Origin of the sequence: Streptomyces sp. PsTaAH-137, assembly GCF_003259365.1 — a bacterium.
GTDB lineage: Bacteria > Actinomycetota > Actinomycetes > Streptomycetales > Streptomycetaceae > Streptomyces.
In genome coordinates this window covers 289,673-344,296 of the sequence record NZ_QLLY01000009.1, presented here as the reverse complement: position 1 = coordinate 344,296, position 54,624 = coordinate 289,673, and the positions used below count along the sequence as shown (strand labels likewise).

At 71.1% G+C, this 54,624-nt stretch carries 60 protein-coding genes and 2 pseudogenes (2 of these 62 only partly in view); 37 read left to right on the top strand and 25 right to left on the bottom strand.

Going from position 1 to position 54,624, the window contains the following annotated elements; all coding sequences use genetic code 11:
- The 8 genes from K377_RS22135 to K377_RS22100 form a co-directional block, all read left to right on the top strand.
- Positions 1–169, top strand: partial view of a hypothetical protein gene (locus K377_RS22135; RefSeq protein ID WP_111665185.1) — the 3' portion only. 290 nt of this gene lie to the left of the window's left edge; only the last 169 of its 459 coding nucleotides appear in the window; the start codon falls outside the window, past its left edge; its stop codon occupies positions 167–169.
- A 98-nt stretch (positions 170–267) separates the two neighbouring features.
- Entirely contained in the window at positions 268–879 is a 612-nt protein-coding gene (locus K377_RS22130) for a hypothetical protein (protein ID WP_111665227.1), read from the top strand.
- Between the two features lie 35 nt (positions 880–914).
- Positions 915–1,403, top strand: a complete 489-nt coding sequence (locus K377_RS22125) for a DoxX-like family protein (RefSeq protein WP_202454716.1) — start codon at positions 915–917, stop codon at positions 1,401–1,403.
- Positions 1,400–2,341 (top strand): DUF3419 domain-containing protein, encoded by a 942-nt coding sequence (locus tag K377_RS22120; RefSeq protein ID WP_111665225.1) that lies wholly within the window; start codon positions 1,400–1,402, stop codon positions 2,339–2,341. The genes K377_RS22125 and K377_RS22120 overlap by 4 nt, the downstream gene beginning before the upstream one ends.
- Positions 2,329–3,111: a DUF2071 domain-containing protein gene (locus K377_RS22115; protein WP_202454715.1), complete on the top strand. Its 783-nt coding sequence runs from the start codon at positions 2,329–2,331 to the stop codon at positions 3,109–3,111. Before K377_RS22120 ends, K377_RS22115 begins: the two co-directional genes overlap by 13 nt.
- Positions 3,108–3,857, top strand: coding sequence for a class I SAM-dependent methyltransferase (locus tag K377_RS22110; protein WP_111665184.1), 750 nt, complete (start codon positions 3,108–3,110; stop codon positions 3,855–3,857). The genes K377_RS22115 and K377_RS22110 overlap by 4 nt, the downstream gene beginning before the upstream one ends.
- Positions 3,854–4,279, top strand: a complete 426-nt coding sequence (locus K377_RS22105; protein WP_111665183.1) for a hypothetical protein — start codon at positions 3,854–3,856, stop codon at positions 4,277–4,279. The genes K377_RS22110 and K377_RS22105 overlap by 4 nt, the downstream gene beginning before the upstream one ends.
- Positions 4,280–4,444: 165 nt before the next feature.
- A complete protein-coding gene (locus tag K377_RS22100) occupies positions 4,445–5,770 on the top strand; it encodes a DUF2254 domain-containing protein (protein ID WP_111665182.1) in 1,326 nt (441 codons plus the stop codon).
- 53 nt (positions 5,771–5,823) lie between these two features.
- Here the strand turns inward: K377_RS22100 and K377_RS22095 are convergent, their stop codons facing one another.
- On the bottom strand, positions 5,824–6,495 hold the full coding sequence (locus K377_RS22095; protein ID WP_111665181.1) for a bifunctional 2-polyprenyl-6-hydroxyphenol methylase/3-demethylubiquinol 3-O-methyltransferase UbiG: 672 nt from the start codon (positions 6,493–6,495) through the stop codon (positions 5,824–5,826).
- Positions 6,496–6,683: 188 nt separating this feature from the next.
- A complete protein-coding gene (locus tag K377_RS22090; RefSeq protein ID WP_111665180.1) occupies positions 6,684–7,172 on the bottom strand; it encodes a MarR family winged helix-turn-helix transcriptional regulator in 489 nt (162 codons plus the stop codon).
- Positions 7,173–7,259: 87 nt separating this feature from the next.
- On the opposite strand from K377_RS22090, the gene K377_RS22085 reads away from it, so the two are divergent.
- The 3 genes from K377_RS22085 (at position 7,260) to K377_RS22075 (ending at position 9,086) form a co-directional block, all read left to right on the top strand.
- Positions 7,260–7,835, top strand: coding sequence for an NADPH-dependent F420 reductase (locus K377_RS22085; protein WP_111665179.1), 576 nt, complete (start codon positions 7,260–7,262; stop codon positions 7,833–7,835).
- Positions 7,836–7,929: 94 nt separating this feature from the next.
- Positions 7,930–8,364 (top strand): DoxX family protein, encoded by a 435-nt coding sequence (locus tag K377_RS22080; protein ID WP_111665178.1) that lies wholly within the window; start codon positions 7,930–7,932, stop codon positions 8,362–8,364.
- A 50-nt stretch (positions 8,365–8,414) separates the two neighbouring features.
- Entirely contained in the window at positions 8,415–9,086 is a 672-nt protein-coding gene (locus K377_RS22075; protein WP_111665177.1) for an alpha/beta hydrolase, read from the top strand.
- A gap of 81 nt (positions 9,087–9,167) precedes the next feature.
- On the opposite strand, the gene K377_RS22070 is transcribed toward K377_RS22075, so the two are convergent.
- A complete protein-coding gene (locus K377_RS22070) occupies positions 9,168–9,914 on the bottom strand; it encodes a phosphotransferase family protein (RefSeq protein WP_111665176.1) in 747 nt (248 codons plus the stop codon).
- A gap of 253 nt (positions 9,915–10,167) precedes the next feature.
- Between K377_RS22070 and K377_RS41370 the strand changes: the two genes are divergently transcribed.
- Together K377_RS41370 and K377_RS22065 are read left to right on the top strand one after the other, a co-directional pair.
- Positions 10,168–10,410, top strand: a complete 243-nt coding sequence (locus K377_RS41370; RefSeq protein WP_146614750.1) for a hypothetical protein — start codon at positions 10,168–10,170, stop codon at positions 10,408–10,410.
- A 225-nt stretch (positions 10,411–10,635) separates the two neighbouring features.
- On the top strand, positions 10,636–11,334 hold the full coding sequence (locus K377_RS22065; RefSeq protein WP_111665175.1) for a L,D-transpeptidase family protein: 699 nt from the start codon (positions 10,636–10,638) through the stop codon (positions 11,332–11,334).
- A gap of 70 nt (positions 11,335–11,404) precedes the next feature.
- On the opposite strand, the gene K377_RS22060 is transcribed toward K377_RS22065, so the two are convergent.
- Positions 11,405–12,163: a triacylglycerol lipase gene (locus K377_RS22060; protein WP_111665174.1), complete on the bottom strand. Its 759-nt coding sequence runs from the start codon at positions 12,161–12,163 to the stop codon at positions 11,405–11,407.
- A gap of 96 nt (positions 12,164–12,259) precedes the next feature.
- On the opposite strand from K377_RS22060, the pseudogene K377_RS22055 reads away from it, so the two are divergent.
- The 3 genes and pseudogenes from K377_RS22055 to K377_RS22045 form a co-directional block, all read left to right on the top strand.
- Positions 12,260–12,508: pseudogene (locus K377_RS22055) on the top strand (thiamine pyrophosphate-dependent enzyme); the annotation flags it as partial.
- Between the two features lie 134 nt (positions 12,509–12,642).
- Positions 12,643–12,930: a hypothetical protein gene (locus K377_RS22050; RefSeq protein ID WP_111665173.1), complete on the top strand. Its 288-nt coding sequence runs from the start codon at positions 12,643–12,645 to the stop codon at positions 12,928–12,930.
- Positions 12,931–13,039: 109 nt separating this feature from the next.
- Positions 13,040–14,107 carry a polysaccharide deacetylase family protein gene (locus K377_RS22045; RefSeq protein ID WP_146614749.1) on the top strand — a complete coding sequence of 356 codons (1,068 nt, stop codon included), beginning with the start codon at positions 13,040–13,042 and terminating at the stop codon, positions 14,105–14,107.
- 55 nt (positions 14,108–14,162) lie between these two features.
- Here K377_RS22045 and K377_RS22040 read toward each other — a convergent pair whose 3' ends face one another.
- The 8 genes from K377_RS22040 to K377_RS22005 all read right to left on the bottom strand — a co-directional run bounded on the left by K377_RS22040 (position 14,163) and on the right by K377_RS22005 (position 21,122).
- Entirely contained in the window at positions 14,163–14,861 is a 699-nt protein-coding gene (locus K377_RS22040) for a polysaccharide deacetylase family protein (RefSeq protein WP_111665171.1), read from the bottom strand.
- Positions 14,858–15,175, bottom strand: coding sequence for a hypothetical protein (locus tag K377_RS22035; protein WP_111665170.1), 318 nt, complete (start codon positions 15,173–15,175; stop codon positions 14,858–14,860). Before K377_RS22035 ends, K377_RS22040 begins: the two co-directional genes overlap by 4 nt.
- A gap of 66 nt (positions 15,176–15,241) precedes the next feature.
- Positions 15,242–16,090: a class II fructose-bisphosphate aldolase gene (locus K377_RS22030; RefSeq protein WP_111665169.1), complete on the bottom strand. Its 849-nt coding sequence runs from the start codon at positions 16,088–16,090 to the stop codon at positions 15,242–15,244.
- A 40-nt stretch (positions 16,091–16,130) separates the two neighbouring features.
- A complete protein-coding gene (locus K377_RS22025; protein WP_111665168.1) occupies positions 16,131–16,904 on the bottom strand; it encodes a DeoR/GlpR family DNA-binding transcription regulator in 774 nt (257 codons plus the stop codon).
- The gene (locus K377_RS22020; RefSeq protein WP_111665167.1) at positions 16,894–17,913 is read right to left on the bottom strand and encodes a D-2-hydroxyacid dehydrogenase; all 1,020 of its coding nucleotides are present in this window, start codon (positions 17,911–17,913) and stop codon (positions 16,894–16,896) included. The genes K377_RS22025 and K377_RS22020 overlap by 11 nt, the downstream gene beginning before the upstream one ends.
- Positions 17,910–18,770 carry a carbohydrate ABC transporter permease gene (locus K377_RS22015; RefSeq protein WP_111665166.1) on the bottom strand — a complete coding sequence of 287 codons (861 nt, stop codon included), beginning with the start codon at positions 18,768–18,770 and terminating at the stop codon, positions 17,910–17,912. Before K377_RS22015 ends, K377_RS22020 begins: the two co-directional genes overlap by 4 nt.
- Before the next feature lie 67 nt (positions 18,771–18,837).
- Positions 18,838–19,791 (bottom strand): carbohydrate ABC transporter permease, encoded by a 954-nt coding sequence (locus K377_RS22010; RefSeq protein WP_111665165.1) that lies wholly within the window; start codon positions 19,789–19,791, stop codon positions 18,838–18,840.
- Positions 19,792–19,820: 29 nt separating this feature from the next.
- Positions 19,821–21,122 carry a sugar ABC transporter substrate-binding protein gene (locus tag K377_RS22005; RefSeq protein ID WP_111665164.1) on the bottom strand — a complete coding sequence of 434 codons (1,302 nt, stop codon included), beginning with the start codon at positions 21,120–21,122 and terminating at the stop codon, positions 19,821–19,823.
- Between the two features lie 249 nt (positions 21,123–21,371).
- Here K377_RS22005 and K377_RS22000 point away from each other — a divergent pair, with 249 nt between their 5' ends.
- Positions 21,372–21,698, top strand: coding sequence for a hypothetical protein (locus K377_RS22000; protein WP_111665163.1), 327 nt, complete (start codon positions 21,372–21,374; stop codon positions 21,696–21,698).
- Between the two features lie 19 nt (positions 21,699–21,717).
- Here K377_RS22000 and K377_RS21995 read toward each other — a convergent pair whose 3' ends face one another.
- The gene (locus tag K377_RS21995; RefSeq protein WP_111665162.1) at positions 21,718–22,476 is read right to left on the bottom strand and encodes a DeoR/GlpR family DNA-binding transcription regulator; all 759 of its coding nucleotides are present in this window, start codon (positions 22,474–22,476) and stop codon (positions 21,718–21,720) included.
- Positions 22,477–22,663: 187 nt separating this feature from the next.
- Positions 22,664–23,278 (bottom strand): hypothetical protein, encoded by a 615-nt coding sequence (locus tag K377_RS21990; RefSeq protein WP_111665161.1) that lies wholly within the window; start codon positions 23,276–23,278, stop codon positions 22,664–22,666.
- 171 nt (positions 23,279–23,449) lie between these two features.
- Between K377_RS21990 and K377_RS21985 the strand changes: the two genes are divergently transcribed.
- From K377_RS21985 to ilvD, 7 genes are all read left to right on the top strand, one after another.
- A complete protein-coding gene (locus K377_RS21985) occupies positions 23,450–24,433 on the top strand; it encodes a hypothetical protein (protein WP_146614748.1) in 984 nt (327 codons plus the stop codon).
- A 101-nt stretch (positions 24,434–24,534) separates the two neighbouring features.
- Entirely contained in the window at positions 24,535–25,737 is a 1,203-nt protein-coding gene (locus tag K377_RS21980; protein ID WP_111665159.1) for a saccharopine dehydrogenase family protein, read from the top strand.
- Between the two features lie 125 nt (positions 25,738–25,862).
- Complete coding sequence (locus K377_RS21975) at positions 25,863–27,029, top strand: SIS domain-containing protein (RefSeq protein ID WP_258395096.1); 1,167 nt, start codon at positions 25,863–25,865, stop codon at positions 27,027–27,029.
- Between the two features lie 24 nt (positions 27,030–27,053).
- Positions 27,054–27,989: an N-acetylglucosamine kinase gene (locus K377_RS21970; RefSeq protein WP_111665158.1), complete on the top strand. Its 936-nt coding sequence runs from the start codon at positions 27,054–27,056 to the stop codon at positions 27,987–27,989.
- 90 nt (positions 27,990–28,079) lie between these two features.
- Positions 28,080–29,453, top strand: coding sequence for a hypothetical protein (locus K377_RS21965; protein ID WP_111665157.1), 1,374 nt, complete (start codon positions 28,080–28,082; stop codon positions 29,451–29,453).
- Between the two features lie 33 nt (positions 29,454–29,486).
- Positions 29,487–30,338: a fumarylacetoacetate hydrolase family protein gene (locus K377_RS21960; RefSeq protein ID WP_111665156.1), complete on the top strand. Its 852-nt coding sequence runs from the start codon at positions 29,487–29,489 to the stop codon at positions 30,336–30,338.
- Positions 30,339–30,464: 126 nt separating this feature from the next.
- The gene (gene ilvD, locus K377_RS21955) at positions 30,465–32,111 is read left to right on the top strand and encodes a dihydroxy-acid dehydratase (RefSeq protein WP_111665155.1); all 1,647 of its coding nucleotides are present in this window, start codon (positions 30,465–30,467) and stop codon (positions 32,109–32,111) included.
- A 113-nt stretch (positions 32,112–32,224) separates the two neighbouring features.
- On the opposite strand, the gene K377_RS21950 is transcribed toward ilvD, so the two are convergent.
- Positions 32,225–32,770, bottom strand: coding sequence for an EF-hand domain-containing protein (locus K377_RS21950; protein WP_111665154.1), 546 nt, complete (start codon positions 32,768–32,770; stop codon positions 32,225–32,227).
- A 251-nt stretch (positions 32,771–33,021) separates the two neighbouring features.
- Here K377_RS21950 and K377_RS21945 point away from each other — a divergent pair, with 251 nt between their 5' ends.
- Both K377_RS21945 and K377_RS21940 read left to right on the top strand, forming a co-directional pair.
- The gene (locus K377_RS21945; protein WP_111665153.1) at positions 33,022–33,435 is read left to right on the top strand and encodes a cytidine deaminase; all 414 of its coding nucleotides are present in this window, start codon (positions 33,022–33,024) and stop codon (positions 33,433–33,435) included.
- A 65-nt stretch (positions 33,436–33,500) separates the two neighbouring features.
- Positions 33,501–34,058, top strand: a complete 558-nt coding sequence (locus K377_RS21940; RefSeq protein WP_111665152.1) for a GNAT family N-acetyltransferase — start codon at positions 33,501–33,503, stop codon at positions 34,056–34,058.
- 2 nt (positions 34,059–34,060) lie between these two features.
- Here the strand turns inward: K377_RS21940 and K377_RS21935 are convergent, their stop codons facing one another.
- The 6 genes from K377_RS21935 to K377_RS21910 all read right to left on the bottom strand — a co-directional run bounded on the left by K377_RS21935 (position 34,061) and on the right by K377_RS21910 (position 40,962).
- On the bottom strand, positions 34,061–35,350 hold the full coding sequence (locus K377_RS21935) for an MFS transporter (protein WP_111665151.1): 1,290 nt from the start codon (positions 35,348–35,350) through the stop codon (positions 34,061–34,063).
- 85 nt (positions 35,351–35,435) lie between these two features.
- Positions 35,436–36,200, bottom strand: coding sequence for a metallophosphoesterase (locus tag K377_RS21930; RefSeq protein ID WP_111665150.1), 765 nt, complete (start codon positions 36,198–36,200; stop codon positions 35,436–35,438).
- 84 nt (positions 36,201–36,284) lie between these two features.
- Entirely contained in the window at positions 36,285–36,962 is a 678-nt protein-coding gene (locus K377_RS21925) for an AIM24 family protein (RefSeq protein ID WP_111665149.1), read from the bottom strand.
- A gap of 135 nt (positions 36,963–37,097) precedes the next feature.
- Entirely contained in the window at positions 37,098–37,325 is a 228-nt protein-coding gene (locus K377_RS21920; RefSeq protein ID WP_237551369.1) for a hypothetical protein, read from the bottom strand.
- Positions 37,326–37,486: 161 nt separating this feature from the next.
- Positions 37,487–39,313 carry an ABC transporter ATP-binding protein gene (locus K377_RS21915; protein ID WP_111665147.1) on the bottom strand — a complete coding sequence of 609 codons (1,827 nt, stop codon included), beginning with the start codon at positions 39,311–39,313 and terminating at the stop codon, positions 37,487–37,489.
- A complete protein-coding gene (locus tag K377_RS21910; protein ID WP_111665146.1) occupies positions 39,310–40,962 on the bottom strand; it encodes an ABC transporter ATP-binding protein in 1,653 nt (550 codons plus the stop codon). The genes K377_RS21915 and K377_RS21910 overlap by 4 nt, the downstream gene beginning before the upstream one ends.
- A gap of 283 nt (positions 40,963–41,245) precedes the next feature.
- Here K377_RS21910 and K377_RS21905 point away from each other — a divergent pair.
- Positions 41,246–42,477 (top strand): annotated as a pseudogene (locus K377_RS21905) (GNAT family N-acetyltransferase).
- Between the two features lie 27 nt (positions 42,478–42,504).
- Here the strand turns inward: K377_RS21905 and K377_RS21900 are convergent.
- Positions 42,505–43,491 carry an endonuclease/exonuclease/phosphatase family protein gene (locus K377_RS21900; protein WP_375605943.1) on the bottom strand — a complete coding sequence of 329 codons (987 nt, stop codon included), beginning with the start codon at positions 43,489–43,491 and terminating at the stop codon, positions 42,505–42,507.
- Between the two features lie 275 nt (positions 43,492–43,766).
- Between K377_RS21900 and K377_RS21895 the strand changes: the two genes are divergently transcribed.
- The 4 genes from K377_RS21895 to K377_RS21880 all read left to right on the top strand — a co-directional run bounded on the left by K377_RS21895 (position 43,767) and on the right by K377_RS21880 (position 46,332).
- Positions 43,767–44,462 carry a response regulator transcription factor gene (locus tag K377_RS21895; protein WP_111665144.1) on the top strand — a complete coding sequence of 232 codons (696 nt, stop codon included), beginning with the start codon at positions 43,767–43,769 and terminating at the stop codon, positions 44,460–44,462.
- Positions 44,455–45,540 (top strand): HAMP domain-containing sensor histidine kinase, encoded by a 1,086-nt coding sequence (locus K377_RS21890; protein WP_111665143.1) that lies wholly within the window; start codon positions 44,455–44,457, stop codon positions 45,538–45,540. The genes K377_RS21895 and K377_RS21890 overlap by 8 nt, the downstream gene beginning before the upstream one ends.
- 86 nt (positions 45,541–45,626) lie before the next feature.
- A complete protein-coding gene (locus K377_RS21885; RefSeq protein ID WP_111665142.1) occupies positions 45,627–45,941 on the top strand; it encodes a hypothetical protein in 315 nt (104 codons plus the stop codon).
- A gap of 49 nt (positions 45,942–45,990) precedes the next feature.
- Complete coding sequence (locus tag K377_RS21880; protein ID WP_111665141.1) at positions 45,991–46,332, top strand: DUF5713 family protein; 342 nt, start codon at positions 45,991–45,993, stop codon at positions 46,330–46,332.
- Positions 46,333–46,364: 32 nt separating this feature from the next.
- On the opposite strand, the gene K377_RS21875 is transcribed toward K377_RS21880, so the two are convergent.
- Both K377_RS21875 and K377_RS21870 read right to left on the bottom strand, forming a co-directional pair.
- Positions 46,365–46,778 (bottom strand): ATP-binding protein, encoded by a 414-nt coding sequence (locus K377_RS21875; RefSeq protein WP_111665140.1) that lies wholly within the window; start codon positions 46,776–46,778, stop codon positions 46,365–46,367.
- A gap of 102 nt (positions 46,779–46,880) precedes the next feature.
- Positions 46,881–48,023 carry an epoxide hydrolase family protein gene (locus tag K377_RS21870; protein WP_237551368.1) on the bottom strand — a complete coding sequence of 381 codons (1,143 nt, stop codon included), beginning with the start codon at positions 48,021–48,023 and terminating at the stop codon, positions 46,881–46,883.
- 227 nt (positions 48,024–48,250) lie between these two features.
- Here K377_RS21870 and K377_RS21865 point away from each other — a divergent pair, with 227 nt between their 5' ends.
- From K377_RS21865 to K377_RS21850, 4 genes are read left to right on the top strand one after another with little or no spacing between them, the layout of a single operon-like run.
- Positions 48,251–49,423, top strand: a complete 1,173-nt coding sequence (locus K377_RS21865) for a cytochrome P450 (protein WP_111665139.1) — start codon at positions 48,251–48,253, stop codon at positions 49,421–49,423.
- Positions 49,420–49,617, top strand: coding sequence for a ferredoxin (locus tag K377_RS21860; RefSeq protein WP_111665138.1), 198 nt, complete (start codon positions 49,420–49,422; stop codon positions 49,615–49,617). The genes K377_RS21865 and K377_RS21860 overlap by 4 nt, the downstream gene beginning before the upstream one ends.
- Positions 49,614–50,750 carry an NAD(P)/FAD-dependent oxidoreductase gene (locus K377_RS21855; RefSeq protein ID WP_111665137.1) on the top strand — a complete coding sequence of 379 codons (1,137 nt, stop codon included), beginning with the start codon at positions 49,614–49,616 and terminating at the stop codon, positions 50,748–50,750. Before K377_RS21860 ends, K377_RS21855 begins: the two co-directional genes overlap by 4 nt.
- 10 nt (positions 50,751–50,760) lie before the next feature.
- Positions 50,761–51,684 carry a LysR family transcriptional regulator gene (locus K377_RS21850; RefSeq protein ID WP_111665136.1) on the top strand — a complete coding sequence of 308 codons (924 nt, stop codon included), beginning with the start codon at positions 50,761–50,763 and terminating at the stop codon, positions 51,682–51,684.
- 40 nt (positions 51,685–51,724) lie between these two features.
- Here the strand turns inward: K377_RS21850 and K377_RS21845 are convergent, their stop codons facing one another.
- Positions 51,725–52,855 (bottom strand): oxygenase MpaB family protein, encoded by a 1,131-nt coding sequence (locus K377_RS21845; RefSeq protein WP_258395095.1) that lies wholly within the window; start codon positions 52,853–52,855, stop codon positions 51,725–51,727.
- Positions 52,856–53,136: 281 nt separating this feature from the next.
- On the opposite strand from K377_RS21845, the gene K377_RS21840 reads away from it, so the two are divergent.
- Positions 53,137–53,703 (top strand): TetR/AcrR family transcriptional regulator, encoded by a 567-nt coding sequence (locus K377_RS21840; RefSeq protein WP_111665134.1) that lies wholly within the window; start codon positions 53,137–53,139, stop codon positions 53,701–53,703.
- Positions 53,704–53,921: 218 nt separating this feature from the next.
- Positions 53,922–54,624, top strand: partial view of a hypothetical protein gene (locus tag K377_RS21835; protein ID WP_111665133.1) — the 5' portion only. It continues 83 nt past the right edge of the window; only the first 703 of its 786 coding nucleotides appear in the window; its start codon is at positions 53,922–53,924; its stop codon lies off the right edge, out of view.

Below are 54,624 nucleotides of genomic sequence, written 5' to 3'. Positions count from 1 at the left end.
TGTCGCCCTGCCGAGCGGCAGTACCGAACTCCCGAACGGGCACGCCTACGTGTTCGCCACCTTCACCTTCCACGACGCTCGCGACATCCACGGCCAAGTCACCGACACCACCCCACAACCCGCCACCCACCCGACCGTCCACATGTGGCACCAGGCTGCCGCACGCTAGAACGCCATTCCCGTCTGCGATGAGGGTCGTTGATCGCCTCAAGACGGATCCGCCGGCACGGAGCGCCCCAGCCTGACAACGTGCTCGACAATGACCGCATGGACGTCACTGAGCTGCTCGAATCGGCTTCCCTCCTCGTCCCGGAAGACGCCGCTACCGAGAACCAGATCTCAGTGCGAGACATCTGGGACCATCTCGCCCACGACGAATGGCAGATCGCGCTGACCCTGCTGGAGGAGCTCGGTGACGGGCCGCCGCAGCCCTTGGTGTTCTGGGAGCAGCTTGCCGAGGCCGCTGAGCAACTTCACTTCCCTCGGAGTGCGGCTTGGTGCCACTGGCGGTGTTCCGAGATCCGCAACGGCATGATCCGAGCGGACCTGACCCTCCGTCCCGCCACCGAGGCACGACGCAGGACGCCCATCTCCGCTCACGGTGTCCTGCGTCCCATGTGGGACATCGGGAACCTGTCGCCGAGCGGGGGTCCCGCGGTGAGCATCGCAGCGCTCTGGGTCGAGGACGTGCCCCTGCTGGAGCCCGGCGGCCGGGGCATCGTGCGCCTCGTTCCGCTCACTCCCGCTGACTGGACGCGTGTCGAGACCGGCCAGCACATCACCATGCACGAGGACCGGACCGTGGCCGGCACCGCGGTCGTGCTGGAGGTGAACCTCCCCAACTCCGCCACGGCCCCGATCTCACTGTCGAATCCGTAGAGTACGCTCTTCTTGAACACGTTCAATTCTGCGAGTTGAGCGAGTCGCCGGAGCAACGGACCTACGAGATCGGTGCGATGCGCATGAACCTTCTGGCCGAAGCCGACCCGTACGCCGTCCGGCGCGCCGGGCCTGCGGTGAAGACGTGGCACGGTGCGGTGGCGCGCTCCGCCATCGCCCTTGTGTGGTTCTACGAGGGCTTCTGGTGCAAGATCTGGCCGGGGCGGGCGGACCAGCGGGCCATCGTCGCCGATGTCCCCTTCCTTCCCGGCTGGGCGCTGACAGCGGCGCTGGTGGCCATCGGGCTCGCCGAGGTGGCGATCGGGGTCTGGGTGCTCACCGGGCGGTGGGCGCGCGGCGCCGCTGTGGTCCAGACGGTTCTCATCGTGGGGTTCAACGCCGGAGGGCTGCTCTTCAGCCCCGGGCAGATCGAGGAGCCAGGGCGGCTCCTCACGCAGAACCTGGCGTTCGTCGCCCTCATCTGGACGGTGACGTGGAACTCCGCCCGGGCGGTGGGCCGGTGAGCGGCACTCCCTGGGCACGGGGCCGGATCACCGGCGGAACCGGCGGGCCCCGTCTGCTGTTCGGGCGGATGTACGAGGACCACGGCATCGAGCTCGGCGTCCTGCCCGCGTCCGGCGCGCGGGTGCTGTGCATCGCCTCCGCGGGCGACACCGCCGCCGCACTGCACCGCGCCGGCCACGATGTGACGGCCGTGGACCTCAATCCCGTACAACTCGCCTACGCGCGAACCCGACTCGGCGGAGGCGAGACCGTGGAGGGCTCCGCCGAGCGGCTGATGCGGTGGGGGCGCGGCGCGGCCGGGGACCTGCTTCCGGCCTGGCGCGAGCCCGCCCTGCACGCTTTCCTGACCCTCGACGATCCGGCGGAACAGGTACGGCGCTGGCGCGCGGATCTGGACACCCCTGGGCTGCGTCGCCTGATGCGGCTCGCGCTGCGGCCGAGCGGGGCGCTCGCGGTGACGGTGCGTCCGTCGTTCGCCGCGGTGGTCCCGCCCCGTTTCGACGCCGTGCTCCGGCGGCGTCTGGAGCGGACCGTCACCGGCCACCCCAACGCCCGGAATCCCTGGCTGTGGCGACTGCTGGCCGGTGCCGAACTCCCGGACTCCGGACCGCTGTTGGCGCCGGATGTCCGCCTCGTCGAGGGCGATGTCGTGGATGTCATGGAGCGGGCGCCCCGCGGCAGCTTCGACGGCGTGACGCTCTCCAACGTGCTCGACGGGCCGGGCCCCGCCTTCGCCCGCCGCCTGCGCACCGCCGTGCGGCACGCCGTGCGCCCCGGCGGCGTCGTCGTCCTGCGCAGCTTTCGCGAACCCGGGCCGGCCGGCGCGGGCTGGGCGGCCCGGGACCGTTCCGCGTTGTGGGGTGTCGTCCGCGTCGTCCGCCTGGGCGCGGACCCGGCCGGAACCGAGGACCGGAGGATCGAACCGTGCGCCACCTGATACAGCGTCACCCCATGGCGATGCGGACGCACTTCGCGCACTCGCTCGTCCTGACGTACGCCCTGCCCGCCGAGATGCTGCGTCCGCTCGTGCCGCCCGCCCTGGAACTCGACACCTACCGCGCGGGACCGCACGAGCCGCTGTACGGCTTCGTCGCCGCCGCGCTCGTCGACACGCGGGCCCTGCGGCCGGCCGCTCTGCCCGCCCGGTTCGGCCGCGACTTCCTGCTGACCGGCTACCGCGTCTTCACCCGCTTCCCGACCCCCGGCGGGCGGACCATGCGCGGACTGCGCATCCTGCGCAGCGACACCGACACCCGTCTCATGCGGTTCGGCGGCAACCTGTTCACCCGGTACAACTACCGGCTCGCGCGCATCGCTTCAGACGTCACGGACGGCACCCTGGAGTTCCGGGTCGACAGCGCCGACGGGCACGCCGATCTCACGGTCCGCGCCGACCTGCGCGGCGGCCCGGCGCCCCTGCCGCCGCAGAGCCCGTTCGCGGACGAACACGCCGCCCGCCGCTTCGCCGGACCGCTCCCCTACACCTTCGAGTGGGAACCGCAGACCCGCTCCGTGATCGTCGTGAAGGCGTTCCGCACCCAGTGGGACCCGCGGCCCGTCCGCGTGGACGTCGACCGGCTGACCTTCTTCGACCACGGTCCGCTCGCCCGCACCCGGCCCGTCCTGGCCAACGCGTTCCACGTCGCCCATGTCGACTACGGCTGGGAACGCGGCGTGCGCCGCGGCGAGAACGGCGGTGCGAGATGACCGCGCGACACTCCGGCGTCCGCGACGTCGTCGCCTACAACTGGCCGCAGTACGCGGCCGGGCTCACCGTGGCCGCAGCCGCGGCCGCCGTCGCCCGCCGTCTGCCCCGCCCCCTGCGCAGCCTCGCCCGGACCGGATCCGCCGCGGCCCTCGCGCTCCTCGGCACCGCCACCGCGGCGAGCTGGTACGTCTACGACCGCTCCGAGCTGTACGACTACGACTGGCTGGCGGCGCTTCTGCCCACCGTCCCGTCCGCCTACGTCGTCGTGAGCACCGGCCTCGACGAGGTGAGCGCTCCGCTCGCCGCACGCTGGCCCACCGCGCGGCGCACCGCCATCGACCTGTACGACCCGGCCCTGACCGACGAGGGCTCCATCCGCCGCGCCCGGCGCCGCGTCCCGCCACCCGCCCATGCCGTGCCCGGCCGCCACGACGCGCTTCCGGCCCCCTCCGCCGACGCCGACGCCGTCCTGCTGGTCTTCGCCGCACACGAACTGCGTCGCGCCCGGGACCGGGAACACCTCTTCGCGGAATGCACCCGCCTCCTGCGGCCGGGCGGCACGCTCCTCCTCGCCGAACACCTCAGGGACATACCCAACACAGCCGCCTTCGGTCCCGGCGCCTGGCACTTCCTGCCCCGCGCGGAATGGCTGCGGCTCGCCGCCCACGCCGGACTGCGGCACCGGGCCGAACGCCGCGTCGCCCACCTGATCACGGCGTTCGCCTTCACGAAGGACCGGCCGTGACCCAGCTGCTCACCCTCCCGGGCCAGTTGCGCCTCGTCGGCCTCGCCCTGATCGTCATGGGGCTGGTGCACGCCGTACTGCCCCTCGTGCTCGACTGGCCCGGCGACCTTCGCGCCAGCAGCCTGCTGACCCGTCAGGTCTCCTACGCGCACCTGTTCTTCATCGGCCTGACCTGCACTCTGCTCGGCGTCCTCCCGCTCGCCTTCGCCCCGGACCTGCTCACCGGCGCTCCCCTCCCGACATTCCTGCTCTGTGCCCAGACCCTGTTCTGGGGCCTGCGCTGGATCATGGAGTTCGTGTACTTCTCCCCGCGCCTCTGGCGCGGCGATCGCCTGCGCACCGCGGGCCATGCGGCGCTGGCGGTGCTGTGGACGTGGGTGACAGGTGTGTTCGTGGTGGCGACGGCGCGGGCCCTGGGATGACCGTGCGCTCCAGGTGGACCGCCGTGCTCGTCGGCCCGGCGACCGTACTCCTGGGGTGCCGCCCGGTGACCGGCCGGTCGCGCTGACCGGAAGGCCGCTTTCGTAGACCGTGACCGGCCAGCGGGTCCGGGCTTCGACGGACGCCCGGGGACCTAAAGTCTCACCATGAGTGACTGGATGATGACCGTAAGCCGCAGAAAGGTGCGGCGCCCTCGGGCGTTGTCCCCGCTCCGGGAGCATCTCCGCGACACGTTCTGGTTCACCCCCACCGCGGCGATGATCTTGGTGTGTCTGGTGTGGTGGGTGACTTCCTGGGCCGACGAGGCGATCGTCGCCGCGCTCCAGGACGGCGGGGAGTTCGACGCGGTCAAGGATCTGATGGGGATCGCCGATGACGTGAAGACCGTCGTCACCACCATCAGTTCCGCGATGATGACGTTCATCGGTGTCGTGTTCAGCATCTCGCTGGTGGCCGTGCAGATGGCGGGCGGTCAGCTCACCCCTCGGGTGGTGCGCCTGTTCGTGCGGAGCCGGATCACCAAGCTCACGTTCGCCGTCTTTCTCGCCACGTTCCTGCTTTCGCTGCTGGTCCTGACCTCGTACGACGGCGAGCAGGACCCGAGGCGCGTTACCACGGTGCCCTTCCTCCAGGCGTTTCTCACCCTGGGGCTGGTCGCGTTGAGTCTGCTGCTGTTCGTCATGTACGTGAATTCGACCCTGCGGATGATGCGGGTCGGCCACGTCGTCGACCGGGTCGCCTGGGAGGCGTTCCGCGTCATGGCCCGGATGCCGTACGGGGACGGTGCCGCCCGCGATCTCGGGCCGGAGAGCGGCCAGGTGGCGTACGAGGGCCGGGCAGGAGTGCTGCGGGACGTGAACATCGCGCGGCTCGTGCGGATCGCCCGCCGCCGCGGCGCGGTGCTCCGGATGATCCCGCGGACCGGGGATTTCGTGGTGCCCGGCACGGTGATGTTCTCGGTGCACGGCGCGGCGGCGCCGTCACGACGGCAGCTGCGGTCCTGCGTGTTCGTGGGCGTGGAGCGCGCCTTTCACCAGGACCTCGGGTTCGGTCTGCGCGTGCTGGCCGATGTCGCGCTGCGGGCCCTGTCCGCAGCCGTGAACGACCCGACGACCGCGGTGCAGGCCATCGACCGGATCGTGCAGTTCCTCGCCGCCGCGGGACGGGGCCCGCTGGACACGCTGCGGTACACGGATCGCCGGGGCGCCGTCCGGCTGGTGCAGCCGGTGCCGAGCTGGGACGAACTGGTCGACCTGGCGTTCACCGAGATCCGGGGGTGCGCGGCGGGTACCCCGCAAGTCACGCGGCGGCTGCTCGCCGGGTTCGACGATCTTCTGTCGCTCGTGCCCGAGGAACGGCGAGAGCCGTTGCTGCGGCACCGGGAACTGCTCATCCGGAGCGTGGAGCGGTCGGTACCGGATGCCGCCGACCGGACCTTCGCGCTCCGGCCCGACCGGCAGGGCATCGGCTGAGGGCCGGGCATCCGGGCGGCGGCATCACCGCTGTCGGCGGCCTGGTGTGTTGGTCAGCGCTGCGCGCGCCGCGCCAGCAGGACCGAGTCCTCGGCCTCCACCGGACCACTGTCCCTGTTGAGCGTGCGGGTGCGCTGCTCCACGACGACGGGCTCGAAGTCGTCCGGCAGACCGGGCAGCAGCTCCGCCGCCAGGAACATCGCCTTGCGGTGGCTCTCGGACAGCTGCGTGAACTCGTGCGACGGGGCGTGGCCGACGACCAGCAGCAGCCCGCCGGGCGCCACGGCCCCGGCGAGGCGACGGGTCACCTCGACCATGCCGCCGTCGGGGACGTGCAGATAGTGGCTGGTGACCAGGTCGTACGCCCGCTCCCCCGCGTCGAAGGCACGGGCGTCGACCTGCCACCAGTCGACGCGCTCCGCCAGGCCGGCCTGCTCGGTGTGCCGGGCGGCGCGCGCGAGTCCCTCGGCCGAGAAGTCGGCGCCGGTGACGCGCCAGCCCTGTCCGGCCAGCCAGACGACGTCGCCGCCCTCGCCGCATCCGACGTCCAGCGCGGTGCCGGGGGTGAGCCCGCCCGCGGCGGCGACGAGCTGCGGGTTGGGCTCGCCGCTCCAGAAGCGCTCCTGGCCCGCGTACCGCTCGTCCCAGCCGGCCGGTTCGAACATCGCGGCGGCCGCCTGCTCGTCGTGCTGCGCGTGCTCGCCGTGCTCGTGGTGTCCGGACACCGGATGCCTCCCGTTGTTCGTGCTGCCCTACAGTGCCGCGTCGCCGCCCGGGCCTTCCCCGCGCGAGGCGCACTGTCGATCCTGCTCGGGTCCAGACGAACGCGCACACAAAGTTGCCGAACCGGCAAGTGCGGAGGGGTCGTGACGGTGGCCGCGGCGTGCCGCTCCGGTCCGCCGACCGGCCCGGGTCACGTCGTCTGATCGAGCGCCTTGGTCATGGTGCTGTTGGGGTCCAGGCGTTCGAGAACGGCGCCCGCGATATCGGCGAGCTGGTCCAGTTGTTCAGGCGTCAGGGCGTCGATGACGTTGTTTCTCACGGTCTCGACGTGACCGGGCGCGGCGGCGGCAAGCTTCTCCTGGCCGGCCTCGGTGAGGCGCGCGTTGGTCGCCCGCTTGTTCTCCGGGCAGGGGAAACGGGCCACCAGACCCCGCTCCTCCAGCCGCCGCACCACGTGGGAGAGACGGGGAAGCGTGGCGTTGGTGCGGTCCGCCAGCGCGGTCATGCGCAGTGTGGTGTCGGGCGCTTCCGAGAGCACGACGAGCACGTAGTAGTCGAAGTGGGTCAGGTCCGCGTCACGGCGCAGCTGCGTGTCGAGAGCGCCCGGCAGCAGTTCCATCACCGCCACCAGGCGCACCCACGCGGTCATCTCCTGCCGGTCCAGCCAACGAGTGCTCATGGGCCCATCCTAACCAATGGTTGACGCTACAACCTTTCCGACGTACGGTCTCAGTTGTAGCGACAACCTTCCGAAAGGATTGCGATCATGACGCACGTATCTGTCATCGGTGCAGGCACCATGGCCCAGGCGATCTCGGCCCTCGTCCGCAAGGGCGGCGGCAGCGCCGAACTCTTCACCCGCGACGACGCCGGCAAGGCACTCTCCGGAGACGTCGTCGTCCTCGCGGTCCCCTACCCGGCCGTGCGGCAGGTGCTCAATGAGCGGGCGGGACAGTTCGACGGGAAGACCGTCATCGACATCACCAACCCCGTCGACTTCGAGACCTTCGACGGCCTGGACGTCCCCGCGGACTCCTCCGCCACCGCCCAGATCGCCGCCGCTCTCCCGAACGCGCACGTCGTGAAGGCGTTCAACACCACTTTCGCCTCGACCCTCACCTCGGGCTCGGTCGGCGCGGAATCCACGACGGTGGTCATCGCCGGTGACAACGACGACGCGAAGTCCGTCGTGACCGACATCGTGACCAGCGGCGGGCTGAAGGCGATCGACGCCGGCAGCCTCAAGCGGGCCCGTGAGCTGGAGGCCATCGGCTTCCTTCAGATCACCCTCGCCGCCGCGGAGAAGATCTCCTGGACCGGCGGCTTCAGCCTCTCCCGATGAGCACGCGAGGGTCCTCAGCACCCTGACCACTCTCACCACTCACATCACCGGTTCGGGCCGTCGGCCTCTCCCCCGGCAGGAAGCAATCCACGACATGTCTCTTCCCTCATCCGTTCGCCAGATCGTGCTCCTCCTGGCCCGCCTGGCCACCGGAGCGGTCTTCTTCGCCCACGGCTGGCAGAAGCTGTTCACGAACGGTATCGACGGCACCGCCGCCTTCTTCGACCAATCCGGCGTCCCTGCGGCACATGCCTCGGCCTGGTACGCAGCCCTCGTCGAACTGGGCGCCGGCGCCGCCCTCTTCCTCGGTTTTGCCGTACCTGTGGCGGGGGTGCTGCTCCTGCTGGACATGGCGGGAGCGTTCACCTTCGTGCACGCGGGTGCCGGACTCTTCGTGGACCAGGGCGGATACGAACTCGTCCTGCTGCTCGGAGTATCCGTCGTGCTCCTCATCGCCTCCGGCACCGGGCGCTACAGCATCGACCACGTGCTGACCAGGCGCAAGGCCGTTGCCCCAGCCGGTCGCTGAACCCCTCCCTCGCTCGCCCGGCGAGCGCCACGACGTAGAACCCGCCGAAGATGAGAGATCCCGTGCACTTCCCCACCAGCCCTGTCGTCGCCTGGTCCGCTCCGCCTGAGCAGCGCGAGGGAACCCCCCTGCTGATCGCGCTGCACGGCCGCGGCGCCGACGAACGGTCCTTCGCCGACCTGGCGGACCACCTGCCCGCAGGCGTCACTGTCGCCTCCGTACGGGCCCCGATCGCGGAGGGTGCCGGTTACGCCTGGTTCGCGAATCGCGGCATCGGCCGGCCCGTACCGGAATCGATCGGCCGAACCGCCCAGTGGCTGTTCGACTGGCTGGAGTCGGTGCGCTCCCAGCACACGAGCGTGAGCGTGCTCGGATTCTCCGGCGGTATGGCCATGGCCGGCGGCCTGATCCTCTCCCGGCCGCAACAGTTCGCCGCCGCGGTCCTCCTGTCCGGAACCCTGCCGTGGGACGCCGAGCTGCCCGAGGCCCCGGGGCGGCTGACGGGGCTCCCGCTCTTCTGGGGGCGCGACACCGATGACCGGGTGATCCCCGCCGATCTCGTGGCCCGCACCGGCACCTGGCTGCGCGAGGCGTCCGGCGCCGACCTGACGGAACGCACGTACCGGCACATGGGCCACGGCATCTCCGCGCAGGAGATCGCCGACGTCGGGGCGTTCCTGACCAGGTCGTGGCGCGGGACCGACGACGGCGGTACCGGCTGACCGCCGGGACCGCACACCTCTTCCCTGGATGAGCTCGCGGGCGATCTCCGGAGGTATCGCACCTTCGGGGTTCGCCCCGTCTCACATCCGGGATTTCAGCACGTCGACCTCACACCCCGGCGCGAAGGGGTCGAAGCCGTGCTCGGCCAGCCAGCGAACCGCCAACAGGCTTCGCAACGACCACCACGCGTGGATCACGTCGAGGTCGACGTCGGTGCCGTAGCCCGCGATGACGTCGTCGAGGTGCTCCTCGTGGCCGAGCGTGAAGGTGGCGAGGTCGTACAGGGCATCGCCCTGGCCCGCCTCGGACCAGTCGATGATGCCCGTGACCTCGTCGCCGTCGACGAAGACGTGCGCGATCTGCAGGTCGCCGTGCGTGAACGCCGCGGTCCACGGCCGGAACGCGGCCTCCGCGACCTGGCGACTGCGGGTGACCAGGTCGGCGGGCAGAACGCCGTTCGCCACGAGCAGCGCGCACTCCTCGTCGAGTTCCGCCGCCAGCGCGTCAATACTCCGGCCGGCCCGGCCCGGCCGAGGGGGCAGCGGCGCGTCGTGCAGCTTCCGGATGGCGGCGCCCGCCGCGGCCCATGCCGACGGCGACCCGGTCGCCGGCCCACCGAGGCGCCCGAGCGTCGTCCCCGGCACGGCGGTGATCGCGAGCACCGGCGGCTTGCGCCACAGGACCTCCGGGGTCGGGACCGGCGCCAGGGCCATCGCCTCGACCTCGACGTCGATGCGCGCCTGATCGGCGTCCACCTTCAAGAACACGTCGCCGACCCGCAGAGTCGCACGCTCCGCATGGGCGACGACGACTTCGACCTCATCCATGGCCGACCAGTATCCCGGTGACGATCTCCGAAGTCGCCGGGTTTTTCGCCTGCGACAAGGCAGCTGACCCCGCCCCGCCGAACTGCGGCATAAGAACCGGACAACAGTTGATGACAGAGCGTCACTAAATGAATGCGTAAAGATTTGTGCGCGTGGCGCAGAGAAACGAGATCAATTTCGGATGTAAAGCCTCGTAGGATCTCGCCAACGCAAAAGGGAGTTCTCCCGGCGTCAGGCCTAGGAACCTGCCGATGTGAACTCCCTGCGCGGCCTTCCCCATTCGGAACTCGAACCCAACGGAGATGCCGTTTTGCAACAGCTTAGCAACACCCGAGCGTCCAGCCCGGGACGACTGGCCCGCGTAGCGTGCCGCCTGCGCGTATGGAGACTGAAGAACGGCCGGTCGGTCATCGACGAAATGATGCGGGGCGCCGCCTACAGCGCCGGTTCCGCAGCGGTGAGTCTGCTGGTGGTCTGGCTGCAGCACCACATCTGACACCGGCGAGGACCGAATCGCCGGATCTCCCTCCCCGGGTCTCAGGGTGCCGACCATGACCAACCGCGGTTGTCATCGTTTCGTACCAGCCGCCAACCCCGTACAACCCCTGACCCCGAGGACTCGTCTAGCCGGGCAGAGTCTCCGCACCCTCAGGTGTCGGCGCTCGGGCGTGCCTCGGCCGGGATTCGAGGCGGGTCTCGGAATCCAGGGAGAGGATCGGTCATGGGGGACCATCGCAGACGGGTCGTCGGGGCGGCCGCGGTCGCCGGACTTGTCGCGCCGTTCGCGCTCGCGGTCGGCACGGCACCGGCGCAGGCGGCCGGAAGCTGTACGACGCAGACGGGGCCGCATCAGAAGCAGGTCGAGAAGTTTCTCGGCCGTCCGGTCGACGGCAAGCAGTCCGCCACCGACTGCAAGGCCATCAAGGCCTTCCAGACGAAACACGGCATCACCCCGAACATCGGTTACGCCGGTCCCGTCACCTGGGGCGTGATGGACCTGATGAACAAGCAGAAAGCGGTCGGCAACACCCCGAACAAAGCGGGAAAGTGCCCGGTCAACAAGGGGCGGATCGCCTGCGTCAACCTCACGCTTCAGCTCAGCTGGATCCAGGACGGAAAGAACCTCGTCTACGGGCCGGTCCCGGTCCGCACGGGCCGTAACGGATACGAGACGCGCACCGGGCTGAAGAAGATCTACTGGCGGCACATCGACCATGTGTCGACGATCTACAACGTGCCGATGCCGTACAGCCAGTTCTTCGACGGCGGGGAGGCGTTCCACTCGGTGGGCGTCAGCATGTGGAACCCGCCGGGTTCGCACGGCTGCGTCAACATGACGAAGACGACCGCGAAGAAGTACTGGTCTCTCCTGAAGACGGGCGACGACGTCTTCGTCTACGGGCGCAAGCCGGGGACCTGATCCTCCGGGAATCCGCGTGAGGGCGCGGCGGGGCGATCTCGCTCCGCCGCGCCCTCGGCCGGAGCGAGGGTCAGGAAGCGACGAAGCGGGCGATCTGGCCGAGCACGACCGTGTCCGTCAGATAGCCGATGTGGGTCTGGCAGGCCACGTTGTTGTTGGTCGCGCCGTCCAGGCGGGTGCTCGTGTACGGGATGATGATGCCGTCGCACGCCGAGTACCAGGTGGCGTACTTGGTGGAGCCGGGCGTCTCGTCACCGGAGGAGATCTGGGAGATGAACGAGGAGCCCGGATACATCTGCTGACAGGTCGTGTAGATCAGGCAGGCGCTCGCGTAGGTGGTGCCGTGGTTGGCGCCCGCGATCGAGGCGAGGTGGCTGACGCTGGTGTTCCCGCCCAACACCTTCAGGTAGTACTGGCTGACCAGCCCGCCCATCGAGTGGTTGACGATGGCGACCTTGCTCGCCCCGGTCCGCGCCTTCACGGTGTTGACGTAGGAGGCGAGGCCCTGGGCGTTGGTGATGTTGTTGCCGTACGAGTTGTACTCGTACTCGAAGAGGTTGGAGCTGGACCAGCCGCTGGCGCGGAAGACGCTCATGGCCGTGACCCAGTTGGAGGCGTTGCCGGTGTAGCCGTGCACGAAGACGACCGGCGTGCTGGTGGACAGCGGCTGCGCGGCGGCGGATCGCGTGGTGGCGGTATGCGTGGCGGTGGCCGCGGTGTCGGCGGCGCCCGCCGTGGTCGTGGCCGAGGAGAAGAGAGTGAACGCGACGGCGGTGGCCGCGAGCACGCCGAGCAGTCTGCGCGGGGGACGTTGACGCGTGGAGCCCATGGAGCCCTCCTGACGGGGGTGTGCGGGTACCTGGCCCGACCCAGGGTGGTGGGGACGGGCCCGGGCGCCATCGGCTAAATCGCCAGTGCGCGCACCGGCACCGTCCTGGACAACCCGGACTTCGCCGCCGTAGCCAGGGCTCTGGGCATCAAGGGCATCCGCGTCGAACGGGCCGAGGACCTCGCCGACGCCGTCTCGCGGGCCTTCGCCGAACCGGGGCCCGTCCTGCTCGACGTGCTCGCCAACCCCGACGAGATCGCCGTCCCCGCCGAGCCCACCGTCCAGCAGGGCTGGGGCTTCGCGATCGCCAAGGTACGGGAGAACCTGCGCAGCACGGGGAGCTGAGAGGACGAGACCGGGGAGGACATGCGGCAGGCCCGACACCGTCGGCCCTGCCGCGTTCGTCGGCGGCGTGACCAAGCCGGGGCTGCGGAGTTGAGCAGGCGATGTTCCGTCGTCGAAAGAGGGAGCCCCTTCAGATGCGTATCCGCACCGCCACCGTCCTCCTGGCCTTGTTCGCGTCCGTGGCCTGGGCCGGCCCGGCCTCGGCCGCCGACCCCGAGCCGGGGTCCGGTACGGTCCTCATGTCGAACGAGGCCTATGACAGTTTCCTCCGCGCCGATCAGGCCGAGCAGAAGCTGATCCTGACGGACCCCTCGTACCGTGAGGCCTGGCTCTTCTGCCTTCACACCACGGAGCCCAGCCACGTGGAACGCAACGGGTGGGGCCCGGGATACGTGTGCATCCCGGACGGCGCCGTGCAGTGACAGGCTCACCCGAATGAGCAATATCAGTCAGAACCTGCCTGCTCTTGCCGCTCCTCGCTCGAATAAGCAGAGTGAGACGGTCAGTTGAGTACGGCATTGAGGATCTGGCATGTCTCATTCCTTCACGGCATTCACCTCGCAGAACCCTCGGATCGCCCAGGCCGCCCAGGCCGCTCTTGAGGCCAGTCGGCGTCTGGTGGCACAGCGCCGGGGTGTGCCGATGTATGTGTCCCTGCGCTCGGCGTCGGCCTCCAACGACGCGGCGACGGGCCGGGGCGATCGGTCCCCCGGCGCCCCGCGCCCGGCCGACGCCGAACTGGCGGAGGCCTTCTCCGCGTCGCGCGCGCAGCTCGAAGCGCCCGGCGAGGAGGAGACCTTGATACGGACGCTGCAGGCCCTGGCCCATGTCGGGCTGGGGCCCGGGCGCATCCCGCCCCGCGCGCCCTCGCCGACCGGCCAGACCCCCGCCACGAGCCTGCCGCTGTCGACCGACCTCGGTATCAGCGCTCACGGCACCGAGTCCGACCTTCGAGCCGGCCACTATCTCCGCGTGGTGAACTACCACAACACTCCGGCGAGTTGGAAGGACGACCTGGTCGCCGAACTGCGCGGGTACGCGAAGGACTTCGCGACCGTCGACGTCGCCGATCTCGAGCGTTTCGCGCAGAGCGGGGTGTGGCACAAGTCGCGGCCGGGACTGCTGCCCGTGTTCTACGAGGGCTACCGCGACAACTACGACGTCGCGGCGGCCGCTTGCGAGGAGGCCGGGGTCACCGGGTGGTTCTTCGTCTGCACGGCGTTCGCGGACACCCCGGTCGACGCTCAGTACGACTACGCCCTCGCCCATCGGATCAAGCTCGTTCCGGAGAGTCCGCGCGGGGAGCGTCTCGCCATGACGTGGGACGAGATCGCCGATCTGCACCGGCGCGGCCATGTGGTCACCCCGCACACCGCCTCCCACGCCCTGGCCCGCACGATGCTGACGCCCGAGGACATCGAGCGCGAGGTCGTCGAGCCGAAGCGGCGCATGGACCGGGCCACCGGCGGCTCCGCGCTCTGCACGGCCTGGCTGGAGGGCACTTCGTGGACCGGTGAGTCGGCTGCCGACCGTGCCCTGGTCGAGGCGGGCTACCGCTTCGTGTTCAGCAACACCATGGTGCAGCGGCTGCCCGGCTGACCATGACGGAGCGGGCCGGCACCGCTGTGCCGGCCCGCGAACCGTCTCCGTAGCGCTAACCGATGTACTGGATCATGGTGTTGCCGAACTGGTAGCGGTAGCCCGCCTCGCGCAGTGCCGCGTCCACCGCCGGGTTCGCTCCGTACGGCGTGCCCCACAGGAAAGCCGTGCTCGCGGCGTCCTGACCGGTGACCGCGTCCATCCGGCGCTTGGGCTCGAAGATCTCCCGCTGGAGATCCAGGTCGGTGTGCAGGGAGGCGGCCTCGGCGTGGTTCGCGGTGTGCGGGGTGACCACGTGCCGTCGGCTGAGTGCGGCGACGTCGTCCCACGTCATGGCCAGCCGTTCGCCCTTCTCGTTCTCCTGCACCAGGTCGATGTCGTGGGCGTTGGCGTAGTCGTACTGGTCGGCGACCGGGACGTCCAGGAACGCGGTGCAGATGAAGAACCAGGCGGTCAGGCCCGCCTCCTCGGCGAGCGGCGCGGCGACCTCGGCGTTGTTGCGGTAGCCCTCGTAGAAGACCGGGATGACTCCGGGGCGGTTCTTGTGCCAGCGGCCCGTGGACCGGAACAGGTCGAGGTCGTCCAGGGTGACGGCCGAGAAGTGCTCCGCGAGCTCGCTCAGTTCGCCGCGGATCTTGTCCGTGTCGGCGTGCGGGGTGTTGTGGTAGTTCACCACGCGCAGGTACTGGCCGGACCGCAGGGCCTGCTCCTGGGCGTCGAAGGACGGCAGTCGGGTGCGGGAGGACGTGCTCATCGTCGGTTCTCGTCCTTCTGTGCGGCGGGGGCCTGGGGCGTGAGGTGGGCCGCGCCCATGACCTGGAGGACCTCGATCAGCGCGGGTTCGGAGTCGTCCCCGGCCTCGGGGACGAGGGCGCCCCGGTAGTGCCGGAGCAGTCCGGCGAGTTCCTCGCCCTCCGCATCTGCCCGGGTCTGCTCGTTGTCGCGGGCGGGCACCTGGAGTGCCAGGAACATGGGGATGCCCTCGCGTTCGAGGACGCGCTCGCCGAGTTCGGTGAGGAGCGCGCGGGGGTCGGGGACGGGTTCGTGACGGGGCGCGGAGGTGGTCACGCTCGTAACTCCTGTGGCGTCGTGGTGCTGGTGGTCTGGTCGTGCTCAGAGGTCAGGGCTCATGGCTCAGAGGGCGGCCGGGGCGGGAGCGAGGAGCCGGAGCCTTTCCTCCGTGGCCGCGGCCACCGCCTCGCGGCCCGCCGCGAGATAGCGCCGGGGGTCCACTCCGGCGTACTCGTCGAGGCCGGCGCGGACGGCCCTGGTGAAGGCCGCACTCAGATGCGTACCGAAATTGATCTTCCGCATGCCGTGCGTGATCGCCGCCCGCAGCGCCTCGTCCGGGACACCTGACGAGCCGTGCAGGACGAGCGGCACGTCGACGGCGTCGCGCAGCCGGGCGATGAGGTCCTGGTCGAGGGAGGCGGTGCGTTCGGTCATCGCGTGGGAGCTGCCGACGGCCACCGCGAGTGCGTCGATCCCGGTGGCGCGTACGTAGTCGGCGGCTTCGGCCGGGTCGGTGCGGGCGGTCGCGGAGTGGACGCCGTCCTTGCCGCCGATCTCGCCCAGTTCGGCCTCGACCCAGATCCCGTCGTCGTGGAGGCGGGCGGTGACCGCGGCCGTCCTGGCGACGTTCTCCGCGTGCGGCAGCCGGGACGCGTCGAACATGACGGAGCCGCAGCCCAGTTCCCGTGCGCGCAGCACGAGTTCCTCGTCCTCCACGTGGTCGAGATGGAGGGCGAGGGGGACGGCGCAGCGGCGGGCGACCGCGCTCGCGGCGGCGAGCAGCGGGGCCGGGTCGTCGCGGTGGTAGCGGACGGCGTTCTGGCTGACGGCGAGGACGGCGGGTGCGCGTGCGGCCTCGCAGGCCTGCGCGACGGCTTCGGCGTGCTCCAGGGTCACGATGTTGAAGGCGAGGACGGCGGAGCCTTCGCGTACGGCGTGGTCCACCAGGGCGGCGGTCGGGACTAGGGGCATGACGTACCTCTGTGGGGCGATGGGTTCTGGGACACACGCCTCAGGCGTGGACGACGGTGCTGCCGCGCTCGTCGAGGGCGCGGCACACGGGGTGTTCGGGGCCGGCGTCGGTGACGAGGGTGGCGACGCGATCGAGCGGTGCGAGGCGGACCGGCCCGCGGCGGCCGAGCTTGGAGTCGTCGGCGAGGACGACGACGCTGCGGGCGGCGGCCAGCAGGGCGCGGTCGGTCTGGGCCTCGTCGACGTGGGCCCCGGTGAGTCCCGCGTCGGCGTCGAGGCCGAACGCGCTGGTGACGATCTGGCCGATCTGCAGTTCGTGCAGGGCGTGCTCGGTGAGATGGCCGAGGAGGGACTGCTCGCGGTGGCGCAGGACGCCGCCGAGCACGATGACGTCGACATGGGGCGCGGCGGACAGGGCCTGGGCGATCGGCAGCGCGTTGGTCACCACGGTGAGACCGCGCCGCTCCCCCAGCCTGGCGGCGAGCGCCTCGGTCGTGGTGCCGCCGCTGATGAGGACGGTGCCGTGGTCGGGGATCAGCCGCAGGGCGGCCTCGGCGATCCGGCCCTTCTCCTCCAGCTGCGTGGACGCCCGCTGCGGCTGCTCCGGTTCGAAGGCGCCGTCCACGGTGGTGGCGCCGCCGTGCACCCGGCGCAGCATGCCCTGGAGTTCGAGGTCGCGCAGGTCGCGGCGGACCGTGGAGGCGCTGATCCGCAGCAGGTCGGAGAGCTCTTGGACGTTGACCGTGCCGCGGCGGCGCAGCCGGGTCAGTACGGCGTGCCGGCGCTGGGGGGCGAGGAGGTAATCAGTAGCCACGGGTCCGGTCCACCAGGTTGAGGAGTTCGCGGCCCGCGAGGAAGCGCTCGACGTTCGCGCCGACCAGTTCGAGGGTCTGCTCCTCGTAGTCGGGGGCGAAGCCGGCGACGTGCGGTGTCAGGATCACTCCGGGCTCGGTCCACCAGTGATGGTCGGCGGGCAGGGGTTCCTCGTCGAAGACGTCGAGGGCGGCGCCCGCGATGCGGCCCGAGCGGAGTCCGGCGCGCAGGGCGGACTCGTCGACGATGCCGCCGCGGGAGACGTTGACGACCATCGCGCCGTCCTTGAGGGCGCCGAGTGCGGCGGCGTCGATCATGCCGCGTGTCTCGTCCGTCAGGGGGCACGTCACGACGAGGTAGTCGCAGCGGTTCATGAAGGCGTGGAGTGCGTCGGGGGTGTACAGCTCGGCCTGGCCCGATCCCTCGGCGGGGGTTCCGAAGAACTCGCCGGCCCGGGTGGCGCGGCCGCGCTTGAGGCCGAGCACGGTCATGCCGAACTCACCGGCGAGGCGGCCTATTTCGTGCCCGATGCGGCCGTAGCCGACGACGCCGACGGTGGCACCGCGCAGTCGGCGCGGCATCAGCGTGTTCCAACGCTCGCTCAGGGACGGCCACGTGCCGCTCTGCTGCACCTCGATGGCGCGCGGCAGGCGGTGCGCGAGGCCGAGCAGCATCATCATCACGTACTCGGCCATCGGGACCGGTGAGATGCCGCCGATGGAGGTGAGCGGCACCGGAAGGTCCCACACGGCGGTGTCCTTGAGGTGGTCCGCGCCCGAGGTGTCGAGCTGGATCCAGCTGAGGTCGGGTGCCGCGTCGGCGGTGTTCGGGAAGACGGAGCTGGTGTGCAGGATCTGCGTCCGGCGCCACACCTCCTCGGGCACGTCCGCCGGGGAGGCGGCGGGTATCTGTGTGACGGTGAGCCCCGGGTGGCTCGCGCGCAGCCGGTCGAGCCACCGGTCGGGGAACGAGAGGGTGCTCAGGTAGTGGACGGGGGACGAAGAGGTCACTTGATTCCCGATCGTGCGAAGCCCTGGACAAAGTACTTCTGGAAGCAGAGGAAGAGAACGACCATGGGCAGGACGGAGATGAGCGCGAGCGCCATGATGGCGCCGTAGTCGGCGGTGTACTGGCCGTTGACGAACTGCATGCCGACGGCGAGCGTGTACAGCCGCTCGTCCTTGAGGACGGTCAGCGGCCAGGCGAAGTCGTTCCACTGGTAGAGGAACGTGAGCAGCGACAGCACCGCGATGAGCGGCTTGCACAGCGGCAGGACGACGGTGAAGAAGGTGCGCAGCTGTCCTGCGCCGTCCATCCGCGCGGCCTCGATGACCTCGTCGGGGATGCCGAGCATGAACTGCCGGGCGAGGAAGACCCCGAAGGCCGTCGATGACGCGGGGACGATGACGGCCCAGAAGCTGCCGAACATGCCCAGGGCGCTGACGAGTTTGAACTGCGGCACCATCAGCACCTGCACGGGCACGGTCATCGTGCTGAGCATGAGCAGGAAGAGCAGGTTGCGGCCGCGGAAGCGCATCTTCGCGAAGGCGTATCCGGCCAGCAGGTTGCAGGAGACCGTGATGAGGACGACCAGGCAGGTGATGACGGTCGAGTTCATCGCCCAGGTCCCCACGGGCAGCCGGAACACGCGGCGGAAGTTGTCCAGGGTCGGCGCGCTCGGCCAGAAGCGGAGCTGCGAGGTGTGCAGGTCCGCGATGGGCGAGAAGGCGACCAGGATCATCCAGAACAGGGGCAGGGCCATCGCCAGGCCGATGACGACGGCCGCGGCCGTGCGCAGGTGACGTGCGCGATCACGTCGTCTCGGGCGGGTCGTTCCGGGGAGCCGGACGGAGGAGGTGACGGACATCGGTGTCCTTAGGAGAGGGCTTGGGAGAGGGGTGTCCTTAAGGGAGGGAGACGGGAGGGCGCGGGGGTCAGCCGACCGTGTCCCGGTTGCGGCTGAAGCGCCACTGCAGGGCGGTGAAGATCATGACGATGACGTAGAGGACGATGCCGATGGCGGCCGCGTAGCCCTGCTGCCGTCCTTCGAAGCCGTTGCGGTACGCGTAGGTGATCATGACGTCGGTGGCGTGGCCGGGTCCGCCGAGTGTCATCACATAGACGGTGTCGAAGACTTGGAACGAGTAGATGACGTTCATGATGAGCAGGAAGAACGTCGACGGTCCGAGCAGCGGGATCGTGATGTTGCGCAGCCGCTGCCAGGGTCCGGCGCCCTCGACCTCGGCCGCCTCGAACATCTCGGGTGAGATGCCCTGAAGGCCGGCCAGGTAGATGACCATGTTGAAGCCGACGCGCATCCACAGCGTGATCAGGACGACGGAGACCATGGCGGTGCTGCCGCTGGTCTGCCAGGGCGCGGCGGGCAGCCCGAAGACGGCGAGCAGCTTGTTGAGCAGGCCGATGTTCTGGTCGAACATCAGGGTGCCGATGAGGGCGGTGGCCACGCCGGAGATGACCATGGGCAGGTAGACGAGGGTCCGCCACAGCGGGCGGGCGGGCATCACCTTGTTGAACAGAAGGGCCACGCCGAGCCCGAGTGCCATCTCCACCGGCACGGTCGCCACGCAGAAGACGGCGGTGTTGAGGACAGTGCGCCAGAAGACCGGATCCCCGGCCAGTTGGCGGTAGTTGGCGAGTCCCGCCCAGGTGGGGGACGCGAGCCCGGTGCTGTACTGGAAGCTCAGGACGAGCGCCATGACCAGCGGGACCAGCAGGAAGAGCGTGACGAGGACGAGGTTCGGGCCGAGCGTGCAGTAGGCGGCGAGTGTCTCGCGGAAGCGCGCCGCTCGGCGGCCGGGCGGTGGGGGCGGGGCGGTCACCGGGGTGGGCGGGCGCAGGTCGCGCGGCGGCGACGCGGTGGTGGCCATGGCAACTCCTGTGTGCGGTGGGGAGGGCCTTACGCGGAGGCCAGCGCGGTCCGGGTGGACGCGGCGATGTTCCGGAGCGTGGTCTCGGCGGGCTGCCGGTTGACGAAGGCGGCCTCGAGTTCGTCCTGGAGGGCCGAGTTGATGCGTCCGAAGCCGGGGATCGCGACCTGTTCGGTCATGCCCGGGGTGAGCGCGGTGGCCTGTTCCGCGTATACGGGCATGAGGTCGGGCCGCACCGCGTAGTCGAGGGGCTGGGTGAGCAGGGAGGTGCGGGTGGGCAGGACGACGGTCTGCTCGCAGAAGCGGGCCATGTTCTCCTCGTTCGCGAGGAACTTGAGGAAGTCGGCGGCGAGTTCGGGGTTCTCGGTGGTGCGGGTGGCGACCACCGCGTTGCCTCCGAGGTCGGTGGCCGCCGTGCGTCCGCGCGGCTGGAAGGTGACGCCGTACAGGTCCTTGTCGATCGCCGGATCGATGGTGGGCAGCAGGAAGTCGCCGGCGAAGCTCATGGCGACGGTGCCCGCGGTGAACAGGGAGTCGGGATAGGCGGCGCTCTTCACGGAGCTGTTGGGCGGGACGAAGCCCTCCCGGAAGAAGTCCTGGGTGTAGCGCAGGGCGCGCAGTCCGGCGGCGGATTCGATGGCGGGCGCCGTGAGGCTGTCGTCGAGGATCCGGCCGCCGGCCTCCCACAGCCACGTCAGCCAGCGGAAGGCGCCGGTCTGCTGCCAGCCGTAGACGAAGGGGTACACGCCGTGCAGCTTCTTGCGCAGTCGTGCGCATATCTCGCTGAACTCGTCCCACGTCCACGCCTCGTCGAGCGAGGTGGGCACCGAGGCGATGCCCGCCTTGCGGAACATGTCCTTGCGGTACAGGACCGCGGTGGTGTCCGTGTGGTGGGGAACGGCGTAGGGCTTGCCGTCATGGCAGACGGCCTTCCACAGGGCGGGCAGGAACGCGTCACGCTCCTTGTCGCTGAAGTACGGCCCGAGATCGAGGAGTTGACCGCTGGCGCTGTACATCCCGAGGTTCGCGTAGTCGCAGCGGAACAGGTCGGGGGCGCGGCCGCCGGCGAGCAGTGCGTCCATGTTCGTGTACATCTGCTGGTACGACTCGAGCCGGATCTGCACCCGGATGCCGTGGTGGCGCCGTTCGTAGGCGCGGGCCAGCGCCTGGAAGGCCGCGATCTCGGCGTCGGCCCCCCACAGCGAAAAGGTGAGCGTGTCCGCTCCTGCCGAGCCGGTACCGGAGGGTGAGAAACCGGACCGCCGGGCGAAGCCGACCGCACCGGCGCCCGCCGCTGCGGCACCGAGCACCGCTCGTCTGGCGACAGCCATCGTGCACAACCTCCGTCGTCAAGGGGGAGATTCGGCCGCGTAGGCCTTGATGCCTGCTTTTTAGTCGCCGCAGCCAAGGTCAGTCAATAACAAGCAAGACCTGATTTTTATTGCTCGTTTTTTATTGACGGGTCCTGGGGGCGCGCTTAGCCTCGGCCCGGCGCCCGGCCTGTGACCTGGCCTGTGACCCGGCCTGCGCCCTGGCCTGAGTCAGCGCCACTACCTGCGCATTTCAGAAGGAGCACCCGTATGCCCGTGATCCAGGTGACCGCACCGAAGGCTTCCGACAGCGCGCAGGACGCGGCACGGCTGAGGCACTTGTGCGGCGAGGTCGCGACAGCGCTCGGGCTGCCGCCCTCCGGGGTGGTCGCGGTGCTCTGCGAGGCGGCTCTGACCAGCACGGGCGACGGAATCGTGGCTGCGTGGCCGCTGGCCGTGGTGCACGGTTCGGACCGTGGACGGGACGCGACGCGGCGGGCTCTGGACGCGGCGGGCACCGCGCTGGCGCAGGGCTGGGGCGTCCCGCGTGCAGAGGTCTGGGCCGAGTGGGCCGGCTCCCTGACCGCGGGAGACTGACCGGGTCAGCTCGGTCCGCTCAGACCTGCACGATGTCCACCCCGGCGGCGCGCAGCGCTCGCAGTTCGTCCGCGGGCGCCGAGGCGTCGGTGATCACCCGGTACAGCCGGCCGGCGGGGGCGAGCCGGACCGGGCCCGAGCGGCCGAACTTCGAGCCGTCGACCAGGGCCGTGATCCGCCGGACGCGCGAGAGCAGCCAGCGGTCGGTCTCCGCCTCGTCCACGTGCGCGCCGCTGATCCCGGCGTCCGTGATCCCGTACGCGCCGACGAACGCCTCGTCCACCTGGAGCTCCTCCAGCGCCTGCCGGGTCAGGTGGCCGAGCAGGGACATCTCCCGGTGGCGCAGATAGCCGCCGAGGACGACCGTGCTGATCTCCTCGAACTGGGCGAGTTCACCGGCCAGGTGCAGCGAGTTGGTGACGACGGTCAGCCGCTCGATGCCGTCGAGCAGCGGCACCATCGCGGCCGTGGTCGTGCCGCCCGTGATGAGGATCGTGGCGCCGGGGGCGATGTGTTCGACGGCGGCGTTCGCGAGCTTGCTCTTCTCCCAGGAGGCGACCGAGCTGCGCTGCGGCCGGTCCGGCTCGTCGGCCTGGACCGCCTCGGCCATCGCCCCGCCGTGGGTGCGGTTCAGCAGGCCCTGGGCCTGCAACGCGGACAGGTCCCGGCGGATCGTCGACGGGCTGACGTCCAGGCGCTCGGCGAGCGTGCCCACATGGGCGACGCCTTCCGCGCGCACCGCGTGAAGCAGCCTCTTCCTTCGCTCGGCGCCCAGCATGGCCCGGTCCCACTCCCCTCGGCATGGGTGCGTCGGCCGACTCGGCTCCGACACCCGCGGATCTTCGGCCGGCGATGATCCGGCGGCCGCACAGGCAGCTTACTGGCGTTGCTCATCCCTGCCAGAAGTTGACGCCGATCAGTGCGCCGGACGCCGCGCATCCCGTCATTCCGGTCGTGACGGGCGGTCATCGCGGCCGTGACGACCACGGGCGGGCGGTGCCGAGCACCGTGTCGCCGTCGGCCGGGGCGTCCAGCAGCGCGAGGGCGGCGGTGGAGATCTCGTGCGGTGTGTGCCACCGCGTCACCTGCCCTTCCCCGTGCCAGCCGAGCACGAGGAACCTGCTCGCCGACCCCGAACGGGGGGCCGCAGGGAGGTCGTTGGGCGACCACGTGTCGGCGCCCGCGCCCGTACCGGAATCGTCCGGCGCCGCCCATTCGCTGGTGGCGAGAACGACGACCGGACCGGCGACGACGGAGCCGACCAGCTCCGCCAGCGTTCCGGGCGGCACGGCGGGGGCGTACACCACAGCCCCGGTCAGAGGTGCGCGCTCGGCCGCGCCGCGCAGCACCGAGCCGAAATCCTGCGCCGTCACGTCCGCGGCGAGCGGGGTGACGCGGCCCGGGTGCTCGTCGGCGAGCTCGCGCAGGTCGGCCGCGGAGCGGGCGACGGCCGTGACGGACACGGCCCGTTCGCTCAACGCGGCCACAGCAGGGCGGAGGATGCGGGTCGCGCCGACGATCAGCACCCGCGCCTCCCCTGCCTTCTGCACCGGGCGTTCGGACGTGTTGTGGTCGGGCATCGTCTCGGCCTTCCTGTTCGATGACGGTTCGCCGCCATCATCGCGCACTATTGCTCACTTCTGCTCATTGACGCTTGTTAATGAGAGTGCCTAGGCTGCCGATGTGGCGCTTCGGGCCGATGGTCCCGGATCGGCGCCGACGTTCTCGTTGCCCGGCCCCGAAGGTGTTCCATGGCTGCTCCCCCTTCCTCGTCCCTCCGCGTGGCGTCGCCCCCGGTCTCCCGGGGCGGTATCGGTCTTGCGCAGGGACGCTACGGCGTCCGCGGGAACCTGGAACTCGTCCTCTGCGACGACCAGGACGGGCTGTGGGTGCTCTGGTTCAACAGCGACCCGCGGGGCACCGCTCCGGAGCCCGGCGGCCCGCCGCCCGGTGACTGGAGCGGCGGACTGCGCTTCGCCGCGGGCCGCCGGTACGACGAGGTCGGTGTCCTGCAGAGCCGGCACGGTCCGCACCACCTCGAACTGGTCGCCCGCTCCGGCGACTCGTCGCACCGCCTGCGCTGGAGCCCCGAGGCGGCGTTCACCACGGAACCGCCCCCGCCGAGCGGCCCCGCCCGCGCGGTCGTGGCGGCGGAGACCGCGGACGGCACGTTGTGGACCGGCGTTCTCGGAACCGACGGCGAACCGCGCGTGCTGCGCGCGGACCCGTCCGCCTATCCGCACCTCGCCTGGTCCGACGACTCACCGGCGCACGCCTTGCTCACCGACTCCCGGTGGACCGCGATCGCCCTGGTGGCGGTCCGGGACGGGGCACGCCCCGGGATCGTCCTGGCGGGAGACCGCGAGGGCCTCTACCTCTCCCCCACCGGAGACACGCACCCGATTCCGGCGGGCACGGTGGCCGCGGCCGTGGCAGGCGACGTGGACCCGCGGATCTACGTATGGTCCGAGGGGCCGTGGCTGGAGGTGGTGACGCCCGGACGCCCCGGCAGGGCCCGCCGTCTGCAACTGCCGGGAATCGGGGACGTGACCGCGGTCGCCGCGACGCCGGTCTCCTTCGAGCCGGGCCGTACCGATCTCGTCGTACGCCGTGGCGGTCAGCTCTGGCATCTGCGGGACACCGGACCGGGCGGCGACACGGTCGCCGCCACGCCGCTCATGAGCAGACTGACCTCCGTACCGGGAGACGGACCGCGTCCCGTCCACCGAGGCTGACATCCCGCACGGCCTCTTGCGGGCGGCACAGGCCCGTCATCCCCTTTTCCTTTCAGTGAAGAGACACGTTTCCGTTCAGTGAAGAGACACGAGGATTCATCATGCGCATTCTCATAGTCGGCGCCGGAGGCGTGGGCACCGCCGCCGCCGCGATCGCCGCCCGGCGCTCCTTCTTCGACCACTGTGTGATCGCCGACTACGTCCTGGACCGGGCGGTGCGGGCGACGGAGGCCACCGAGGACGCCCGTTTCGTCGCCGCCAGGATCGACGCCTCCGACGAGGACGCCGTCGTCGCCCTGTTGCGCGAGCACCGCTGCGACGTCCTGCTGAACGCCACGGACCCGCGGTTCGTGATGCCCCTGTTCCGCGCGGCACTGGCCGGCGGCGCCCACTACCTCGACATGGCGATGTCGCTGTCCCGCCCCCACCCCGACCGCCCGTACTCCGAGACCGGCGTCATGCTCGGCGACGAGCAGTTCGCCCTGGCGTCCGAGTGGGAGAGCGCCGACCGGCTCGCTCTGGTGGGCATCGGGGTCGAGCCCGGTCTCTCCGACGTGTTCGCCCGTTACGCGGCCGACCATCTCTTCGACAGCATCGAGGAGATCGGGATCCGCGACGGCGCCGATCTGACCGTCGACGGCTACGAGTTCGCTCCCTCCTTCTCCATCTGGACGACGATCGAGGAGTGCCTGAACCCGCCGGTGGTGTGGGAGAAAGACCGCGGCTGGTTCACCACCGAGCCGTTCTCCGAACCGGAGGTCTTCGACTTCCCCGAGGGGATCGGCGAGGTCGAGTGCGTCAACGTGGAGCACGAGGAGGTGCTGCTCATCCCGCGGTGGGTCGACGTCCCGCGCGTGACCTTCAAGTACGGCCTCGGGCAGGAGTTCATCGACGTCCTGCGCACCCTGCACAAGCTGGGCCTCGACCGCACCGAGAAGGTGCGCGTCGGCGACGTGGAGGTATCCCCGCGCGACGTCGTGGCCGCCTGCCTCCCCGACCCGGCGGGCCTCGGCGACCGCATGCGCGGCAAGACCTGCGCAGGTACCTGGGTGAAGGGCGTCCGCGACGGCGCTCCCCGCGAGGTGTACCTCTACCACGTGGTCGACAACGAGTGGTCGATGGCGGAGTACGGATCCCAGGCCGTCGTCTGGCAGACCGCGCTCAACCCGGTCGTCGCCCTCGAACTGCTGGCGAGCGGCCGGTGGAAGGGCAGCGGCGTCCTGGGCCCCGAGGCCCTGCCCGCCGAACCGTTCCTCGGCCTGCTCGAGGAGTACGGCGCGCCCTGGGGCATGCGCGAGCAATGACCGGAAGGCCTGCCGCGGTCCCGTGCCGGACCCCCGCACGCCTCTCCCCGCCTGCCACCTGAACCCCGCGCGGGTCGGAAGCCGCACAGGCTCCGCGCCCGTACCCCACGCTCGAAGGAGTCCGTGTGAAGACCGCCGCCCCCGAGACCGCCGACCACCGGGCCGTGCCGCAAGGCGCCACCCACACCTGTCGCGAGATCCGTCAGCAACCGCGCCTCTGGGCCGAGACGGCCACGCGGCTGAGCGAGGAGCGCGCCTCCCTCGACACGTTCCTGGCACCTCTGCTCGCCGAACCGCGGCTGCGGATCGTCCTCACGGGCGCCGGCACCTCCGCGTACGCGGGACAGATCGCCCGCTCGGCGCTGGCGAGAGCCACCGGCCGCACGGTGGCGGCCGTCGCGACGACGGACATCACGGCCGACCCCACGGCGTGCTTCGAGGAGAGCGACCGGCCGACGCTGCTGGTGTCCTTCGCGCGCTCGGGCAACAGCCCGGAGAGCCTGGCCGCGACCGACATCGCCGACCAGTTGCTCGACCGGTGCGCCCATCTCGTCATCACCTGCAACGCGGACGGCACGCTCGCCACCCGGCATCAGGGCCGCCCGGACTCCTACGTCCTGCTGACGCCGCCGGAGTCCGAGGACCAGGGCTTCGCGATGACGTCCAGCCTGACGTGCATGCTCCTCACCGTGCTCCGGGCCCTCGGCGGCGACCACGTCCGGGGCCTGGACGACTGCCCCGCCGCGGCCGCGTCCCTGCTGTCCGGCGATGTCACCGACCGCGTCACCGTGCTGGTCGGCGGCGGCATCGACCGTTTCGTCTACCTCGGCAGCGGCGCGCTGCAGGCCCTCGCCGGGGAGTCGGCCCTCAAGCTCCTCGAACTGACCGGCGGCGCGGTCACGGCGCTCTCCGACTCGTCGCTGGGCTTCCGGCACGGGCCGAAGGCGTTCCTCACCCGGCGGACGGCGGTCGTCGTCTACGTGTCGAACGACCCCTACACGCGCCGGTACGACCTCGACATCTTCCGGGAGTTGAGCGCCGCGCTGCCCGCCGGGCACGTGGTCGCGGTCGCCGCACGGCCCGACGGCCTCCCGGCCGACCGCACCTGGCTCGTGGACGGCATGGCCGACGCCGACGACGCCGCGCTGGCGTTGCCCGCCGTGGTCTGCGCCCAACTTGTCGCGCTGAACGCCTCGCTGGCCTGCGGAGTGCGGCCCGACAACCCGTTCCCCGACGGCGAGGTCAACCGCGTCGTCCAGGGCGTCACCATCCACCCCCTGCCCACTCGCTGATCAGGCCGGAAGGAAAGTCACGCCATGTATCTCGGAGTCGACGGCGGCGGCACGAAGACGGCCTTCACGGTCGTGGACGCCTCCGGCGCCGTGCTCGGCTCGGCCGACGGGCCGTCCACCTCGCCCGCGCTCGGGGAGCACGGCATGGACATCGCCCGCACCGTGCTGCGCGACGGCGTCACAGCCGCCTGTGAGCAGGCGGGCACCGATCCGGCGCGGCTGAAGTACGCGTACTTCGGGCTGCCCGCGCACGGTGAGTCCCCGCGTCTCACCGAGGCGCTGGACGCCCTGCCCACGGAGATCCTCGGCCACGACCGGTACGCCGTCGGCAACGACATGATGTGCGGCTGGGCCGGATCGCTCGGACTCGCCGATGGCATCAACGTGATCAGCGGCACCGGCTCCATGGCGTACGGGGTCCTGCGCGGCCGGGAGGCACGCACCGGCGGCTGGGGCGAGTTGTTCGGCGACGAGGGCTCCGCGTACTGGATCGCCGTCCAGGGCCTGAACCTGTTCACGCGCATGGGCGACGGACGGACGCCGCCCGGCCCCCTGCACACGGTGCTGCGGCGCCGGCTCGCGCTCGACACCGACCTGGACCTCGTCGACGTCATGCTCCTGGGCCGTCCCGACCGCACCGCCGTCGCCGCGGTGAGCCGGCACGTGTCCGAGGCCGCAGCGGACGGCGACGCGCAGTGCGCGCGCATCCTCGCCCGGGCCGGCGAGGAACTGGCCGCACTCGCCCGCGCCGCACGGCACGCGCTGGCGGCGGAACCCGACGAGGTGGTCCGCGTCTCCTGGTCGGGCGGAGTGTTCACCGAGGAGCGCGTACGCCGGGCGTTCACCGACGCCCTCGCCGCCCATCCCGAGCCGTACGACGCCCGCCCGCCGCTCGGCACTCCCGTGGTCGGCGCCGCGCTGCTCGCCGCCCGGCTCGCCGGTGAATCCCCGAACCGCTGAACTGCTGAACGCCCCCGTGTCGTACACCTCCATCGCTCCGCCACCCCTCCCCCGGGACGAGCGGCCGAGCGCACCCGAAAGGACAAGCTCGTGTCAGCCAGCAACCCCGACCGACGCTCCCTCGTGCTCATCGGCGCCGGCAGCGCCGTCTTCACCCGCGGTCTGCTCGCCGATCTGATCGGCGCGGACGACCTCGGCTCCTGGGAGATCCGGCTCGTCGACACCAACCCCGAGGCCCTCTCGGTCACGGCCCGGCTCGCCGAGCGCATGGTCGAGGCGCGCGGAGCCGAGAAGCGCATCACCGTACGGTCGTCCACCGACCGGCGCAGCGAACTGCCCGGCACGGACTACGTCGTGACCTGCGTGGGCGTCGGCGGCCGGCCCGCCTGGCAGACGGATCACGAGATCTGCCAGCGGCACGGCGTCTTCCAGCCGGTCGGCGACTCGGTGCTGCCCGGCGGGATCTCCCGCCTGCTGCGCACCACGCCCGTCATGGTCGACATCGCGCGCGACATCGTCGACCTCGCGCCGGACGCCTACTTCTTCAACTACAGCAACCCGATGACCGCCAACATCCAGGCGATGACCCGGTACGCGGGCGCCGAGGTCATCGGCCTGTGCCACGGCATGCACCACGTGCAGCGGGAACTCGCGGCGTTCGCGGGGCTGCCGTTCGAGGAGACGTCGACGCTGTACGCGGGGATCAACCACCTCACGTTCATCTACGACTTCCGGCACCGCGGCGAGGACGCCTGGCCCGCCGTACGGGAGCGCATGGAGCGGGAACTCGCCGAGCCGCCGCTCCCGGAGGACATCGGCGCGATCTGGGAGAACGGCAAGGCGTGGCACAACCCGTTCTCGTGGGAGTTCTTCCGCACGTACGGCGCGTACCCGGCGGCGAACGACCGGCACGTCGTGGAGTTCTTCCCCGAGCGCTGGGCGAGCGGCGACTACTACGGCAAGAAGCTGGGCGTCGACGCGTTCTCCGTGCCGGAGATCCTCGCGTGGGGCGAGGAGCGGTACCAGTCGATGCGGGTCCAGGCCGAGGGCGACGCGCCGCTCGACGAGACGGCCTTCGACCGCTCGACCGGTGAGCAGGAGCAGCTTCTGGCGATCATCCGGTCGATCACGTTCGACCGCCGCGAGATGTTCTCGGTGAACGTGCCGAACCGTGGCAGTGTCCCGGGTCTGCCGGACGGTGCCGCGCTGGAGATTCCGGCCGTGGCCACGGCGCGGGGCCTGCGTCAGCTGCGGGTGCCCGACCTGTCGGCGCCGCTGACCGCGATCCTCGCCCGGCGCCTGGCGCCCGTGGAGCTTGCGGTCGAGGCCGCCATGACGGGCGATCGCGACCTGGTGGTCGAGGCGGTCATCGCCGACGGCGCGGTCACCGACCGGGACGCGGCCGCCGCCCTGACGGCCGAACTGCTGGACGCCCAGAGCCGTTTCCTGCCCCGCTTCGCGTGACCCCACCCGCACATCGACGACCCTGGAGAGACAGTGAAGATTGCCCGAGTGCGGTACGAGGGCCGGGTCCTGGCGGCCCGCGTGGACGGGGACACCGTGTTCCCCGTCGTGGCGGAGGACCAGCGGCACATGTCCGACGCCGTGCGCGACCTGATCGCGGACGGCACGGCCGAGGAGACGCTGAGCGCCGACGTGGCGGGGGTGCCGCTCGCCGACGTGGAACTGCTGAGCCCGCTCGCCGCACCGCAGAAGATCATCTGCATCGGTCTGAACTACGCCGACCACATCAGGGAGACGGGCCTCGAGACGCCGAAGGTTCCGCTGGCGTTCGTCAAGACCGCGCACTGCCTGACCGGCCCCACCGCCACGGTCCGTGTCCCGCGCGGCAGCACCGAGCAGTTGGACTGGGAGGCCGAGCTGGCCGTCGTCATCGGCCGCACGGCCCGCGACGTGAGCGTCGAGGACGCGGCGTCGTACGTCTTCGGCTACACCGTGGCCAACGACGTGTCCGCGCGGGACGCGCAGTTCTCCGACGGGCAGTGGTTCCGCGGCAAGAACTTCGACGGCTTCTGCCCGCTCGGCCCGTGGATCGTCACCGCCTCCGACGTGCCGGACCCCCAGGGCCTCGCGATCTCGGCCCGCGTCAACGGCGAGACGGTGCAGGACAGTTCGACCAAGGAGATGATCTTCGGCGTGGCCGAGACCATCGCCTATCTGTCCCGGTACATGACGCTGCACCCCGGGGACGTCATCGCCACGGGCACCCCGCACGGCGTGGGCATGGGCCGCGATCCGCAGCTGTGGCTGCAGGACGGGGACGTCGTGGAGGTCGAGGTCGAAGGCATCGGCCTGCTGCGCAACCCCGTCCAGGTCACCACCGACTGACGGCGGCAGGATCTGCCGCCGTCCTCGCGCGGCCTCCTCCGCCCCACCCCCGGCCGGAGGAGGCCGCCCTCGACCACGTTGTACGTACACACTCCGCACTCCGCAGTTCGCGACGAAGGAGCCGCAATGAACATCGCCGACGATCCCGACCGCGCGCCGGCCCGCTCGCACCTCTACGCGATGGGCCTGAGCGACGAGGAGATGCGGCGTCCCACAGTCGGCATCGCCTCGACCTGGACCGGGACGATGCCCTGCAATCTGACGCACCGTGACCTGGCACGCCACGTCGCCACCGGAGTGCGCCGGGCGGGCGGCCAGCCGATGGAGTTCAACACCATCGCCGTCTCGGACAACCTGACGATGGGCACCCCCGGCATGCGGGCCTCGCTGGTCAGCCGGGAGCTCATCGCCGACTCCGTCGAACTCATGGGACGAGCCCACCAGTTCGACGCCATGGTCTGCATCGTCGGCTGCGACAAGACAGTGCCCGCCGCCATGATGGCGATGGCGCGGCTCGACATCCCGTCCGTGCTCCTCTACAGCGGCAGCATGATGCCGGGCACGTGGCGCGGGCGCGAGGTGACCATCCAGGACATGTGGGAGGCCCTCGGCGAGCGGGCCGTCGGCCGGGTCACCCAGGAGGACGTGGACGACCTCGCCCGGCACGCCTGCCCCGGCGCCGGAACCTGCGCGGCGCAGTACACGGCGAACACGATGGGCACGGTCGCGGACTTCCTGGGCCTCGCCCCCTTCGGCGTCGGGGACATCCCCGCCACCGCGCCGGAGAAGACCGCCGCGGCCGAGCGCGTCGGCGAACTCGCCCTCGACGTGCTCTCCCGCGATCTGCGCCCGTCCTCCATCCTCACGGAGGACGCCTTCCACAACGCGATCGTCTCCGTGGCCGCCATGGGCGGCTCCACGAACGCCGTCCTGCACCTGCTCGCCATCGCCCGCGAGGCCGGGATCGACCTGGCCATCGACCGGATCGGCGAGGTGTGCCGCCATGTCCCGATCATCACGGGCCTGAAGCCCGCCGGCCCCTACACGGCCGCTGATCTGTGGCGGGCCGGTGGCACCTCGCTGGTGGCGGCGCGCCTGCTGGAGGCGGGGGTGCTGCGCGATTCGGTGACGCTGGTCGACGGGCGGTCACCGGCGGACGTGGCCTCCTCGGCCGCCGAGACGGAGGGGCAGGGGGTGGTCACCTCGGTGACGTCCCCCGTGAAACCGGCGGGCGCGCTGGCCATCCTGCGCGGCTCGCTCGCTCCGGACGGGTGTGTGCTGAAGCTGGGCGGGCGTGCCGACTTCGTGCGCCGTGGCCCGGCGCGGGTCTTCGACTCCGAGGAGGAGTGCTTCGAGGCCATCCAGGGCGGCCGGATCGCCGAGGGCGACGTGGTGATCGTCCGCTACGAGGGTCCGGCCGGCGGCCCCGGTATGCGGGAGATGCTGTCGATCACCGGCGCCCTGGTCGGACAGGGGCTCGGCGACTCCGTCACCCTGGTCACCGATGGACGGTTCAGTGGTGTCTCACGCGGCCTGGTCATCGGCCATGTCGCACCCGAGGCGTGGCACGGCGGCCCCGTCGCGCTCGTGGAGGACGGCGACACGGTCGTCGTCGACTCCGCCCGCAACGCCCTCGACCTCGACGTCACCGCCGAGGAGCTGGCGGAGCGCCGGGCCCGCTGGACGCGCCCGGATCGCCCTCTGGAGCGCGGTGTCCTCAGCAAGTACGCGGCGGTCGTGGGTTCGGCGTCGGACGGAGCGGTGACGTCGTGACTTCCTGATCCGTCCGACGCGTCTTGTGCGCCCTGGTGCGGGTGTGGTCTCCGTGCGGCGTCCCCGACCTGGTGCCGGGTTCGCACTCCGCGGTGTCCCGCCCGGCGCCGATCTCAGCCGGCGACGGGGATCCTGCCGCACAGCCAGTTGCCGGGAGCCGCGGGGTCGTCGCTGATCCAGAACTGCCGCCAGAGCGTGGCGAACTCCTCGCGGCTGAGGTGGCCGTCGCCGTTCAGGTCGAGCAGTTCGAAGACGCCGGTGATGTCGGTCGGCTGCCCGTTCCAGGTCTCGACGAGCCGGCGGTGCTCCTCGGGGGAGATTCGTCCGTCCCCGTCCGCGTCCACGGCGTCGAAGACGGTGTCGGCGGTCGCCGTGACGCTGTCGACCATCGCGGGCAGCTTGTCGACGAGCGCGAGGAGTTCGTCCATGTCGACGGTTCCGTCCCCGTTGGCGTCACCGACCTCCAGCAGCGCCGCCCACCATCCCATCACCAGGGTCTGCACGCGCGTACCGAGGTCGGTTCCGGGCGCGGCCGCCGACAGCTGCAGCCAGCGGTTGACGAGCGCCCGGAAATCGTCCTCGCGCAGATAGCCGTCACCATCCGTGTCGAAGGCGGTGAACATCCCCCTGAGCTTGCGCTCCTGAAACGCACTGGCCATGAGCAGTCTCCCTCGCCGCAGCCACCATCCACCGATCCATCGCCCGCCGTCGTCGTGGACGACAGCTGACGCTCTGTCACTGTAGGGCGGGACGCGCCCACTCCCCCACGGGCACATGCGCGCGAACCGTCACCCTCGCGCGCTGCGACCGTTGACCCAACGACCGCCGAACAGACACACCACCGGTATTCACTTGCGCACCCTGGTCAGGCGGGTCACCGTCGCCTCACACCCTGAGGAAGGCAGAGAAGATGACCACGCGAGTCCACCCCGCCGACGATGAACTCGTCCGGGCCGCAGCACACGTCGCCCGCACCCGCTGCCGGGGCGACAACCACACCATGGCAGCCGCGGCCCGCGCCCAGGACGGCCGGATCATCACCGCGGTGAACGCCTACCACTTCACCGGCGGTCCCTGCGCCGAGCTGGTCCTCATCGGCGCGGCAGCCGCCCAAGGTGCCTACGAACTCGACACGATCGTCGCCGTGGGAGACCGCGACCGGGGTGTCGTCCCTCCGTGCGGTCGGTGCCGACAGGTCCTCCTCGACTACTTCCCCGCGCTCAAGGTCATCGTCGGCGCCGGCGACCGCGTCCGGGCTGTTCCCATCGCCGACCTCCTGCCCGAAAGCTACGTCTGGGCCGACCACCAGCTCGACGCCGGGTGAACCGGGTTACGCACTCGAAGGGTTGGAGCGGACTCCTTCGAGCGCCGGGCGATAGGTTCGACGGCATGACTGAACTCGTGGTCTCCGCTTGGCCGCCCGCTCCGATCAGCACCGCACGACTCACGCTCCGGCAGGCCGAGGGCCGCGATCGTGGTGCGTTCGTCGAGTTGTTCGCATCAGCAGAGGTGCGCGCCTACCTGGGTGGGGCGCGGCCACGCGACGAGCTTGAGCGGGCGATCCCTGAGATACCCGGGCGGCGAACTGGCGTCTTCGTCGTCGATCTCCGCGGAACGATGATCGGCTCGATCCAATTCGATCGACGGGACGCAGAGCGTCCAGGCCATGTCCGTCCAGGGACTGAGGAAGCCGAACTCGGTTACATGTTCCTGCCGAAGGCGTGGGGTCATGGCTACGCTGCCGAGGCATGCCAGGCGGCACTTGATTGGTTCGCTGAAACCCTTCCTGGTGAACCGGTGGTGCTCAGCACTCAGACCGCTCACACGCGTTCTGTCCGCCTCGCCGCAAAGCTGGGGTTCACGGAGACCGAGCGGTTCGACGAGTTCGGCGCCGAGCAGTGGTTCGGCGTGAGGTACCCGCGAGCGGACTCCGCCTGCACCGGTTGAGATCAGCGCCGCACCAGTCCCGTTCGGTCGTTGCGCAGCGGGCCGGAGGTCAGACCCGCGAGCCCGACGCCGATGAGCATGACGGCGCAGGCGACAACGATGGCTGTCGCGCCTTTGAGGTCGACGAGGGCGCCGAGCACGTTGTTCATGAGAAGCAGGGCCACGCTCTGCACGAGGACGAGGACCGCTTGGATGCGTGACAAGTGCGTGTCGGGTGACGAGGCGAGGATCAGCGGCGCGATGTGCGCCGAGAAGGTGCCGTTGCCGACGCCGATGAGCAGTCCCGCGGCCGTGGCCGCGGTCGGGCCGGGGGCGAGCCCGAGGCCGAGGACGCCTGCGCCCGCCAGGACCAGCGCGCACGCCGCCAGCAGGCCGGGACGCCCCAGTGGCCCGCGCTTCACGACCACCAGGGTGACCGCCACCATGCCCACTCCCTGCGCGCCGAGGACCAGCCCGGCGGATCCCGCGCTCCAGTGCTCCTCCCGGGCGAGCAGGGGAACCAGCAGGGACATCACGGGCAACAGGAAACCGGCCGCCGCTCCGGTGAGCCACAGCCCCGGGCGCAGCACCGGGTGGGAGAAGGCCACCTTCACCCCGTTCAGGGCTTCCTTGAGGAGGCCGTCCGACCGTGGGGCAGGCGGCACGTCGTGCTGCGGGCGGACGGATATCAGGACGATGAGGGTGAAGGCGAAGGTGACCGCGTTGACAGCCGCGGCCCCCGCGAATCCGGCCAGGCCGACCAGCACACCGGCCAGCGGAGCGCCTCCCATGTTGATCACCTGACCGCCGACCTGGCGCAGGGACAGCGCACGGGGCAACTGGGCCTCGGACACCAGCCGACGGGGCATGGAACCCGACGCCGGTAGATAGAACGCGTCGACGACACCGACCGCCACGCCTGTCGCGATGAGCAGCAGGGGTGGGGCGCCCAGGGAGTAGGCGACGGCCGCGAGGACGAGCGAGAAGACCAGCATCGCCGCATCGCCGGTGATCAGCACTCGGCGCGCGCTGACGCGGTCACTGACCGCCCCTCCGAGCAGGAGGAGCAGAACGCGCGGCAGCGTGATCGCGCTCAGCGTCAGCCCCGCGACGGTCCCGCCGTACTTGCTGGCTGCCCAGCCGAGAGCGAAGTAGAAGACCGCGTCGCCCGCGATCGAGACCAGGATGCCGACGAGCCACAGTACGTAGGCCCGAGGCAGTCCGGCTCGTGCCTGTCCCTCGTCACCCCCTCTCGGCCCCGGAACACCGCCCGTTTTCGCGGTCGCCTCAGCGGCCCCCTCGCTAGCCGACATTGGACGCCCCCCGATTGATCCGACTGATGACGGTGATCACGGGGCCGACAGTGCCACACGGCACTGACATCGAGTTGCTCGTCGATCAACCGTCGAGGCGTCCGTCTCGTGGGCCGAACGTGCGGAGTGCGGCGGCATCGGTGGTGACCGCGCGGACGTAGTGGTCGGCCCAGGCGCGCGCACCGGGAAACGTCGACTCATGGGCGATCCGGTCCACCGCCGCGTCGATGTCGAACGCGGTGTGCCGCAGATGCACTTGGCCGTCGCTCAGCAGGGCCCACGAGCTTCCGGCCCTCCCGTACGGCATGCCGATGCTTCCGGAGTTGACGACGAGTCGCTCGTCGACCAGGCGCATGAAGGGCATATGGGTGTGCCCGCAGACCATCGTCCGTACGTCGTCGGGCAGATCGGAGAAGATCTCTGCCCAGCGGTCCAGGCGGGTGTCGACCAGCACCACTTCGTCGTCGTGACGCGGACTGCCGTGGCAGAAGAGGATCTTGCCGAATCCGTCGATCTCCACGGTGACCGGGTGAGGGAGTTCCGCAAGGAGAGTGACGTCCTCTGGCTTCAGCTGGTCAGCTGCCCACAGGTCGATGTCCCACGCCTGGTCGGAGGCGAACTCACCCCGCGCCATCTCCACGAGTTCGCGGTCAGCGTTGCCACGGACCAGGAGTGCCCTGTCCCCGAGCGTACGTAGCCGATCCAGAACCTCGATCGGTTGGGGACCGGCTACGTGGTCACCCGTGACGACGATGAGCTCGGCCGCCAGGACATCGGGCTCGCTCAGCACGGCGTCCAGGGCCGGCAACACGCCATGGATGTCGGACAGCACGGCGACGCTTGCAACCATCGAGGACCTCGCAACGTAGGTGGTGGGGCGTCTGCCGTCCGATCCAACCGGATGGTCAGGGCTTGCCCTTGGTCACCACCATGCTCAGGTCGTCTGCTTGGGATTCGGCTTGGGCTCGCCGGGGTTGACCACGGCCACGCCTTCGCCCTCCAACTTCAGCTGGACCGCCTCGCCGGAACCGCCCTTCAGCATGGAGCCGACGCCTTGGGAGCGGTGGAGCGAGGAACTGAGCTGCGGGCTCCAGGCGACGACAGCGTCCGTGTCCACGTACACGGGCGCCTGCGGTGACACAGGAAGCACCAGCGGAACACCCATACTCGTCAGCGCGAGACGGCCGGTGCCGGTGAAGGTGCAGTTGAACAGGCCGCCGCCTGCCATCCCCGCGCCCTTCACCGTGGTGATGTCGTAGCCCAGTGACGCGTCGAAGACCAGCACGTTCTTCCCGTTCACGGTGAGGCCGTGTTCCTGGTCGACGTCGACGATGAAGCAGTGGGCCGCTTCGGAGGCGAACCATGCTTCGCCCTCACCCGCGATGTTCATCAGGGCCAAGCCTTCGCCGGTGACCGCCCGCTTGAGGAAGTTCCCGACGCCTTGGCCCTGCTTCTCGAACTGCAGCGAGCCGCGCCAGGCGACCATCGTGCCCTGCCGCGCGAACGCCTCGCCCTTGACGGTGTAGCGCACCGCCATCGGATTCTGCTGCGTGAGCCCCGGGGCCTCCGCAGGCTGGATCAGATTCTCGGGGTCGAACAGGTTCCTCTGCATGCGCCCCCCGGTACCCCGCTTTTCCGGACCCAGCCACGGAACACAGGGATCCGCTTCACCTCGGTCCATCGGCGGGGACCGCCGCGACCGAGCCTCGACAGCCGTACTGTCTCGATCGTCCGGGGCGCGATCAGGTCACAGGTGACGCGGTGGGGCGTTGCGGATGGCTGAACGGCGCGCCCACGACGCACAGCCGAGGAGCACCAACCCGGCCGCGGCGAAGGCCCAGCTGTCCTCGACCCCGCTGATCCAGCCGACGACCCAAGCCAGCGACCACAGGGTGGCCAGTACGCACAGGCCCGTCCAGGAGTGCACCCACATGCGCTGACGCGCCGCCAGCCGCTGCGACGTTCCGCGTTCCATCGTTCCCGGGCCCCGGTCTGCGGCTCTGCTCTCATGAGTGTCCATGGCACTCCGTGTGCCCCGGCTCACCGTCGTTATGACCGGGAGTCCCCTGTTCCCGGTGGCTCTGCAGGGACCTGTCGCCCCCCTTTTTTTGGGCGCCGAGCCACTCGGCCGGGAATTCAGGCGCCCTCGGCGGGTCGCTCGCCGGACCAGGCCGCCCAGAGTTCGGCGTAGCGGCCGCCTGCGTGGGCGAGGTCCTCGTGCGGGCCGCTCTCCACGACGCGGCCGCGTTCCAGGACGACGACCCGGTCCGCGGTGACGGCCTGGGTCAGGCGGTGGGCGACGATCAGGGCGGTGCGGCCGCGCAGGGCGTCGCGGGCCGAGCGTTCCAGGACGCGCGCGCCGGCGCTGCCCGCCTCGGCGGTGGCCTCGTCGAGCACGGCGACGGCGGGGTCGGCCAGTACCAGTCGGGCCAGGGCGAGTTGCTGGGCCTGCACCGCGTCGAGCGGGTGACCGCCGTCGCCGACGACGGTGTCGAGTCCGTCGGGCAGCGCGAGCGCCCAGTCCAGGGCGCCGACCTCGGACAGGGCCGCGCGCAGTGCGGCATCGTCGGCGTCCGGCCGTCCGAGGCGCAGGTCGTCCGTCAACGGCCCGGCGAACACGTGCAGTTCCTGCGACACGAGGACGGCCGGTGGTCCGGCGCCGGGCTGGGCGGGCGCTCGGGTGACCGTGCCGTGGGTGGGGTCCTGCACTCCGGCGACGATGCGGGCCAGGGTGGACTTGCCGGCGCCGCTGGCGCCGACGAGCGCGACGTGCTCCCCGCGGCGCAGGGTCAGCGAGATGTCGGTGAGGACGGGCCTGCCTGAGCCGTAACTGTGGCCGACACGGTCGACGTCGAGGACGGTCGCCTGCCACGACTCGTCCCGGCCGGTGTCCGCCCCGGCCGGGGCGCCGCCCAGGTCGGTGACGCCGACGAGCCGGGCGAGGCCCGCTGTGGCCGACTGTGCGTCGTCGAGGAGGACGAGCGCGGCGTTGACGGGGCCGAACAGATTGTGGAAGTAGAGGGCGGCCGCGGTGGCGGTGCCGATCGACACGGCGTCGGCGCGGACCAGGACGAACCCCGCGTACAGGACGGCGATGAGCCCGATGTACTCGGCGATGTGCAGCCGGCCGTAGAAGCCGAGCACCAGGCGGGTGCCGCGCAGGTTGAGGGCGACGGCCGCGAGCGAGCGTCGGGCCACGTGTGCGGTGTGGGCCTTTTCGAGCCGGTAGGCGCGAACGGTGTCGGCGCCGCCGAGCGTCTCCAGGAGTTGCTGCTGCTGGGATCCGTCGGCGACGCGCTGGGCCGCGTACAGCGGGACGGCCCGGCGGACGTACCAGCGTGCCGTCAGGAACTGGACGGGCGCCGCCAGCAGCGCGGCGAGCAGGAACCGTGGGTCGAGCAGCAGGAGCGCGCCCAGGGTGAGGACGATCGTCAGGCCGCTGCGCACGAGTTCGGGCAGGGCGGAGCCGACGGCTTCGGACACCCGGGCCACGTCGGTGGTGACGCGGGCCGTGAGGTCGCCGGCGCCGGCGCGTTCGAGGCGGTCGGCGGGCAGGGCGAGCGCCCGCTGGACGAATCGCTCCCTGAGCCGGGCCAGCGCGGTCTCGCCCAACCGCCCCAGCAGGGCGAGGCCGAGCGCGGTGGCCGCGCCCTGCGCGAGCGCCACGAGGGCGACGAGGCCGGCCGTCAAAAGGACGTCCTGGGCGGACCGCCGGTCGGCGACGAGGTCGACGATGCGGCCGATCAGGGGCTGGGTGAGCAGGCCGACCGCGGTCGCGGCGACGAGCAGCGCACCGGCCCGCAGGGCGGCGTACCGGTCGGGGCGCAGGAGTTCCCACGCGGCGGCCCGGGTCCTGCGGGCGTCCGCGACGGGCAGAAGGTCTCCCGGTGCGTCCGGTGCGGCACGGTCGTCGTCGGCCGACCGCTTCAGCGGTTGTTCGTCGATGCGCGGTGTCGTCGTCATGCGAGCACCGCCGAGCGGTACGCGGCGTGGGACCGGACGAGTTCGCGGTGGGCGGCGTCGGCGGTGATCTGTCCGCTCTCGACGAGGACGACCCGGTCGGCCGCGGCGAGGAGGGCGGGGCTGCTGGTGACGAGCAGCGTGGTCCGCTCTCGGCGCAGGCCGCGCAGACCGGTGGCGATCCGTGCCTCGGTGACCGCGTCCACGGCGGTCGTCGGGTCGTGGAGGACGAGCACGGGCGGGTCCGCGGCCAGGGCGCGTGCCAGCGCGACGCGTTGGCGCTGACCGCCCGAGAGGGCACGGCCCCGCTCCCCCACGGGCGCGTCGAGGCCGCCGTCCAGGGAGGCGGCGATCTCGTGGACGCCGGAGGCGTGCAGGACCGCGTCGAGGTTCAGGTCCGGGGCGGCCGCCGCGGTGACGTTGTCGCGCAGCGAACCGGAGAAAAGCGCGGCGTCGTGGGCGGCGACCAGGAGCCGTGGGCGCGGAGCGTCGTCCGTCGGCGCGGGGTCACCGTCCAGCTCTACGTGGGCGACGGTGCCGCCCGCGCGCCCGGCCAGGCACCTCAGGAGCAGCTGGGCCTGGTCGGGGGCGATGACGACACCGAGCAACTCGCCGGTGGCGACGTGGAGTTCGAGACCGGCGAGCCCTTGTCCGGGCAGCCCGCGCACCGCGAGGGCGCTCGCGGTCGGTCGCGGTGTCGGCAAGGCCTCCTCGGTGGGCGGCGGGACCGAGGGCGGCGCCGCGGTGGCGTCGGCGATGCGGCGGGCGGAGGCGCGGGCCCGGGCGAGTTCGGCGGTCGCCCACGCCATGCCCTGCAACGGACCGGGCAGGAACAGCGCGAGGCCGACGGCCGCGACCAGTTCCCCCAGGCCGATACTGCCGTCCAGCGCGAGCCTGGCCCCCACGTAGGCGACGAGCGCGATGAACACGCCGGTGAGTGCCTGCATCAGCCCGGCCTGGAGCGCTTCGGCCCGGGCCGCGCGCACGGTGGCGAGCAGCGCCTGCCGGCTGCTGATCCGGTACCGGGCGGCCGCGGCGCCGCGTGCGCCCAGGCCCTGGAGGACCCGGACGCCGGCCACCAGGTCGGTGGCGACGGCCGCGGTGTGCGCGGCGCGGGCCTGTTCGGTGTGGCTGCGCTGTTCCAGCGGACGGGCCAGCAGGTGACCGAGCAGCATCAGAACGGGGGTGCCGAGCAGGACCAGCAGGCCCAGCGGGACGGAGGTGCGCAGCAGGAACACGGCTCCGGCCGCGACTCCGACGAGTGCGCCGACCGCGATGGGGACCGCGACGCACAGCGCACCCAGGCGCCGGGCGTCCTCGGTGGCGACGGTGGTCAGGGCGCCGGCCGCGTGCTCCGGCCCGGCGCGCCCCACGCGGGCGAGGGCCCGTTCGACGAGCCCCAACCGCAGGGTGTGCGCGGCCCGTTCGGCAGCCTGCTCGGCCAGCCGGGAGCCGAGCCGGAAGCCGCCGGACAGGAAGAGGTACACGACGGCGAGCACTGCGGCCCACCGCAGCAGCGCGGTCCCGTCGTGGCGCACCACGGCGCGGTCCACCACGACTCCGATGAGCACGGGCACGAGGGCTTCACCGATCTGGTGAAAGATCCCGAGGACGCAACTCGCGGCGACCGCACGGCGCTCTCGCCGCACCATCCCCCGCAGGACGCGACCGGCCCCTTTCGACTGCACCACAACCCCACCCCAAACGCAAAGGTAAGGCTAACCTAACTCAAAAGATCGCTTTCCTCTACGCCCGCGGGGCGCGGATCGGGGACACGTCCCCCAGAGGCGGGCGTTCGGGGATCAGGGGCATTCCCGGGCCGGTGCGGGCCCCAAGTCCGGCAATGGTCCAATTGGTCCGGGCACGGGGCGAGGCCACAGGGTGCCCGGACACCACACGTTGTGGTGTCCATCTACCAGGGAGGCAGCGGCAGCGATGGAGATCCGTGGCACGACCGACGAGGATCTCGATGTCTTCGTCGAAACCCTTCACGCCGCGTTCGGGCTGTTCCCGGAAACCCCGGCCGAGGGCGGCGGCGGGGTGTGGTGGGCGGCGCTCGAAATGGATCGCGGCGTGTTCGCCCTGGCGGCGGACGGGCGGCCCGTGGGCACCGCCGGCGCCTACTCCTTCGAGCTCACCCTGCCCGGGAAGACCCTCGCCCCCGCCGCAGGAGTGAGCGGTGTCGGTGTCCTGCCCACCCACCGGCGCCAGGGCGTGCTCAGCGCGATGATGCGGCATCAGCTCACGGAGCTGCGGGCGCGCGGTGACTTCCTCTCCGTGCTGCTGGCCTCCGAGGCCCCGATCTACGGCAGGTTCGGCTACGGGCCGGCAACGTACACCCGACGGCTGACCGTGCAGCGCCGCCAGGGTGCCTTCGCCCCTCCCCGCGCACGAGGCAAGGCCCGGGCCACCGCCGTCGCGCCGGACACCGGCTCGGTCGAACTGCTGCGGCGGGCCGCGTGCGGCGAGATCCTCGAAGGGGTCTACGACCGGTACCGCCGCGCCCAACCCGGCGCTCTGTCCCGGCCGCACCGCTGGTGGGCCTCGGCGGCGGGCCAGCCCCGGTCTCCTCCGCACCGCGCTACGTCGCCGTCCACCGCGACGCCGACGGTGTCGCGGACGGATACGCCAGCTACTCGATCGACGCCGGAACGTTGACGGTGGACGAGACCATCGCCACCGACGACGCCGTCTTCACCGCCCTCGCCTCGTTCGTCCTCGAACACGACCTGGTCACCAGCGTCGTGTTCAAGCATCTCCCGCCCGGACACCCGCTGCGCTGGCAGCTCGCCGACTTCCGCGCCGGTCAGGTGAGCGACGACACCGACTGGCTCTGGCTGCGGCTGCTCGATGTCCCGCGTGCGCTGGCCGCGCGCGGATGGTCCACGGACGGTGAACTCGTCCTCGACGTCGACGACCCGTTCCTCGGCGAGCACAGCCGCTACCTGCTCACCGTCCGCGAGGGGAAGGCCCACTGCGCCCCGACGGACCGGGAACCCGACCTGTCCCTGGACATCAACGACCTCGGCTCGCTCTACCTCGGCGGCACCGCCCCCAGCACGCTCGTACGCGCCGGACACATCCACGCTCACCACCCCGGCGCCGCGGCTCTCGCGGACGCCCTGTTCCGTACCGAGCGCCCGCCGCACTGCCTGCACTGGTTCTGACCACGAGCCCGTCGATGCGCGACGGGTCTACCAGCTGATCGCGGCCGCCACCGGCAGGTGGTCGCTGCCCGTGCTCGGCAGCGACCACGAGCGCTCCGGCTTCATGCCCCGGACCAGGATCTGGTCGATCCGCACCAGCGGGAACGCGGCCGGCCAGCTGAAGCCGAACCCGTCCCCGGCCACGTCCTGCACCGAGCGCATCCGCGAGGTGATGCCGGCGAACGCGCGGTCGTACGTGGTGCCGTTGAGGTCGCCGAGCAGCACCACCCGCTCATTCCGGTCGGCGGCGACGGCCTCACCGATCGCCCGTGCGCCGCGGTCCCGCTGGTCCGTCGCGAAGCCGGCCCGCGGATTCACCCGTGCGGACGCCAGGTGGGCCACATACACCGCCAGTGTTCCCCGGCCCGTGGTCACCGTGGCGCGCAGCGCACGAACGGTCTCCATGGAGGTGTCGGCCGGTTTGGTCTTGGCCAACGGCCCGTAGTCCATCTTGATGTCGATCGGCCGTGTGTCCGACAGGGGCAGCTTGCTCCACAGCCCGACCGTGCCCCGCACCGCATGGTGCGGATAGGTCTTCGCCAGCTCCTTCTCGTACAGCGGCTTGGCCTGTCGGGTGATCTCTTCCAGGGCCAGGACGTCCGCCCCGGAGGCGACCAGTTCGCGGGCGGTGCCGGCCGGGTCGGGGTTGTCGGCGGCGACGTTGTGGCTGACCACGGTGAGGTCGCCGCCCGGGTGGGACTTGTCGCTGAGCAGTCCGCCGAACAGATTCAGCCACACCAGGACCGGCAACAGCAGCGCGACCACCGCGGAGGCGGAGCGCCGCCACAGCGCACCGGCCAGCAGCAGCGGGACGACCAGACCGCACCACGGCAGGAAGGTCTCCACCAGGCTGCCGAGATTCCCGATCCGATTGGGGATTTCCGCGTGCGCCAGCATGAACAGGCCCAGGAGCAGCGCCGTCGCCGCCAGGAGGTACCCGCGCTTCCAGGGCCCCGGCCGGGCACCGGCACGCATCGCGCGGATGACAGCGCGCCGGGCACTGAAGCCGGTGTCCCGCCGGTCGGCTGCCGCCTGTCCGGTCTGCTCCACCGTGTCGGCCCGCACCATCGTGCGTCCTCGTTCGCCGCCGGTCACTGCCGCGCCCTCCGGTCCAGTGCGGGGGCGGCGCTCGTCATTCGGGGTGATGGTCGTGTTCGATGCATGCCGTCAGTCAAGGCGGCTCGGTGTTGCCGGAAGGTATGCCGTTCTCGATACGCCGACGATAGGGACCGCCTCGTAGCCTTGACGTCATGCGTGTGCTGATCGTCGAGGACGAACCCTTTCTGGCGGAAGCCATTCGCGACGGTCTGCGCCTGGAAGCGATCGCGGCCGATATCGCGGGGGACGGCGACACCGCTCTGGAAAGGCTGAGCGTCAACACCTACGACATCGCCGTCCTCGACCGCGACATCCCCGGACCGTCCGGTGACGAGATCGCCCGACGCATCGTGGCCTCCGGTACCGGGATGCCAATCCTCATGCTCACCGCGGCGGACCGGCTCGACGACAAGGCCTCCGGGTTCGAACTCGGCGCGGACGACTACCTCACGAAACCCTTCGAGCTCCAGGAACTCGCGCTCAGGCTCAGAGCGCTCGACCGGCGGCGCGCCCACATCAGGCCGCCCGTGCGGGAGATCGCGGGGCTGCGCCTGGACCCCTTCCGCCGCGAGGTGTACCGGGACGACCGGTACGTCGCGCTGACCCGGAAGCAGTTCGCCGTGCTCGACGTCCTCGTCGCCGCGGAAGGGGGTGTCGTCAGCGCCGAAGAACTCCTGGAGCGCGCGTGGGACGAGAACGCCGACCCCTTCACCAACGCCGTGCGCATCACGGTCTCGGCCCTGCGCAAGCGCCTGGGCGAACCCTGGATCATCGCCACCGTGCCGGGCGTCGGCTACCGCATCGACGCACCACCGCGGGCCGCGGACGAGGGAGCGGACCGTGGATAGGGCGCCCGGGCTGAGCGTTCGTCTCAAGCTCACCCTCAGCTACGCCGGATTCCTCATGCTCGCCGGTGTTCTGATGGTCGCCGCGGTGTGGGTCTTCCTGCTCAAAGACCTGCCTGACGTGAAGGCCGGCATCGGCGGGTTGCAGGTCCGCTCGGATCTTGCCCTCCACTACGCGTCGGGGGCAGCTGCCGTCATGGCGTTCCTGCTGGTCTTCGGTCTCCTCGGAGGCTGGATCCTCGCCGGCCGCATGCTCGCTCCCCTGACCGCCATCACGGACGCCACACGTACGGCCGCGACCGGTTCCCTCTCCCACCGGATCAGGCTGCCGGGCCGCAGGGACGAGTTCCGCGAACTCGCCGACGCCTTCGACACGATGCTCGCGCGGCTCGACGCACATGTCGGGGAACAGCGGAGATTCGCCGCCAACGCCTCCCACGAGCTGCGCACCCCGCTCGCCGTCTCGAAAGCACTCCTCGACGTGGCCCGCACCGATCCGCACCGTGACGTCGACGAACTCGTCGAACGCCTGCGCGCCGTCAACACGCGGGCCATCGACCTCACCGAGGCGCTGCTCCTGGTCAGCCGCGCCGAGCAGCGGTCCTTCGCCGCGGAACGCGTCGACCTGTCCCTTCTCGCGGAAGAGGCCGTCGAGACGCTCCTGCCCCTCGCGGAGAAGCACGGTGTCGCCATCGAGACCAGCGGCGACATCACTCCCACGACCGGATCTCCGGCCCTCCTGCTCCAGCTGGTCACGAATCTCGTCCACAACGCGATCGTCCACAACCTGCCCGGACACGGCACCGTACGGGTGACGACCGGCGTCCGCCCCGAGACCGTGGAACTCACCGTCGAGAACACCGGCGAGCAACTCGTCCGGGAGCATGTCTCGACCCTCACCGAACCCTTCCGACGCGGCACCGAACGCGTCCACACCGACCACGCGGGGGTCGGCCTCGGCCTGACGATCGCCCGAACCATCACCCACGCCCATGACGGAACACTCACCCTCGTCCCGCGCTCCGCGGGCGGCCTCCGCGTCACGGTGGAACTGCCCGCGCGGCTCCACGCCGACGGGTGAACCTCCTACGGTCCTCGGGCCCATCGGGGCGCGCGAGCCCGCCGGGCACGGGTTCGCGGGCACCGCACGCGCGGAATACGACTCAGGTGAATCAACGCACCGAACCCGAACACACACCGGACGGCCACTACGTCGTGATCCGCGGCCGCAAGTGGCGGGCCACCGATCCCTCCGTGCCGGACGACGCCGCGGCCCGGCTGCGCTCGCATCTGATGGCCGCCCGCCGGGCCGTGGGCGTCGCCCTCCGCGAGAAGGACGCAACCGCGGAGCGCGCCTCGCGCCGGCGGGTCCACACCGCGAAGGTCGCTCTCGGAGAGCGGGGCACGCCGCCGTGGTGGGAGCAGGACGAGACGGATCGCAGGCGACGCTGGGAAGAGGGGCTGCGTCAGCTCGACTCGTAGTGCCTCGGCGGGCGCCTCGTTGTCAGTGGCCCGGTGCAGGATGAGCACCATGCCGATCATCAACCAGCGGATAGCCGGGCACGCGTTTCTGCGGCCGCTGTACGCGGACGCGTACTTTCCCGATCATGTCGTCGACAAGGGCAGGGCGGTCCTGCTTCGGTTGTGCGAGCGGATCGAGGCCGAGCAGCCGTCGGACCTGCCGGCCCTGTACGCGCTCACTCACGCCGCGACGGAGGAGTTCAACGGGCTGGAGGCGGAATTCGAGGCGGCCGGGAGCGAGATCGAGACGGTGGCACGCGAAGAGATCGCCGAAGACTTCTGGTTCGTCGCGTCGGCCTACGGGTTCGCGGAGGCCGACGTGGAGGAACTGATCGCCACCAGGGAGTGGTGAGAACTCACCGACCGACGTTCACCGGCCGGTGATCACTTGTCGGTGTTCACCGGCCGGAAGCAGGCCGTGACCTCCTTGCCGCGCGGGCACTCATGGGCCTGCCAGGTGTCCGCGAGCGCGTCGATGAGCAGCAGTCCGCGCCCACCGGTCGCCTCCTCGTCGCTCTCGCGCGGCTTGGGCATCTGCGGGCTGTTGTCGTGCACGGTCACGTGCAGACATTCGCCGTCCCAGGCCAGGACGAGCTGGGCCGTACTGCGTGCGTGGATGTGCGTGTTCGTGACGAGCTCGGAGACCGTCAGCAGCACGGCGTCGACCGTGTCCGGCGCGCTTCGGGACCATTCCAGGTCCTCCAGATGGGAGCGCGTCCAGTCACGGGCCGCCTTGACTCCGCTGCTGATCGGCAACGAGCGCGCCCACCCCACTGCCCGGAGTGAAGAGTCCGCCACGATGAACCACCTTTCCGTGTCCCCTGTCGGGTGCCCCGGATCGGCCGATGCACGTACGCGGCGATCGAGAGGGTTCAGTCGTCGGATCGTGGCCGCAACCGGTCAGCCCGAGGAGGGGCGGAGGTCCCGGAAGAACACGGTGATGTCGTCGGCCAGCAGGGCCGGTTCCTCGTGGGCGGCGAAGTGGCCGCCCCGGGGCAGGTGCGTGTAACGCGTGAGGCGGTAGGTGCGCTCGGCCCAGCTCCGCGGCGGTTCCGAGAGGTCCGCGGGGAACAGGGCCAGGGCCGTGGGGACGTCCACGCTCCGCACGCGCCGGGTCAGGTGGTGCGCGTACTCGTAGTACGGGCGGAAGGACGTGGAGATCGTGCCGGTGAACCAGTAGAGGGACGCCTGGGTGAGCAGGAAGTCGTCGCTGAAGCGTGACGACAGGTCACCGCCGCAGTCGCTCCACGCTCGGTACTTCTCCACGATCCAGGAGAGCAGGCCTGCGGGCGAGTCGTTCAGGGCGGGGGCGAGGGTGAGGGGGCGGGTGCTCTGCTGGTGCATGTAGCCGCCCTCCTCGGCCTGCCAGGCGGCGACGGAGGCGACGTGGGCGGTCTCTTCCGCCGTGAGCGGGGGCCGGTCCTGGTCGGCCGGGGGCGCGGCGGCGAGCAGGTGGATGCCCACGACGGATTCGGGGTGTGCCTCGGCGAGCCGTGAGGTGATGCCGGCGCCCAGGTCACCGCCGTGGGCCGCGTAGCGCCGGAAGCCCAGATGGTCGTGCATCAGCCGGTGCCAGAGCTCGTGGGTCTGCTCGGTGAGGGTGGGACGTTGCGGGGAGAAGGCGAAGCCGGGCAGGGAGGGGACGATCACGGTGAAGGCGTCCCGGGGGCCTCCGCCGTGGCGGGAGGGGCCGGCCAGTCGTTCGGCCAGGGACGTGAGTTCTAGGACGGTGCTCGGCCAACCGTTGGTGAGCACGATGGGCAGGGCGTGCGGGTGTTCGCCGTCGTAGCGCAGGTAGTGCACCGGCGTGCCGTCGAGGTCGGCGAAGTGGGAGGGCAGGGCGTTGATGGCGGCCTCGTGGGTCCGCCATGGGTAGCCGTCGGCCCAGTGGTCGACGAGTCGGCGGAGTTCGGTGGCATCGGTACCCGCCTCCCAGCCGTCGTCCGTCGGCCAGGGCTCGGGCCACCGGGTGGCGCGCAGCCGGGCGCGAAGATCCTCCAGGTCGGCGTCGCTGACCTGGAGGACGGGTGCGGTCGTCGGCAAGGTGTGCTCCTCGGTGCGTCCGTCCTCTGGGGACGGGTGGGGGACGGGAGTGACGGGTGATGCGACCTGCGTACGACACGATGCCCGACCGACCGGGGTCACGGCCCGCTGGGGTCTCGGTTGTGCCGGCCGATTCCGGCCCGCCTCTTCGCTATTCATGCCGTGCATTCCGATGAATGCAAAACATTCATTTGTCTGATGCGGCAGCAGGCTTTTCACTGAATGGCATGTCCTCCCAACCCACCTCCGACATCGACCTGTTCGCCGACGAAGTCGTCATCGACCCGTATCCCGCCTTTGCCGAACTGCGGGACATCGGGCCCGTCGTGCGTCTCCCGAAGAATGACGTCTACGCGCTGACCCGGTACGACACGATCCGGGCCGCGCTCGGCGACTGGGAATCCTTTTCCTCGGCGTCGATCGCTTTCAACGCGCGGGCCAATGAGGCGCTCGCCGGTACTTCCCTCGCGTCGGATCCGCCGGTTCACACACGATTGCGTGCCACGCTCACCGAGAATCTCTCTCCCCGTGCGCTGCGCGGTCTCAAGGGACGTATCGAGGCGAAGGCTGACGGCCTGGTCGCCGGGCTCGTCGAGCGGGGCTCCTTCGAGGCCGTCGATGCCCTCGCGCGGGTGTTTCCGCTGGAGGTCGTCGCGGATCTCATCGGGTTCACGGGCCGTGCGCGGGCCAACATGCTGCGCTGGGGGCAGGCCGCCATGGAGGTCATCGGGCCGATGAATCAGCGCACGGCCGACAGTTTCCCGATCGCCGGAGAGCTGTACGCGTGGTGCTCCGAGGTCCGCGCCGGGGATCTGGCCGAGGGGTCCGTGGGCCGTGGCATCTTCGACGCCGAGGAGCGCGGAGCCGTGCCGCCGGGGTCGGCCGGCCACATCATCCACCAGTACCTCGGCGCGGGCATCGACACCACCGTGGCGGCCATCGGCAACATCGTCGCCCTGTTCGCCGCGCACCCCGACCAGCTCGCTCTCGTCCGCGACCGGCCGTCGCTGTTGCCGGGGGCGTTCAACGAGGTGCTGCGGTACTGGTCCCCCGTGAACGTGTGGGGGCGGCGTGCGGCCAGGGACGTGGAGATCGACGGGGTCATAGTCCCCGCGGGCGCGCAGATCGCCGTCCTGCTCGGCGCAGGCAACCGCGATCCCCGGCACTACGCCGACCCCGACACGTTCCGTGTCGAGCGCAGTCCCGTCGACCATCTGTCGTTCGGCTACGGCCCGCACGGCTGCGCGGGCCAGGGGCTCGCCCGCCTGGAGGCGCATGCCGTGATCGGCGCGCTCGCCCGGCGCGTCGAACGACTCGTCGTCGGCGCCGCGGTCCGCGTCCCCGGCAACATCACCCGGAGCATCGCATCGCTCCCCGTCCTGGAGGTGACCCCCGCATGAGGATCGTCCTCGACCGCCCGCGCTGCGAGGGCCACGGCCTGTGCGAGGAGGCCGCCCCGGATCTGATGCATGTGGACGACGCGGGTGATCTCGTCCTCGACCGTGAGCACGTCGATGAGGCCGACGACGCCGGTGCGGCCCTGGCGAACGCCGCCGTCCGCGTGTGCCCGGTCGCCGCGTTGAGGATCGTATGAGCGGGGACGTCCTGCGCCGCGTCGTCATCGTCGGCAACGGGATCGCCGGGCTCACCGCCGCCGACACGCTCCGCGAGACGGGCTTCGACGGGGAGCTGACCCTCGTCGGGGACGAGCCGTATCCGGCCTACAGCCGGCCGGCCCTGTCCAAGGCCCTGCTGCTCGACGGTGCCCCCATGTCGACCCCTACCCTGCCCGCCGGGCACGGTGGACGGGAGCTTCTGGGCGCACGGGCCACAGGGCTCGACCTCGACCGGCGCCGCGTCCGCCTCGACGACGGCACTGAACTGCCGTACGACCGCGTGGTCCTGGCCACGGGCTCCCGCGCGCGCCGCCTGTCCGGCTCCCCCGCCGAACACACCGTGCGCGGCATGGACGACGCGCTGGCGCTGCGCAGCCGGCTCGCCGGCCGGCCGTCGGTCGTCGTGGTCGGCGGCGGGCCGCTCGGGATGGAGCTCGCCTCGGGCTGTCTGGCCGCCGGGTGCCGGGTCACCCTCGTGTCCCGGGGGACGCCGCTCACCGCGCAGCTCGGCCCCTACCTCGCGGAGGTCATCCTCGACGCGGCCCGGGAGCGGGGGCTCACCGTCGTGGAGTCCGGAGCGGCTGCCCGGCTCTCGCCCGACGGCACCCAGGTCGTTCTGGACGGTGGCGGCACACCGGATGCGGAGGTGATCGTCACGGCCGTGGGTGAGGTGCCGAACACGGAATGGCTCGCGGGCACGGGACTCACGGTGCGGGATGCCGTTCCGGTCGACGGCCGGGGGCTGGCCCGGCCCGAGGTCGCCGCCGTCGGGGACCTCGCCGCGTTCCCGACGCCGTACGGTCCACGGCGCGTCCCGCTGTGGAGCAGCGCCATCGAGCAGGCCAAGGTGGCCGCCAGGGCGCTCGTCCTGGGTGAGGAGGCGGCGCCGCTCGACTTCCTGCCGTACTTCTGGACCGAACAGTTCGGGGTGACGCTCAAGGCGGTCGGGCGGCTGCCGGTGAACGGTGACCCCGTGTTCGTCGAGGGCGGTCCCGGGGGCGGGCCCGCGCTGATGCGGTGGTCGGGTCCCGGCGGTCACGGGGCGACCGTGGCGCTGAACCACCGGATCCCGGTCCCGCGGCTGCGCCGGACGCACCGGGCAGCCGCATAGGGTTCGCCGCATGGACGACGAGGAGAACGGCGGCACCGGCCCGGGACCCGACCGGCTGGCCTCGGTCAACCTCAATCTTCTGGTGCCGCTCCTCGCGGTCCTAGAGGAACGATCCGTCACCAAGGCGGCCGAGCGGGTGGGGCTGTCCCAGCCGGCCATGAGCCACGCGCTGGCCAGGATGCGCCGGCTGCTGGGGGACGACCTCATCGTCCGTCAGCGCGCGGGTGCCGCCCTCACGCCTCGCGCGCAGGAATTGATCGGACCGCTGCGCGATGTGCTGGACCGGGCGTCCCGTCTATTCGGCGCGCCACGGTTCGACCCCGCCACGGACCGACGCACCGTCACGATCGCCATGACGACGAGCACGGCGTTCGTCGTCGGCCCTCCCCTGATGCGGCTCGTGGCGGAACGCGCTCCCGGGGCCACTCTGCGCCTGCGCACCTTCACGGTCCCGACGGAGGAGACGTTCACCGACCACGGCGTCGATGTCGTCCTGATCTCCGAGGGGCACTTCTCGCCCTTTCCGCGCGAGCGGCTCTACGACGACCGGTGCGTCGTGGTGGCTTCGCCCGCCTCTCCCCCGGACGCCGACGCGCTCGGCCTGCTGACCACGCAGCCGCACATCGTCGTCGACACCGACCGACGGGTCTTCCCCTACGCGCTGCTGGAGGAGCGACGCATCCCCTACCAAGTGGGCCAGTTGGTCTCCGACTATCTACTGGTGCCGTTCCTCGTCGCGCGCGGAGGCGGCGTCGCGCTCCTCCGGCACCGGGTCGCCGTCGCCATGCGGGCTCTCTCCGATCTGCGGATCGAGGAGTTCCCCTTCCCGCTGCCGGGACTCGGGATCGACATGGTCTGGAATCCCCGGCTCGCGGACGAGCACTTCACCGCGTGGCTGCGGACGCTCCTTCTCGATGTCGCCGCTGGGCTCTGATCATCGGGCTCCGGGTTCCGGTCGTCGCGGACTGCCGCCGCTATACGTCGAACGCCGCGACGTCCGGGGTCTGTTCGTGGAAGTGCCGCCGCAGGTGCCGTTCGATGAACCGCTCCCCTCGGCGCTGCAAATGTGCGCGGCCCGGCTCGGTGCGGCCGAGTATCTGGTAGCGCAGGAGGTTGGCGGCCATGAGCGGTGGTACGGCCCAGGGCAGCGCAGGCGGCAGACCGAGGTCGCGCAGGCCGCGGCGGCCGAGGAAGTAGCGCAGCATGCTGAGCAGACGGGCCCGGGTGTAGGCGCGGCGCAGGCGGGCGAAGTGGGTGAAGTGCAGGTGGCGTTGGGCCTCCACCAGGGCACCGGCCAGGGGCGGTCCGGCCGTTCCGCCGTAGCTCTGGGTGAGCAACAGGTGGTAGTTCAGGCGGTGTTGCTGCGCCTCGTGGTCGAAGAGCCAGTCCTCGTCCACGCCCAGCAGATGACCCACGTACTTCCACAGATGCATGACCGCGCGTGATTCCGCGCGGGTCACCCGCACGCCGAGGAGGCGGACGCCGAGGAGTTGGACGGCGTTGAACAGGCCGAGGGTCGCGGCGAGATCGGACTGGTTGACGGGCAGACCCCATCGCCCGGTGTCCCATCCCCCACCGCGCTCGAACCGGTGGTTGACCAGGGCGTGCATCAGGCGGACGTGCACCGTCAGGCGGAAGCCCTCCCCGTCGCGGCGCAGGGCGCCGGGTGCGGTGACGGCGGTCGCCCAGTGCTGTGTCTCGGCGATCCGGCGCAGCGCGGAGCCGCCGACCAGTCCGCCGGTCTCGACCAGCAGTCGCGGCGGTCCGTCGAACCGGTACGAGCCGATCAGCGCGAGTTGCAGCATCACGTCGGCGGTGTTGCGGCCGAAGCGGCGGGACACTCTGGCGCCCTCCTCGACCAGGTCGAAGTCCACCCAGTCCGGCACCGGTTCGACCGCGGCGAAGAAGTCCCGCAGCGCCCCCGGCGCGTCGGGCACGGCGTCGATGCCGTCGCGCAGGGCGCGCCGGAACTGTTTCATCGTCGCCCTGTCGGGCCGCCCGGTGTCGCGCAGGGCGCCCGCCAGGGCGGCGCCGAGTTCGTCGCGTGCGGTGAGCCGTTCGCCGATCGTGGCGAGCAGCCGCTCGTCGACGCGGCCACGGCTCACACGCAGCAGGCGCAGGGGCCTGCCCAGGCGGTGGTTGAGGCGTTCCGTCTCACGGAAGCGCCGGGGGTACGGCGACGGGGGCGTCCTCGTTCGATGTGGCTCGACCGAGGCTGCTCGTGCTGAGGGCTCGTGTGCGACCATGACTCGATGCTGACGGTCTCTCATATTCGCGTTCAACTCGTCTTCTGATGCCCAGGTCATCACCGGGAAGCGACGACCGGCACACACCGGGCGCTCGCGTCCCGGCGCGCAGGGTTCCGCGCCAGGAGCGGTCGCGGGCGATGGTGGAGCGCATCCTGGAAGCGGGCGCGCAGGTCCTGGCCGAGCACGGCTACGAGGGCGCGTCGACCAGCCGTATCGCGGCAGCCGCGGGGATCAGTCCGGGCTCGCTGTACCAGTACTTCCCGCACAAGGACGCGATCGTCCTGGCCGTGCTGGAGCGCTACAGCGATCAGCTCGTGGCGGGGATCACCGCCCAGATGACGGGCCAGTTCGAGCAGCCCGCGCCGGTGATCGTCCGTGCCACCCTCGCCACGCTGCTCGACGGCCTGGACGTGGAGCCGCCGTTCCTGCGGGCGGCCGTCGTCCACGGCCCCCAGCTGGACGACGGCCGCGCCCTGCGGATCTTCGAGGACCGCATCGGCGAGCTGGTCCTCGCCTATCTCACCACCCGGCGCGACGAACTCCGCCCCGACCTCTCCCTGCCCGCGGCGGCCTGGATGCTGGTCCGCACGGTCGAGCACCTGACGGTCCGCTACCTGCTGGACCGTCCCCCCATCCAGCGGGATCTCTTCCTCCTGGAACTGACCGAGCTGACGCTCAACTACCTGCGGCCGACAGCGGCTTGACCTCGTTCGGCCACCGAGGGCGGCACCACGGGCGCCGAACGGGGTCCGGGCGTCCGGCAGGATGTGCTGACACATCAGCGCACGAGGGGACGTCAGCAGTGAGCCACAACCATCCGGGCCCGTACACCGGTCAGCCCCAGCAGCCGGGACCCTACGGGGTGCAGCAGCCGGGACCGTATGGACAGCCGTCGGTACAGCCGGGACCGTACGGGCCGCCCGTGCAACCGGCCCCGTACGGACCTCCGCAGCAGGGTGGCTGGGGATGGCCGCCGCAGCAGGGCGGGCAGCCGCCGCGCCAGGGCGGCGCGGGAAAGACGGTCGGGATCGTCGCCGGCGTGGTCGTGGCACTGGCCGCGATCGGTGGCACCCTCTTCTGGTTCCTCGGCTCGAAGGGCCTCGAGGACGACGGCCCGCACAAGCTGACCACTCCGTCGACGACGTCGTTCGCCACGTACTTCCGATACGGCGACGCGTCCGACACCACCGTCACGGGCACGGACACCGGAGAACTGGAGGAGATCGGCATCGAGAACCCCGAGCCGGTCGTCGCGAGCTACTACGAGGAGGATCTCGGCAACCTCAACACTTCCGACCCGGACGGCGTCCAGGAGAAGCTGCGCAGTGCGCGGAACCACGCACGGTTCACGGTCACCGGTGCGTACGGAAAGATCGCCGAGCCCAAAATCGCCCTGGACAACTATTTCGCCAAGATGCAGGACAATCTCGCCGACGCCTCACAAAAGGGCAACACCCACATCGTCTCCCAACTGGGCGTGCCCGAGGACACGGAGGCGGACTCGCTCGACGGCGCCGTGATGATGTGCGCCGAGCTGTCCATCGACAACTTCGAGACCAGCGAGGACAGCAGGACGACCGTGTGCGGCTGGGCCGACTACTCGACCATCGCGCTGGTCACCCCCT

What these genes read in the sequence shown, in the direction of transcription:
- K377_RS22060 (WP_111665174.1), bottom strand. Translation starts at nt 12,163, where the DNA reads ATGGGCTCCACGCGTCAACGTCCCCCGCGCAGACTGCTCGGCGTGCTC.
- K377_RS21900 (WP_375605943.1), bottom strand. Translation starts at nt 43,491, where the DNA reads ATGCGTGCCGGTGCCCGGCCGGGGCCCTGGAAGCGCGGGTACCTCCTG.
- K377_RS22050 (WP_111665173.1), top strand. Translation starts at nt 12,643, where the DNA reads ATGCGTATCCGCACCGCCACCGTCCTCCTGGCCTTGTTCGCGTCCGTG.
- K377_RS21915 (WP_111665147.1), bottom strand. Translation starts at nt 39,313, where the DNA reads ATGACGACGACACCGCGCATCGACGAACAACCGCTGAAGCGGTCGGCC.
- K377_RS21865 (WP_111665139.1), top strand. Translation starts at nt 48,251, where the DNA reads ATGTCCTCCCAACCCACCTCCGACATCGACCTGTTCGCCGACGAAGTC.
- K377_RS21940 (WP_111665152.1), top strand. Translation starts at nt 33,501, where the DNA reads ATGACTGAACTCGTGGTCTCCGCTTGGCCGCCCGCTCCGATCAGCACC.
- K377_RS21920 (WP_237551369.1), bottom strand. Translation starts at nt 37,325, where the DNA reads ATGGAACGCGGAACGTCGCAGCGGCTGGCGGCGCGTCAGCGCATGTGG.
- K377_RS22070 (WP_111665176.1), bottom strand. Translation starts at nt 9,914, where the DNA reads ATGGATGAGGTCGAAGTCGTCGTCGCCCATGCGGAGCGTGCGACTCTG.
- K377_RS21855 (WP_111665137.1), top strand. Translation starts at nt 49,614, where the DNA reads ATGAGCGGGGACGTCCTGCGCCGCGTCGTCATCGTCGGCAACGGGATC.
- K377_RS21925 (WP_111665149.1), bottom strand. Translation starts at nt 36,962, where the DNA reads ATGCAGAGGAACCTGTTCGACCCCGAGAATCTGATCCAGCCTGCGGAG.
- K377_RS21860 (WP_111665138.1), top strand. Translation starts at nt 49,420, where the DNA reads ATGAGGATCGTCCTCGACCGCCCGCGCTGCGAGGGCCACGGCCTGTGC.
- K377_RS22065 (WP_111665175.1), top strand. Translation starts at nt 10,636, where the DNA reads ATGGGGGACCATCGCAGACGGGTCGTCGGGGCGGCCGCGGTCGCCGGA.
- K377_RS22000 (WP_111665163.1), top strand. Translation starts at nt 21,372, where the DNA reads ATGCCCGTGATCCAGGTGACCGCACCGAAGGCTTCCGACAGCGCGCAG.
- K377_RS22010 (WP_111665165.1), bottom strand. Translation starts at nt 19,791, where the DNA reads ATGGCCACCACCGCGTCGCCGCCGCGCGACCTGCGCCCGCCCACCCCG.
- K377_RS21850 (WP_111665136.1), top strand. Translation starts at nt 50,761, where the DNA reads ATGGACGACGAGGAGAACGGCGGCACCGGCCCGGGACCCGACCGGCTG.
- K377_RS22080 (WP_111665178.1), top strand. Translation starts at nt 7,930, where the DNA reads ATGTCTCTTCCCTCATCCGTTCGCCAGATCGTGCTCCTCCTGGCCCGC.
- K377_RS21895 (WP_111665144.1), top strand. Translation starts at nt 43,767, where the DNA reads ATGCGTGTGCTGATCGTCGAGGACGAACCCTTTCTGGCGGAAGCCATT.
- K377_RS21930 (WP_111665150.1), bottom strand. Translation starts at nt 36,200, where the DNA reads ATGGTTGCAAGCGTCGCCGTGCTGTCCGACATCCATGGCGTGTTGCCG.
- K377_RS21985 (WP_146614748.1), top strand. Translation starts at nt 23,450, where the DNA reads ATGGCTGCTCCCCCTTCCTCGTCCCTCCGCGTGGCGTCGCCCCCGGTC.
- K377_RS22085 (WP_111665179.1), top strand. Translation starts at nt 7,260, where the DNA reads ATGACGCACGTATCTGTCATCGGTGCAGGCACCATGGCCCAGGCGATC.
- K377_RS21970 (WP_111665158.1), top strand. Translation starts at nt 27,054, where the DNA reads ATGTATCTCGGAGTCGACGGCGGCGGCACGAAGACGGCCTTCACGGTC.
- K377_RS22110 (WP_111665184.1), top strand. Translation starts at nt 3,108, where the DNA reads ATGACCGCGCGACACTCCGGCGTCCGCGACGTCGTCGCCTACAACTGG.
- K377_RS21840 (WP_111665134.1), top strand. Translation starts at nt 53,137, where the DNA reads ATGGTGGAGCGCATCCTGGAAGCGGGCGCGCAGGTCCTGGCCGAGCAC.
- K377_RS22090 (WP_111665180.1), bottom strand. Translation starts at nt 7,172, where the DNA reads ATGAGCACTCGTTGGCTGGACCGGCAGGAGATGACCGCGTGGGTGCGC.
- K377_RS22030 (WP_111665169.1), bottom strand. Translation starts at nt 16,090, where the DNA reads ATGCCCCTAGTCCCGACCGCCGCCCTGGTGGACCACGCCGTACGCGAA.
- K377_RS22130 (WP_111665227.1), top strand. Translation starts at nt 268, where the DNA reads ATGGACGTCACTGAGCTGCTCGAATCGGCTTCCCTCCTCGTCCCGGAA.
- K377_RS22075 (WP_111665177.1), top strand. Translation starts at nt 8,415, where the DNA reads ATGAGAGATCCCGTGCACTTCCCCACCAGCCCTGTCGTCGCCTGGTCC.
- ilvD (WP_111665155.1), top strand. Translation starts at nt 30,465, where the DNA reads ATGAACATCGCCGACGATCCCGACCGCGCGCCGGCCCGCTCGCACCTC.
- K377_RS22045 (WP_146614749.1), top strand. Translation starts at nt 13,040, where the DNA reads ATGTCTCATTCCTTCACGGCATTCACCTCGCAGAACCCTCGGATCGCC.
- K377_RS22005 (WP_111665164.1), bottom strand. Translation starts at nt 21,122, where the DNA reads ATGGCTGTCGCCAGACGAGCGGTGCTCGGTGCCGCAGCGGCGGGCGCC.
- K377_RS21910 (WP_111665146.1), bottom strand. Translation starts at nt 40,962, where the DNA reads ATGGTGCGGCGAGAGCGCCGTGCGGTCGCCGCGAGTTGCGTCCTCGGG.
- K377_RS21990 (WP_111665161.1), bottom strand. Translation starts at nt 23,278, where the DNA reads ATGCCCGACCACAACACGTCCGAACGCCCGGTGCAGAAGGCAGGGGAG.
- K377_RS22040 (WP_111665171.1), bottom strand. Translation starts at nt 14,861, where the DNA reads ATGAGCACGTCCTCCCGCACCCGACTGCCGTCCTTCGACGCCCAGGAG.
- K377_RS21980 (WP_111665159.1), top strand. Translation starts at nt 24,535, where the DNA reads ATGCGCATTCTCATAGTCGGCGCCGGAGGCGTGGGCACCGCCGCCGCC.
- K377_RS21995 (WP_111665162.1), bottom strand. Translation starts at nt 22,476, where the DNA reads ATGCTGGGCGCCGAGCGAAGGAAGAGGCTGCTTCACGCGGTGCGCGCG.
- K377_RS21945 (WP_111665153.1), top strand. Translation starts at nt 33,022, where the DNA reads ATGACCACGCGAGTCCACCCCGCCGACGATGAACTCGTCCGGGCCGCA.
- K377_RS21950 (WP_111665154.1), bottom strand. Translation starts at nt 32,770, where the DNA reads ATGGCCAGTGCGTTTCAGGAGCGCAAGCTCAGGGGGATGTTCACCGCC.
- K377_RS22015 (WP_111665166.1), bottom strand. Translation starts at nt 18,770, where the DNA reads ATGTCCGTCACCTCCTCCGTCCGGCTCCCCGGAACGACCCGCCCGAGA.
- K377_RS22100 (WP_111665182.1), top strand. Translation starts at nt 4,445, where the DNA reads ATGAGTGACTGGATGATGACCGTAAGCCGCAGAAAGGTGCGGCGCCCT.
- K377_RS21935 (WP_111665151.1), bottom strand. Translation starts at nt 35,350, where the DNA reads ATGTCGGCTAGCGAGGGGGCCGCTGAGGCGACCGCGAAAACGGGCGGT.
- K377_RS21880 (WP_111665141.1), top strand. Translation starts at nt 45,991, where the DNA reads ATGCCGATCATCAACCAGCGGATAGCCGGGCACGCGTTTCTGCGGCCG.